Origin of the sequence: Furfurilactobacillus curtus (assembly GCF_045862785.1) — a bacterium.
GTDB lineage: Bacteria > Bacillota > Bacilli > Lactobacillales > Lactobacillaceae > Furfurilactobacillus > Furfurilactobacillus curtus.
Genome location: NZ_BQXO01000004.1, coordinates 144,087 through 197,084 on the forward strand (window position 1 = coordinate 144,087; position 52,998 = coordinate 197,084).

Annotated in this window: 47 protein-coding genes, 9 tRNA genes, 1 rRNA gene and 1 riboswitch (1 of these 58 cut by a window edge); of the genes, 8 read left to right on the forward strand and 49 right to left on the reverse strand. The window is 44.7% G+C overall.

Annotation, left to right across the window (positions count from 1 at the left end; all coding sequences use genetic code 11):
* The 20 genes from rpoB to ACKTR2_RS08045 form a co-directional block, all read right to left on the reverse strand.
* A protein-coding gene (gene rpoB / locus ACKTR2_RS07950) for a DNA-directed RNA polymerase subunit beta (protein WP_407884266.1) crosses the window boundary here: on the reverse strand, window positions 1-918 show its 5' end (the start). The gene continues 2,700 nt to the left of window position 1, outside the view; only the first 918 of its 3,618 coding nucleotides appear in the window; the start codon lies at window positions 916-918; the stop codon falls past the left edge of the window.
* A 303-nt stretch (window positions 919-1,221) separates the two neighbouring features.
* Window positions 1,222-1,821 (reverse strand): TetR/AcrR family transcriptional regulator, encoded by a 600-nt coding sequence (locus ACKTR2_RS07955; RefSeq protein WP_407884268.1) that lies wholly within the window; start codon window positions 1,819-1,821, stop codon window positions 1,222-1,224.
* A 332-nt stretch (window positions 1,822-2,153) separates the two neighbouring features.
* On the reverse strand, window positions 2,154-4,655 hold the full coding sequence (locus ACKTR2_RS07960) for an ATP-dependent Clp protease ATP-binding subunit (RefSeq protein ID WP_407884270.1): 2,502 nt from the start codon (window positions 4,653-4,655) through the stop codon (window positions 2,154-2,156).
* Between the two features lie 25 nt (window positions 4,656-4,680).
* Window positions 4,681-5,154: a CtsR family transcriptional regulator gene (locus ACKTR2_RS07965; protein ID WP_407884272.1), complete on the reverse strand. Its 474-nt coding sequence runs from the start codon at window positions 5,152-5,154 to the stop codon at window positions 4,681-4,683.
* A 296-nt stretch (window positions 5,155-5,450) separates the two neighbouring features.
* Window positions 5,451-6,113: a thiaminase II gene (tenA, locus tag ACKTR2_RS07970; protein ID WP_407884274.1), complete on the reverse strand. Its 663-nt coding sequence runs from the start codon at window positions 6,111-6,113 to the stop codon at window positions 5,451-5,453.
* A gap of 260 nt (window positions 6,114-6,373) precedes the next feature.
* Window positions 6,374-7,372: a D-2-hydroxyacid dehydrogenase gene (locus ACKTR2_RS07975; RefSeq protein ID WP_407884276.1), complete on the reverse strand. Its 999-nt coding sequence runs from the start codon at window positions 7,370-7,372 to the stop codon at window positions 6,374-6,376.
* 113 nt (window positions 7,373-7,485) lie between these two features.
* Complete coding sequence (locus ACKTR2_RS07980) at window positions 7,486-8,394, reverse strand: DMT family transporter (RefSeq protein WP_407884277.1); 909 nt, start codon at window positions 8,392-8,394, stop codon at window positions 7,486-7,488.
* Between the two features lie 17 nt (window positions 8,395-8,411).
* Window positions 8,412-8,816: a hypothetical protein gene (locus tag ACKTR2_RS07985; RefSeq protein WP_407884279.1), complete on the reverse strand. Its 405-nt coding sequence runs from the start codon at window positions 8,814-8,816 to the stop codon at window positions 8,412-8,414.
* Between the two features lie 2 nt (window positions 8,817-8,818).
* A complete protein-coding gene (locus ACKTR2_RS07990) occupies window positions 8,819-9,394 on the reverse strand; it encodes a hypothetical protein (RefSeq protein WP_407884281.1) in 576 nt (191 codons plus the stop codon).
* 54 nt (window positions 9,395-9,448) lie between these two features.
* On the reverse strand, window positions 9,449-10,405 hold the full coding sequence (locus ACKTR2_RS07995) for a DHH family phosphoesterase (protein ID WP_407884283.1): 957 nt from the start codon (window positions 10,403-10,405) through the stop codon (window positions 9,449-9,451).
* A gap of 280 nt (window positions 10,406-10,685) precedes the next feature.
* Window positions 10,686-10,759: transfer RNA gene (locus ACKTR2_RS08000), tRNA-Pro, on the reverse strand.
* Between the two features lie 44 nt (window positions 10,760-10,803).
* Window positions 10,804-10,877, reverse strand: a tRNA-Arg gene (locus ACKTR2_RS08005).
* Between the two features lie 24 nt (window positions 10,878-10,901).
* Window positions 10,902-10,973 (reverse strand) — tRNA-Gly (locus tag ACKTR2_RS08010).
* Window positions 10,974-10,988: 15 nt separating this feature from the next.
* Window positions 10,989-11,062: transfer RNA gene (locus ACKTR2_RS08015), tRNA-Thr, on the reverse strand.
* A gap of 6 nt (window positions 11,063-11,068) precedes the next feature.
* Window positions 11,069-11,150 (reverse strand) — tRNA-Leu (locus ACKTR2_RS08020).
* Window positions 11,151-11,454: 304 nt separating this feature from the next.
* Entirely contained in the window at window positions 11,455-12,744 is a 1,290-nt protein-coding gene (gene serS / locus ACKTR2_RS08025) for a serine--tRNA ligase (RefSeq protein ID WP_407884285.1), read from the reverse strand.
* Window positions 12,745-13,180: 436 nt separating this feature from the next.
* A complete protein-coding gene (locus tag ACKTR2_RS08030) occupies window positions 13,181-13,828 on the reverse strand; it encodes a deoxynucleoside kinase (RefSeq protein WP_407884286.1) in 648 nt (215 codons plus the stop codon).
* A gap of 220 nt (window positions 13,829-14,048) precedes the next feature.
* Window positions 14,049-15,602: an amino acid permease gene (locus ACKTR2_RS08035; protein ID WP_407884288.1), complete on the reverse strand. Its 1,554-nt coding sequence runs from the start codon at window positions 15,600-15,602 to the stop codon at window positions 14,049-14,051.
* A gap of 121 nt (window positions 15,603-15,723) precedes the next feature.
* Window positions 15,724-15,908: riboswitch (Lysine riboswitch) on the reverse strand.
* A 92-nt stretch (window positions 15,909-16,000) separates the two neighbouring features.
* The gene (locus tag ACKTR2_RS08040; RefSeq protein ID WP_407884290.1) at window positions 16,001-16,537 is read right to left on the reverse strand and encodes an Rrf2 family transcriptional regulator; all 537 of its coding nucleotides are present in this window, start codon (window positions 16,535-16,537) and stop codon (window positions 16,001-16,003) included.
* A gap of 54 nt (window positions 16,538-16,591) precedes the next feature.
* On the reverse strand, window positions 16,592-17,146 hold the full coding sequence (locus tag ACKTR2_RS08045; RefSeq protein WP_407884292.1) for a GNAT family N-acetyltransferase: 555 nt from the start codon (window positions 17,144-17,146) through the stop codon (window positions 16,592-16,594).
* A gap of 105 nt (window positions 17,147-17,251) precedes the next feature.
* On the opposite strand from ACKTR2_RS08045, the gene ACKTR2_RS08050 reads away from it, so the two are divergent.
* Window positions 17,252-18,052, forward strand: a complete 801-nt coding sequence (locus ACKTR2_RS08050; RefSeq protein ID WP_407884294.1) for an alpha/beta hydrolase — start codon at window positions 17,252-17,254, stop codon at window positions 18,050-18,052.
* Window positions 18,053-18,381: 329 nt separating this feature from the next.
* A complete protein-coding gene (locus ACKTR2_RS08055; RefSeq protein WP_407884296.1) occupies window positions 18,382-18,939 on the forward strand; it encodes a GNAT family N-acetyltransferase in 558 nt (185 codons plus the stop codon).
* A 99-nt stretch (window positions 18,940-19,038) separates the two neighbouring features.
* On the opposite strand, the gene ACKTR2_RS08060 is transcribed toward ACKTR2_RS08055, so the two are convergent.
* Window positions 19,039-20,373 carry a C1 family peptidase gene (locus ACKTR2_RS08060; protein ID WP_407884298.1) on the reverse strand — a complete coding sequence of 445 codons (1,335 nt, stop codon included), beginning with the start codon at window positions 20,371-20,373 and terminating at the stop codon, window positions 19,039-19,041.
* 179 nt (window positions 20,374-20,552) lie between these two features.
* Here ACKTR2_RS08060 and ACKTR2_RS08065 point away from each other — a divergent pair, with 179 nt between their 5' ends.
* Genes ACKTR2_RS08065 through ACKTR2_RS08075 form a run of 3 tightly spaced genes read left to right on the forward strand, consistent with a single transcriptional unit; the run spans window position 20,553 to window position 22,907 of the window.
* The gene (locus ACKTR2_RS08065) at window positions 20,553-20,834 is read left to right on the forward strand and encodes a hypothetical protein (RefSeq protein ID WP_407884300.1); all 282 of its coding nucleotides are present in this window, start codon (window positions 20,553-20,555) and stop codon (window positions 20,832-20,834) included.
* A 28-nt stretch (window positions 20,835-20,862) separates the two neighbouring features.
* On the forward strand, window positions 20,863-21,549 hold the full coding sequence (locus tag ACKTR2_RS08070) for a response regulator transcription factor (protein WP_407884302.1): 687 nt from the start codon (window positions 20,863-20,865) through the stop codon (window positions 21,547-21,549).
* Window positions 21,546-22,907 (forward strand): sensor histidine kinase, encoded by a 1,362-nt coding sequence (locus ACKTR2_RS08075; RefSeq protein WP_407884303.1) that lies wholly within the window; start codon window positions 21,546-21,548, stop codon window positions 22,905-22,907. Before ACKTR2_RS08070 ends, ACKTR2_RS08075 begins: the two co-directional genes overlap by 4 nt.
* Before the next feature lie 94 nt (window positions 22,908-23,001).
* On the opposite strand, the gene ACKTR2_RS08080 is transcribed toward ACKTR2_RS08075, so the two are convergent.
* The 9 genes from ACKTR2_RS08080 to ACKTR2_RS08120 form a co-directional block, all read right to left on the reverse strand.
* Window positions 23,002-23,685 carry a 2,3-bisphosphoglycerate-dependent phosphoglycerate mutase gene (locus tag ACKTR2_RS08080; protein ID WP_407884354.1) on the reverse strand — a complete coding sequence of 228 codons (684 nt, stop codon included), beginning with the start codon at window positions 23,683-23,685 and terminating at the stop codon, window positions 23,002-23,004.
* 125 nt (window positions 23,686-23,810) lie between these two features.
* Entirely contained in the window at window positions 23,811-24,899 is a 1,089-nt protein-coding gene (locus ACKTR2_RS08085) for a LysM peptidoglycan-binding domain-containing protein (RefSeq protein ID WP_407884305.1), read from the reverse strand.
* Between the two features lie 466 nt (window positions 24,900-25,365).
* The gene (locus tag ACKTR2_RS08090) at window positions 25,366-26,313 is read right to left on the reverse strand and encodes an AEC family transporter (protein ID WP_407884307.1); all 948 of its coding nucleotides are present in this window, start codon (window positions 26,311-26,313) and stop codon (window positions 25,366-25,368) included.
* A 148-nt stretch (window positions 26,314-26,461) separates the two neighbouring features.
* The gene (locus ACKTR2_RS08095) at window positions 26,462-26,857 is read right to left on the reverse strand and encodes a DUF956 family protein (RefSeq protein WP_407884309.1); all 396 of its coding nucleotides are present in this window, start codon (window positions 26,855-26,857) and stop codon (window positions 26,462-26,464) included.
* Between the two features lie 141 nt (window positions 26,858-26,998).
* Window positions 26,999-27,919, reverse strand: coding sequence for a PTS system mannose/fructose/sorbose family transporter subunit IID (locus tag ACKTR2_RS08100; RefSeq protein ID WP_407884311.1), 921 nt, complete (start codon window positions 27,917-27,919; stop codon window positions 26,999-27,001).
* A gap of 21 nt (window positions 27,920-27,940) precedes the next feature.
* Window positions 27,941-28,744, reverse strand: a complete 804-nt coding sequence (locus ACKTR2_RS08105; protein ID WP_407884313.1) for a PTS mannose/fructose/sorbose transporter subunit IIC — start codon at window positions 28,742-28,744, stop codon at window positions 27,941-27,943.
* 30 nt (window positions 28,745-28,774) lie between these two features.
* Complete coding sequence (locus tag ACKTR2_RS08110; RefSeq protein WP_407884315.1) at window positions 28,775-29,764, reverse strand: PTS sugar transporter subunit IIB; 990 nt, start codon at window positions 29,762-29,764, stop codon at window positions 28,775-28,777.
* Between the two features lie 53 nt (window positions 29,765-29,817).
* On the reverse strand, window positions 29,818-30,312 hold the full coding sequence (locus tag ACKTR2_RS08115; protein ID WP_407884317.1) for a PTS system mannose/fructose/N-acetylgalactosamine-transporter subunit IIB: 495 nt from the start codon (window positions 30,310-30,312) through the stop codon (window positions 29,818-29,820).
* Window positions 30,313-30,726, reverse strand: a complete 414-nt coding sequence (locus ACKTR2_RS08120; RefSeq protein ID WP_407884319.1) for a PTS sugar transporter subunit IIA — start codon at window positions 30,724-30,726, stop codon at window positions 30,313-30,315.
* A 507-nt stretch (window positions 30,727-31,233) separates the two neighbouring features.
* Here ACKTR2_RS08120 and rpsN point away from each other — a divergent pair.
* Complete coding sequence (gene rpsN / locus ACKTR2_RS08125) at window positions 31,234-31,503, forward strand: 30S ribosomal protein S14 (protein WP_407884321.1); 270 nt, start codon at window positions 31,234-31,236, stop codon at window positions 31,501-31,503.
* A gap of 144 nt (window positions 31,504-31,647) precedes the next feature.
* Here the strand turns inward: rpsN and ACKTR2_RS08130 are convergent, their stop codons facing one another.
* Window positions 31,648-32,676: an LCP family protein gene (locus ACKTR2_RS08130; RefSeq protein WP_407884323.1), complete on the reverse strand. Its 1,029-nt coding sequence runs from the start codon at window positions 32,674-32,676 to the stop codon at window positions 31,648-31,650.
* Window positions 32,677-33,010: 334 nt separating this feature from the next.
* Here ACKTR2_RS08130 and ACKTR2_RS08135 point away from each other — a divergent pair, with 334 nt between their 5' ends.
* Window positions 33,011-33,460, forward strand: coding sequence for a pyridoxamine 5'-phosphate oxidase (locus tag ACKTR2_RS08135; RefSeq protein ID WP_407884325.1), 450 nt, complete (start codon window positions 33,011-33,013; stop codon window positions 33,458-33,460).
* Window positions 33,461-33,509: 49 nt separating this feature from the next.
* Here the strand turns inward: ACKTR2_RS08135 and ACKTR2_RS08140 are convergent.
* The 4 genes from ACKTR2_RS08140 to ACKTR2_RS08155 all read right to left on the reverse strand — a co-directional run bounded on the left by ACKTR2_RS08140 (window position 33,510) and on the right by ACKTR2_RS08155 (window position 37,832).
* Window positions 33,510-33,594, reverse strand: a tRNA-Leu gene (locus tag ACKTR2_RS08140).
* 276 nt (window positions 33,595-33,870) lie between these two features.
* A complete protein-coding gene (locus tag ACKTR2_RS08145) occupies window positions 33,871-34,347 on the reverse strand; it encodes a SprT family protein (protein ID WP_407884327.1) in 477 nt (158 codons plus the stop codon).
* A 342-nt stretch (window positions 34,348-34,689) separates the two neighbouring features.
* Complete coding sequence (locus tag ACKTR2_RS08150; RefSeq protein WP_407884329.1) at window positions 34,690-35,124, reverse strand: hypothetical protein; 435 nt, start codon at window positions 35,122-35,124, stop codon at window positions 34,690-34,692.
* Window positions 35,125-35,150: 26 nt separating this feature from the next.
* On the reverse strand, window positions 35,151-37,832 hold the full coding sequence (locus ACKTR2_RS08155) for a cation-translocating P-type ATPase (RefSeq protein ID WP_407884330.1): 2,682 nt from the start codon (window positions 37,830-37,832) through the stop codon (window positions 35,151-35,153).
* A 358-nt stretch (window positions 37,833-38,190) separates the two neighbouring features.
* Here ACKTR2_RS08155 and ACKTR2_RS08160 point away from each other — a divergent pair, with 358 nt between their 5' ends.
* Window positions 38,191-39,438, forward strand: a complete 1,248-nt coding sequence (locus ACKTR2_RS08160) for an aminoacyltransferase (RefSeq protein WP_407884332.1) — start codon at window positions 38,191-38,193, stop codon at window positions 39,436-39,438.
* A gap of 73 nt (window positions 39,439-39,511) precedes the next feature.
* On the opposite strand, the gene nadE is transcribed toward ACKTR2_RS08160, so the two are convergent.
* From nadE to rrf, 14 genes are all read right to left on the reverse strand, one after another.
* Window positions 39,512-40,339: an ammonia-dependent NAD(+) synthetase gene (gene nadE, locus ACKTR2_RS08165; RefSeq protein WP_407884355.1), complete on the reverse strand. Its 828-nt coding sequence runs from the start codon at window positions 40,337-40,339 to the stop codon at window positions 39,512-39,514.
* A gap of 18 nt (window positions 40,340-40,357) precedes the next feature.
* Window positions 40,358-41,830, reverse strand: a complete 1,473-nt coding sequence (locus tag ACKTR2_RS08170) for a nicotinate phosphoribosyltransferase (RefSeq protein WP_407884334.1) — start codon at window positions 41,828-41,830, stop codon at window positions 40,358-40,360.
* 212 nt (window positions 41,831-42,042) lie between these two features.
* Window positions 42,043-42,744, reverse strand: coding sequence for a GntR family transcriptional regulator (locus ACKTR2_RS08175; protein WP_407884335.1), 702 nt, complete (start codon window positions 42,742-42,744; stop codon window positions 42,043-42,045).
* 28 nt (window positions 42,745-42,772) lie between these two features.
* Window positions 42,773-43,906, reverse strand: coding sequence for an N-acetylglucosamine-6-phosphate deacetylase (nagA, locus tag ACKTR2_RS08180; protein ID WP_407884337.1), 1,134 nt, complete (start codon window positions 43,904-43,906; stop codon window positions 42,773-42,775).
* 130 nt (window positions 43,907-44,036) lie between these two features.
* Window positions 44,037-44,834, reverse strand: a complete 798-nt coding sequence (gene proC / locus ACKTR2_RS08185; RefSeq protein ID WP_407884339.1) for a pyrroline-5-carboxylate reductase — start codon at window positions 44,832-44,834, stop codon at window positions 44,037-44,039.
* A 248-nt stretch (window positions 44,835-45,082) separates the two neighbouring features.
* Entirely contained in the window at window positions 45,083-45,595 is a 513-nt protein-coding gene (locus ACKTR2_RS08190; protein ID WP_407884340.1) for a methylated-DNA--[protein]-cysteine S-methyltransferase, read from the reverse strand.
* Window positions 45,596-45,611: 16 nt separating this feature from the next.
* Window positions 45,612-47,597, reverse strand: coding sequence for an alpha/beta hydrolase family protein (locus ACKTR2_RS08195; protein WP_407884342.1), 1,986 nt, complete (start codon window positions 47,595-47,597; stop codon window positions 45,612-45,614).
* A gap of 299 nt (window positions 47,598-47,896) precedes the next feature.
* The gene (locus tag ACKTR2_RS08200) at window positions 47,897-49,165 is read right to left on the reverse strand and encodes a replication-associated recombination protein A (protein ID WP_407884357.1); all 1,269 of its coding nucleotides are present in this window, start codon (window positions 49,163-49,165) and stop codon (window positions 47,897-47,899) included.
* A gap of 245 nt (window positions 49,166-49,410) precedes the next feature.
* Window positions 49,411-49,482, reverse strand: a tRNA-Gln gene (locus ACKTR2_RS08205).
* A 5-nt stretch (window positions 49,483-49,487) separates the two neighbouring features.
* Window positions 49,488-49,568: transfer RNA gene (locus ACKTR2_RS08210), tRNA-Tyr, on the reverse strand.
* 54 nt (window positions 49,569-49,622) lie between these two features.
* Window positions 49,623-50,453, reverse strand: a complete 831-nt coding sequence (locus tag ACKTR2_RS08215; protein ID WP_407884344.1) for a metallophosphoesterase — start codon at window positions 50,451-50,453, stop codon at window positions 49,623-49,625.
* A 67-nt stretch (window positions 50,454-50,520) separates the two neighbouring features.
* Window positions 50,521-52,002: a peptide MFS transporter gene (locus ACKTR2_RS08220; protein ID WP_407884346.1), complete on the reverse strand. Its 1,482-nt coding sequence runs from the start codon at window positions 52,000-52,002 to the stop codon at window positions 50,521-50,523.
* Window positions 52,003-52,351: 349 nt separating this feature from the next.
* Window positions 52,352-52,424 (reverse strand) — tRNA-Thr (locus tag ACKTR2_RS08225).
* A gap of 473 nt (window positions 52,425-52,897) precedes the next feature.
* Window positions 52,898-52,998 (reverse strand): 5S ribosomal RNA (gene rrf, locus ACKTR2_RS08230); the annotation flags it as partial.

Genomic DNA, 52,998 nt, shown 5'->3' on the forward strand with positions numbered 1-52,998 from the left:
TTCACCAGATTCAGGATCCGCCAATGTTTCAGCCAACGTCAAACCGAGTAAACGAGTGTGTAAGTCAAGCTTTTTGTTAAGCTTGTAACGGCCAACTGGAGCGGTGTCGTAACGCTTTGGATCAAAGAAACGAGCCGTCAATAGACTCCGAGAAGAATCCGCTGTCTTAGGTTCACCTGGGCGCAACCGTTCATAGATATCTTTCAACGATTCTTCAACTCGAGAATCATCCGAATTCTTGTGAATATCCTTTTCTAAGGTGGCCATTAAGGCATCGCTTTGTCCTAAGATATCAATGATCTCATCGTCAGAACCGTAGCCCAACGCACGGACAAGTTCCGTCATGGGGATTTTCCGAGTCCGATCAATGCGGACATAAGAAATTTCCTTGGCATCGGTTTCGTATTCTAACCATGCACCACGGTTAGGGATGACTGTCGCACCGTAAATTTCACGGCCGTTTTTGTCTTCCTCTTCATTGTAGTAAACGCCTGGCGAACGAACCAGCTGGGAAACGATAACCCGCTCTGCACCATTGATGATGAACGTTCCTTGATCCGTCATTAACGGGAAGTCACCAAAGAATACGTCCTGGCTCTTGATTTCGCCAGTTTCGTGGTTGGTTAAGCGCAAGGTCACGTGCAGTGGCGCCGAATAGTTAGCATCGTGTTCGCGGGCTTCATCCACCGTGTATTTTGGTTCAAGTAACTGGTAGTCAACAAATTCCAATGACAAGTTGCCTTGGAAATCATCAATTGGCATGATGTCATCGAACATGTCACGCAGTCCTTCATCGAGGAACCATTGGTATGAATCCGTTTGGATTTCAATCAAATTCGGCAGATCAAGAACTTCTTTAATGCGTGCGTAACTTCTACGGGTCCGGTGTTTACCGTATTTAACTAAATGCCCTGCCAAGTTCTTCACTCCTTTGATATAAGTCTTCCAGTGAATAAGCTCGCCATATATATTACAAGTTGATTACAAAACACTTGAAACACAAATTTTGAGCATAAAAAAGGCAAAAGAAGCAATTCATTTCACAAAAAATGTAAGCGCTACTTTTGCTTTTCTATAAGGGCTTCAACGGACAATAGATCGCCTCGGCCATTTTTATTCACAGTGATATACGTTGATAAATATACGCCGTCAAGATGATTCTGTCAATGAGTTTGCATCCGTCGCTGCACGGTTTTTACTGTCGCCGCTAAGCAACCAAAATCATACATTCGTTTCATCAGCAACACCAAATAGAATCAATTTAAGTAACACTTGAATGCGTTCACGGTCGCTAAGGCCCGGTCCACCTAGTTGATGAAATTCCGCAAACAACGGCGCCAAACTCGTCATATAAAAATTTGCCGCAGTCATTGGATCTAGTCCCGACTTTAATGTCAGTTTATCTGAACTAAAAAAACGAACCAGTGGCTGCACGTAATCTTGACTAAAGATTCGTCCTAATTTCCCTTGATTTTCTGGCTTTAAATATTGGAAGCTACCATGAATCAGGCTAAAGGCATCACGGGGATGAATTGCAATCATAGCTTGAGACAAATCAGTCAATACCGTTAGACCATCGCCATCGCCGTCGTCAATAATTGCATTCATCCGCCCTGCCAATTCACGGCCAACTTCGCTGATTACTTCAATAAAGATAAGTTCCTTATCTGCAAAATGATGATAAAGGGCTGGTTGAGTTAACCCAACTGCGTTAGCAATATCACGCGTTGATGTTTCTGCATATCCTTTGTTCAAAAATAAGGTCCGAGCCGCGTCCAATATGCCTCGGCGCGTGTGGGCCAGTTGCTCCTCTCGACTCATAGGTACCTTCCTCACTCGCATAACTATTTACTCCAAGTTTGCCGGTTAACAGCCCAAAATGCAATTCACAAGGTTAACTTTCTGGATAAATCTTAACGATTTGCATTCATGTACCTAACAGACTAATGAGCTGTACTCAAAAAGAGCGCGGGGCATAAGTCGGTAAGTGACGAACACTAAGGGCGAACCGCCAATGATGATGGTTTTATTCATCGTTTGCCGTTCGCTTTTAGGCGGAGTCACTTGACTTATGTCCCGCATTTTGGCGATTTAGAATTAGAAATGAAATTTAGATTTTAGTTTTGTCCGAGATTCTTAAGCCTTTACTTCGGTTATGACTTGGCACTAACGGTTGTCTTTGCAGCTGGAACCGTTTTTGTTGTAATCGTTATCTTGCCAGATTTAGCGCCAACAGTCACCGCGTCGGTCGTCTTGATTTGACCAGCGATCAGTGCTTCGCTAAGGCGATCCTCAACCTGGGTCTGTAAGGCCCGGCGAATTGGCCGTGCACCGTACTCTGGATCAAACCCAGCTTCAGCCACCACATCAATCGCAGCTGGTGTAATTTTGACCTTGATTCCTTGGTCAGCCACCCGCTTCAAGACGATACCCGCCATTAACTTTACGATTTCGTGCAGTTCTGGCTTGGTCAAGGAGTGGAAAATAACCGTTTCATCAATTCGATTTAAGAATTCTGGACGGAACGTAAGTCGCAATGCCTGACGAATTTTATCGGACATTGCTTGGTAGTTGTCCGTTGCACTGGTTGCGCCGAATCCGACTTCTTTATCGTCTCGAACGGCAGTCGCACCCAAATTCGAGGTCATGATCAAAATTGTATTACGAAAATCAACCTTGCGTCCCTTCGAATCCGTTAAGAACCCATCATCCAATACTTGCAATAACAAGTTAAAAACATCGGTATCTGCTTTTTCGGCTTCATCCAAAAGTACCACTGAATAAGGTTTATTTCGAACCTGTTCAGTTAATTGACCCCCTTCGTCGTAACCGACATACCCAGGGGCTGCCCCGATCAACCGGCTAGAACTAAAGCGCTCTTGATATTCTGACATGTCAACCCGAATCATATTATCCTCTGAACCAAACATTGCCTCAGCCAAGGCTTTTGCCAGCTCAGTTTTTCCGACACCGGTAGGTCCAAGAAACATAAACGATCCAATTGGACGATTTGGATCTTTCAATCCAGATCGAGCACGACGAATCGCTCGTGCAACCGCAGAAATGGCTTCGTCTTGACCGACGACTCGTTCATGCAAAACTTTCTCTAGATTGAGTAGTCGTGACTCTTCATCTTTTCGAAGTTGCGTCAACGGTACGCCAGTCCATTCTGAAACAACTTCTGCGACATCTTCTTCAGTCACTTGCAGCTCGTAATGTGGCTGACCACTGAGCTTTTCATTGTCTTGTTCATCCAAGAGCTTATCAACACGCTTTCGCATTGCCATCTCTTTTTCACGAATCGCCGCAGCACCTTCAAAATCCTGATTCTCAATCGCAGCTTCTTTTTGTTGCTGTAAGTCGGTTAACTTATCTTCTTGTTTAGCTAATTTCGTCTTGTGACCAGCAGCGTCAATGCGTACTTTGGCACCCGCTTCGTCCATCAAATCGATCGCTTTATCAGGCAGAAAACGCTCCGTAATATACCGAGCTGATAGTTTAACTGCCGCATTGACAGCATCATCAGTAATCTCAACTTGATGATGTTCTTCATAACGTGGTTTCAACCCGGTTAAGATTTCCACCGCTTCAGCTTCTGTCGGTTCATCAACTTGAACCGTCGCAAATCGACGTTCCAACGCGGCATCAGATTCAATATACTTTTGATATTCACTTAAAGTCGTGGCGCCAATTGTTTGTAGCTCACCACGAGCCAAGGCGGGCTTCAAGATGTTAGAAGCGTCAATCGCACCTTCAGCACCGCCGGCCCCAATTAGTGTGTGTAACTCATCAATGAATAAGATCACATGTCCGTCATTGTAAATTTCTTCAATAACTTTCTTTAGTCGATCTTCAAATTCGCCTCGATACTTAGTGCCGGCGACCAATGAGCCCATGTCGAGCATCATCAAACGTTTGTCGCTTAAGTCTTCTGGTACGTCACCAGCGACAATCTTTTGCGCTAATCCTTCAGCAATCGCTGTCTTCCCAACCCCAGGCTCCCCAATTAAAACGGGGTTGTTTTTGGTTCGACGGCTCAAAATTTGAATGACCCGTTTAACTTCTTTACTACGACCAACAACTGGATCCATCTGATTATCCGCAGCCAAAGCCGTTAAATCACGTGCTAACGAATCTAGTGTTGGTGTCCCTTCTGCTTGCTGCTTATTGTTAGCAGCCTTGTTCATTTGTTGCCGGCGTCGTGGTGAGTCAGTAATTCCTAGCTTTCGCAGAATCACTTTGCGCGCTTGGGCTAAGTCAAGATTTAGTGTGACTAAGATACGCGAAGATAAAATACTTTCATCGGAAAGTAGTGCCAATAATAGGTGCTCGGTCCCAATCTTAGTCGCACCCAGTCGTTTTGCTTCATCACCAGCAATCGTGAGGATTTCCTTCGCCTTTGGTGAATAAGGAAGATAGGTTTCTTTGTCAACATTGGTTAACGTACCATAGCCGGTGAAACGTTCGATTTCTTCACGAACGTCCTCTTCAGTAATATTGAACTGTTGTAAAACTTTACTAGCGATCCCATTTTGTTCGATGGTTAAAGCAAGGAGCAAATGCTCAGTGCCAACCGCCTGGTGTTTAAAATACTTTGCCTGTTCTTGCGCCAAAACAAGTACGTCTTTGGCACTCGGGGTAAATAAATTATCCATTTGCTGTCCTGCCTTTCATTAACGCTCAGTCTTCAAACCGTAAACGATTCAGCACACCAATCAGGATGCGGGCACGCAGCGTATTTTCCACCTCATGGTCAGCCACGGCCAAGGTGTCTTTATCAATTGCCGCTAAAATAATATTGGCCTCGCGTTCCTTGAGTACACCGTCGTTGAATAATGAATTAATAATCGCGTAGGCGTCATGTTGATTAATGGCATCGCCCACGACATCGCTAAGCAGACTGTCAAGCACATCCGTATCTGCCAATAAATTAACTTTTTCGATCCGGATATAGCCGCCGCCGCCTCGCTTACTCTCTACGATGTAGCCATTCTGGATGGTGAAGCGGGTTTTGATCACGTAATTGATTTGCGAAGGAACGACATTAAATTGGTCGGCAATGTCAGAGCGGCGAATTTCCACCTGTTCTTCATCAGCCAAGATGCCCTTCAAATATTTCTCAATCACATCCGAAATGTTAGTTGGTCCTTCCATGATTGCTCACCCCAGTCTTTGACTAATATTGACTATATTATACGAACCCTGACTAAATTTGCAATCATAAAGGATTCAAAGGCTTCGGTAAGGTCTAAATAAACAAAATGCTAGTGCCACACGCAGAAGAAGATCATAAGCGAGCGCAAACGCAGGACATGAGTCAAAACCCATGTCCCGCGATTTGGCTTTTTAGCTTTGGCAATGAATTTTGTCTTCGTTTCAACCTTGCCCTTGCTGATCTTCACAAGCAAAACAGCTTCGTCATACGAGGCCCAGTATGGTAACAAAAATAATCATGGCTGCCATTGTTGCTGGTCAAGCGCCATTTGCCAAAAATTGAGTTCAAAGTACGTGCTCCGCGCAAAAGCGGCCATCATTTGTGCGCGTTCTGCCTGATCTGTTGCTGCCGCAACTTGGTCGGTTAATTCAATTTGAGTCGCCACAGCATCTGTGTAATCGGCTGCCTGATAACTATCTAACCAGGCCTGATAGACAGGCACCGGCGAGCTCACCCCTTGTAAGGCAGCACCAATATCCGCATACAGCCAAGCACATGGTAGTAGACCGGCGATGGCGGCGGCTGGCCCCGCTTGTGAGAGCGTCCGGTACATGTGCGACGTATAAGCATAGGTTGTTGGTGCCATCGGCGTCTGTCTCACATCGGCTGGCGTAATCGCTAATGGTTTAAAAAAAGTCGTTTGGGTTGTGATTTCGCCAGCGCGCAGGCCGTTTGCCAAATCTGTTAAAAGTTGTTTAACTTGTTTGTTTTCAGCCGCTTGCGCCGTTAAATCATGTACGCGTGCAAAGTCACGCAAATAGTGATGATCTTGAATAAGGTAATAACGAAAGGTTGCTTCAGGCAAGGTACCATCACGCAGTTGCTGAATGAATGGATGTTGAATGCTAGATTGCCAAAGTAACCGATTAGCTTGATATGCGGTCTGACTGAAAGACATGATAAAACTCCTTTACTGGGGAAAGCGCCATGTGTCTCAATCAGTATAGCTGATAAAACCCATGCCTTCATAAAGAAAGCACGGGTTTTACATAATCGATACTGGCTCTTTACAAACTGATCAAAACGTTAGCAAGTTCGCTTTGAGTCCGAGTAACAACGGGAAATCATGAATGGCCGACTTTCGCCCGACCATGATTTTGGGTTGGCCGCTCTTCAATGATGGCGAACGTATTTTGTCAGTGCACTACCGAAGTCTGATTAGTCAAATGAAACGACATTATCCGCCGTTCCTGTTTCGATTAACTGACGATTGTTATTTAAAGCAAATTGGACCATGTTACGAACCGCTGTCTTCGTATAGAACGCAATGTGTGGACTCACTAGGACATTGTCCCGTGACATCAAACGCTTTAGTCGGTCGTCTGGGATCGCATCAAACTGACCAAAATCGGCGTTGAAGATGCCAACTTCGCCCTCGTAAACATCCAAGGCTGCGCCACCGACTTTGCCAGAATCCAAAGCGGCAATTAAGTCATCGGTATCTAACAGATCACCTCGAGCTGGATTCAAGATGATCACACCATCCTTCATCTTACTGAAGGCCGCTGCATTTAACATGTGGTAGTTTTCTTTCGTGGCTGGTGCATGCAAAGAAATAACGTCAGCCTGCGCATATAATTCATCTAACGTGTCAACGTACATGCCCGTTTTTTCTAATTCAGGATTTTTGAAAACGTCATAAGCCACAACTTTAGCACCGAAACCTTGATAAATTTGAATGGCTGCTCGGCCAATTCGTCCAGTTGCGATGACCCCGACAGTCAATGTATTCAACTCAGTGGCAATATCTGGCGCCCAGCGTAAATCACCCTTTGCCTGCCGACGTTCGAATTGCTTCGTATGACGTAATAACCGCATTAATTCGGTGACGGTAAACTCCGCAATTGCTGCTGGAGAATAAGCCGGAACGTTGGTGACACGCAATCCAGTCCGTTTAACCGCTTCCGCATCAACATTATCCACCCCGACATTACGCAAAGACATATTTTTGACACCCAGCTCTGCTAAACGATCAATAACAGTCGCCGTATATGGTTTTTGTTGATAAACGACCGCCCCATCAAAACCGGCAGCTTGATCCACAGTGTCTTCAGTTAACAACTCACCAGTTGCTTTAACTTCAATTCCTTGGCTTTGCGCCCATTCATCCACATATGGCCGCTCGTCATCACGAATTCCGTAAGCAATAATTTTCATGTTAAAAACCTCCATTTGATTTCGGTAACAAACTGATTATACCACGCTTGAGTACGGTTCCATATGTTGCTAGGTCATCGATTGAATTATCTCGAATCAACTCGTTTAGTTCATCAATTTGGCTTTTTATAGCCTAGCGTTAACATCACCACTGCTAAGATGATTAAACTACCCCCTAGGCCATCAGCCCACGAAAATGGAATATGTAGCACTGTAATTGAGATTACTGTAGCTGCCAGGGGTTCAAAGGCATCTAAAAGGCTAGCCGTGGTGGGCGAGACATACTGCAAACTAACGGAATACATCACAAATGCAATTAAAGTTCCAAATAAGACAACCAGACCGATAGCAAGAAGCGTACGTCCAGTTAACGGCGGTACACCAACCCATGCCGGTTGAATGGCATTCATTGCCATCCCACCAATTAAAAGTCCCCAGCCATTGACATTGACGGCTCCGAAGTGCGGCAATAGTGGTCGTGGCAGCAATGTACTGGTCGCCACGGCAATTGCTGACATTAGGCCCCAAAATAACAATCCTGGGGAGACGGCCAAGTGATCGATTCGGCCGTGAGTGACAACAAAAAAAGCACCAGTCAGTGCTAATAACATCCCAATACTTTCCGCACGAGATGGAATTACATGATGAAAAATCAGGTAATAGCCGGCAATGACTAATGGGCCGAGAAATTGCAAAATGGTCGCCAGAGCGGCATTCCCATATTGAATTGCCAAAAAATAGAAAAATTGAATGGGAATGAGGCCGACTAAAGCAAAAACAATCTGCTGAAGAGCGGTCCTTCGATGGCGCCACACCGCTAATGGTTGACCACCAGAGAGGACACTGTAAATCAACAAGATTCCGCCTGCCAGCATCATTCTGATGGTGGTTAGCCACGCTGGTGTCACGGGATGGTCTCCGGTAAACAAAATTTGGGCGATGACTCCAGAAACGCCCCAGAGCATCGCCCCACCACTGGCTAAAAGAATGCCATTTAGAACCTGTGCTTGCCGCTTGTTCAACTATTTCACGCTCCATTTCAACTCATTTGGTCATGATGGTCATCTAATCCGGTATTAAGCCATTGACGTTGTTCGTACACTCGACCATACCATAAAATACCCGTAATCACGATACTCAGAGCAACTAAAGCTAATCCCAAGCGAGCGATCCCATGTTCGGCAAACAAAGCTACTAATAACACAAACAAGCCGAAAACCACTGTCAATGCCACCATTGTTGCTAATAGAACCCTACCACGCAGTCGTTTTCGATAACGCCATCCGAAAACAAGTCCAAACGACGCTAAGATAAAGGCGATCCACCAGACAACTAAATTCGTTAGGTTCTGCTGCGAGTGCGCGGGCCAGATCGTTAAAATCAGCACAGACACCAGCATTAACCCCCAAATCAATTTCAATAATCTTCCGGATCTTTTGGCCATAATCAATGTCGCCTCCATTTAAATGTAACCTGATGAATTTGAGACAATTCAGACTCACGTAATTGTTCTGGCGCCAAATGAAGCTGAAAGTGTCGCTCATCATTTTCTGGCTGACCGACTAGTTGCTGTTGTAATTGGATCACAATCGTTAAAAATTGGTCATTGGCTAAACCAGCAAGACAGTTCGCTGTGCCAATCGTTTCATCATCCCATTGAGCAACACCGCAACCAGACTCTTGGTCCAAAACAATTTCCATTAGCAGGCCAATGTTACTAAAAATTTGACTATGAGCCGATGTCAGCGCCTGTTCAAACCAGTGTTGAACTCGGATTGCGTCTCCTGTCAAAATCTGGTTATGGAAAGGACATGTTAACAAGCACGCTAAAAAGTCCTCATTGGGCAACACCATTGCGGCTTGAGCCGCTGCTAAATCATCAGTTGACTGAGTCACCTCTGTGGTTACTAAATTATCTAAATACGCCAACTGCCGCACCAGGCGCGCTTTACGGTGCTGCTTAAACGCTTGATCTAACCATGCAATTAGCACTTGCTGGGCCACTTGATTACGATTCGCCACTTGATCACTCCCTGTCAGTCAGTTAACTCGCCTATTTTCCATTAACATCAAGAGTTACTGTGCTTGACGCCATTCATGTACAATGGTTACCAGTTGATGGATCATTTCCTTAACTTCATCTAGATTGGCTGCTGTCGCGCCACTAGCTAATTCGTGACCACCACCGCGATGTTGCTTGGCCAGCTCATTAATAACTGGCCCCTTTGAACGTAAATGAACCCGATAGTCACCAGCCGGCGTTTCCACAAAAATTTGCCAGGCAATCACGTCAGCCAATCGACCAGGCGTTGATACCAGTTCATGGACAGCTTCGGTAGAAACGTTCAATTCATGCAGACGTTTTTGGGACACCACATAACTAGCTGCACCATCTGGATCAATGGTTAACTGATTCAAAATGTCTCCCATCAGCTGACCAATGCCTCGACTTAGCTCACTATCATGCCGGCTAACCGTTGCGGCATCAATTCCCGTCTCCAATAATTCGCTAGCAACGGCAAATGTATGTGCACTGGTAGCTGGGTATAAAAAGCGACCAGTATCTCCCACAATTCCAGCATATAACGCGATTGCGGCCGTTTGATTAAGTTTTAAAACACCATGACTGTCATTAACTAAATCAACAATCAATTCTGAGGTGCTGGAGGCTTTTGGTAAAACCCACATTGGCAATCCATAAGCGTCATCATTAGGGTGGTGATCGATTTTAATTAACTGATTACCAGTGGCGTACCGTTCATCATCAATTCGTTCGGTATTAGCCGTGTCGAGGACAATGACCAGTGCATCTTGATACTGTACGTCAGCAATTGTGTCCATAGTGCCAAGCCAGGCAAAATCTGCGGGCATTTCTCCCACTGCCCAAACAGACTTTTGTGGGAAAGCTGCCTGAATTATAGATTTGAGCCCCAGTTGAGAACCTAAGGCATCTAAATCTGGACGTTGATGACGATGTAAAATAATCGTTGGTGCTTCTTCAATTGCCGTTAAAATATCACTCGTTACACTCATGATCAATTCGCTCCTTACGCTGTTTGCTACTGCCATCATGCCATAACTAGACCCTTATTTCCAAAAAACGCCCCTATTTTTGTGCACTCTTCCCTTCATCACGTTATATCCCCCGTGTTCATCGCCTAATTGACTTGGCCTAGTCAAAAAAAATTACCATCAATTAGTGTTGGCAAATTAGTGGTAGTTGGCTGTTACAATGATCGAGCTTGGCTGGTTCAAAAAAAGCGTCAACACGATTGACCGTGTCGACGCTTTTTGTATGTAACGCTATATCTAATCGGGACAACAAGATTTGAACTTGCGACCCCTGCGTCCCGAACGCAGTGCTCTACCAAGCTGAGCTATATCCCGAAAAAGGAAGACCGCCACCAATTATTGGTGGCGGTCGCCAATGATGCACCCAGTAGGAGTCGAACCTACAACCTTCTGATTCGTAGTCAGACACTCTATCCAGTTGCGCTATGGGTGCATTCTCATAACAGACGTTACGAAAAGCGGAAGACGGGATTCGAACCCGCGACCCCCACCATGGCAAGGTGATGTTCTACCACTGAACTACTTCCGCATATTGTTGGTACAATGCCGACTAGAGGATTCGAACCTCCGACCCCCGCTTTACTAGAGCGGTGCTCTGACCAGCTGAGCTAAGTCGGCAAACGATGCGGATGAAGGGACTCGAACCCCCATGTCAAAAGACACTAGAACCTAAATCTAGCGCGTCTGCCAGTTCCGCCACATCCGCAGCATCTGATTCCGTTCCCTCATCAGACAACTATTAGATAGTATCATTTACGGTCAAAAACTGTCAACATGATTTCAGGGATTTTCTCGAAAAATGTGCAGAATTATGGCCGTTTTACCCAAAAATCAGAGTGAAGCCAGCTGGGTGATGTCGAACACTGACTGAACTTGACGAATTGGTGCTTTCTGTCAATCGGTCAGGCTGGCATAGCTCGACAAAAAAGGTGTTACAACCAGCAAGACAATTCTGGTTGTAACACCTCAAATAATTTAACAAACAGTGGATCCTTTAACTAACAACGCCCTTACTTGGCGTGTGCGTTTTCTTTGGTAATCTTCGTGATACCATGCATGTATGGCACAAGGGCTTCTGGAATCGTCACTGAACCATCCGCATTTTGATAATTTTCCAAAATGGCGGCAACTGTCCGACCAACGGCTAAGCCAGAACCGTTTAATGTATGCACTAAGTGAACCTTGCCATCTTCATCACGGTATCGAATTTGAGCACGGCGAGCCTGAAAGTCCTCGCAGTTAGAACAGCTGGAAATTTCTCGATAGGTTTCCTGATGTGGAATCCACACTTCTAGATCGTGAGTTTCCGCTGCCGTGAAGCTCATGTCCCCAGTTGCCAACGTAATCACATGGTAGGCTAAGCCCAATTTTTGCAAAATGTTTTCGGCGTTAGCGGTCATCTTTTCTAATTCATCATAAGAATTTTCTGGCTTAACGTATTTAACCATCTCGACCTTATTGAATTGATGCATGCGGATTAGCCCGCGAGTATCACGACCAGCTGATCCGGCTTCAGAACGAAAACTGGGTGTCAGCGCCGTCAAATATACAGGTAATTTTGCGACAGGCAAGACCTCATCACGGTAATAGTTTGTTAAGGGAACCTCCGCTGTTGGAATCAAAGTCAAATCTTCATCCTGGAGTTGATAAACATCTTCTTTAAACTTGGGAAATTGTCCCGTACCATACATCGATGCACTGTTAACCATGTACGGCGGGATCACTTCTTCATAGCCTTCTTCGGCATGCTGATCCAACATGAAATTATAAATGGCACGTTCTAACTTGGCACCCATGCCCATGTAATACACAAAGCGAGCCCCCGAAACCTTACCGGCCCGTTCAAAGTCTAGAATGCCAAGATCCTCACCGATTTCCCAGTGAGCTTTAGGTTGAAAGTCAAAATGTGGCAATGTGCCTATCTTGCGTTCTTCCCGCGAGTAATTCTCATCCGGACCAATCGGATCTGTATCGTGCGGAAAATTCGGTAATCGCGACATTTTATCATTAAATTCGGTCAAAACGTCATCTAATTTGTTATCCAACGCTTTAATGCGACTACCAACTTCGCGCATTTGAGCAATGGCTTCATCTGCATTCTCATGATTGCGTTTTGCAATACTGATTTGATCACTGGCCTGATTTCGCTCGGCCTTTAACTGTTCTGTCTGTTGCAGTAATTCCCGCCGCTGCTCATCCAAAGCCAACACGTCATCAATTTGTTCCGGTGCCACAGCCCGAGTTGCTAACTTTTCTTTTGCCTCTGCCGGATTATTACGAATTCGTTTAATATCTAACATCGCTGATAACCTCCATAAATTAAGTTGTATGCATAAAAAAAGCGCCATTCATCCCCCAAAAAAATTGGGACGAATGGCGTTAATTCGCGGTACCACCCAAGTTCATCGTAACCGATGCGCTCGAACAAGATAACGACTTTCGCCGTGTGGCATTACCCACCCACTTTTTTCGTTGCTGGAAAGACTGCTAATCGGTTTGCACCACCACCGACTCTCTGAACAAGCGTTGTCATAACAACTGTGTTTTAATCACTATTTAGTTAATTATTACAGATAGTGTAAGCCAAAATATTCTCCAGTGCAAGACACGTGACCAAAAGGATCGGATGGCTAGACAATTTCATCCAAAAACGTTGTCAATCAGTACCCTTGCACAATCAATTAAGACAGCCCGTCAACTATTGGTGTTGCCCACACGTTGAAATCTAGGTAGTTATTAAGCCGTGGCTAATTGCAATTGAGTCAACTTAGTGTCAATTTGTTGCAGTACAGCTTGAGCAGCATTGGGATCCTCGACGAAATCGAATTGATCCCCATCAATTTTCATCTTTGGTCCATGGTTGTATTGTTCATACCAGGCAGTGTACCGATGGTTGAGTTCTTGATAATATTCATACAAAGAGGGATCATTATCAATTTGTTCGTAGGCTCGACCCCGTTTTTGAATTCGATCAAGCATGGTATCAAAGGAAATATCGATATGAATAAGCAGGTCTGGATTCTTTGCATGCGTTGCATCGGGCAGTTCTTGCATCATGTTTTTCAGTAAGGAATCGTAGATGTTAACTTCGGTACCCGTTGACCGACCCAGATCAGCGTTTAGGTGAAACAACAATGAATCTTCATAAATGGAGCGATCCATCACACTATTATCATCAGCAAAGGACGCTTTGATCGCATCTAACCGTTTATTCAAGAAATAAATTTGAAGTAAAAAAGCGTACTTCTTTGGATCTTGATAAAATAACGGCAAAATCGGGTTGTCTTCCACTGACTCGTAGTAAGCCTGCGTATGCAGATGGTTTGCTAATAAATCCGTTAAACTTGTCTTACCCGCGCCGATCGTACCTGCTAAAACAATCATGTATAATCTCCCCTAAACTTCGTTGTTACCACGTTACGTGGTTAATCACCACACATCGTGAGCTCCATATAATCACCAATATATTGTAGCACGTCTCTTTTTTGCCGCCACATCTTGTAGCTTACAAGTGTAAAAGTAATCTGTTTGTCATTTAACCTTAGACCGGCCCATAAAAAAAGCTTACCCATCTTGCCGGGCAAGCTCACTTTTTAAGAACTAGCTAGTCACTCGTCTCCGAGGCAACCACGGAACCTTTAGAATCATGAGTAGCTGTTGAAGTTTGCGCAACGTTCTGTTGCTCAGCTTCATTGGCTGCTGCGTCATAACTTTCGCCAACTGTTCGTGGCGTTAAATCCACTTTTTCTAACGGAATCACGTGCGTATGATGCCGCAACTTATAATACAACCACAAAACTAAGAATAATGGCACACTCATATAGGTGATTAAAATGGCTTGAAAATCAAGCTGTGCAAAAGACTTTAAATCTTGGCCCACAATTACAACGATCCCTAAGACTAAGGCTAAGACGGGACCAAATGGGAACCATTTTGCATGATAACGTAGCTCCGATACTTGATGACCTTGCTTAATGAAGGCTCGTCGGAACCGATAGTGGCTAATGGCAATTCCTAACCACGCAATGAAGCCCGTCAACCCAGAAGCGGCCACCAAGTACATATAAATCATTGGTCCAAAAACACTTGTCAGGAACGTTAACAACCCCACAATGGTCGTTCCAATCAAAGACGCCATAGGAATCCCGCGCTTGTTGGTACGTCCAAAGAAGTCTGGCGCATACCCCTCATTCGCTAATGAATAAAGCATTCGCGTTGAAGCATACATGCCTGAATTAGCTGAAGAGATAACTGAGGTTAAAATAACCGCGTTCATGACACTGGCCGCAGCAGCTAACCCAGCTCGGCGAAAGACTAATGTAAATGGACTGATGGCAATATCAGAAGCACTCGATCCCAATAAATCTTTACTGGTATATGGGATAATACATGCGATGACAAAGATCGCTAAAATATAGAATAATAAAATCCGCCAAAAGACCTGTCGAATGGCCTTAGGAATACTCTTTTCAGGCGTGGCACTTTCGCCAGCTTCAATCCCGATCAATTCTGTCCCTTGGAATGAGAATCCAGCCACGACAAACACTGATAGCAAGGCCGGCACGCCGCCGACAAATGGTGCCTTGTGGTAGGTCAAGTTGCTAAAACCAGTTGCATGCCCACCCATGATGCCAAAAATGGTCAATGTCCCGACACCCAAGAAGACTAACACAGTGACCACTTTAATAATGGACATCCAATATTCAGTCTCTCCAAAAGAGCGGACAGATAGCGCGTTAATCGTAAAGATCAAGACTAAGGCAATCATACTAAAAATCCAAGCAGGCACATTAGGTAACCAAAATTGCATAACCAAAGCGGCCGTAGCAACATCAACCGCTAATGTAATTGCCCAGTTAAACCAATAGTTCCAGCCCATGGCAAACCCTAACGCTGGATCGACGAACTTTGTCGAATAGGCAGCAAATGATCCAGTCAATGGCATGTAAGTCGCCATTTCACCAAGACTCGTCATTAAGAAGAAGACCATGATACCAATTGCAATGTAGGCAACCAATGCCCCACCAGGACCTGCAGCGGAAATAGCGGATCCTGAGGCCACAAATAGCCCAGTTCCAATACTACCGCCTAACGCAATCATCGAAAGATGACGCGTCTTTAATTCACGCTTTACCGCGCGATTTTCATTTTCTGCCATATCGAGTTCCTCCCATTCATTAAAGAGAAGCACTTGATGTAATCTGAATAAATAAAAGGTCGGTCTGTTTGAAAGTGTTTTTCACACGCCAAACAAACCGACCACAACATTCATCCTGGTCAATCGTTGATAGCGCCCCGCAACGTTTTTATTTGCTGCGACAGTCCGTCAGCTGTTAACCAACGGCCCAACTAAGTCTTGAAACAGCAAGCCTTAATTTCGGCGACGCACCCTTTTGCCAGATGTCAACGAGTCTGTCCACTCTCAACCTGACGACTAATGATTGTCGCAACCTCTTCATTCGATATGTTCTGAGTATAGGAAGATGTTTAATAAAATGCAACCTTTATTTTCATTTTGTTTTAATGAAACCGGATTCATTAATCAACAAAATTCGTTTAATGGTTGTTGCTTGGCTCTTCGTGTAACAAATTGCGCAGTTTGCGAATAAAAAAAGCATAATTGTCCGTGCTTTCATTCCAATCAACCGTTGGAATGATTTCGGATTGAAGAATTCGCACCAACATTTGGTGAACTGAAACTTGCTCTAAAACAGTCCGATACTGGCGGTCAGCCATGGAAAATAAATCATTAAGCACTTGTGAGCCTCGATTTGCTAATGGCTCAACGTCATTAAACACACGGTCAATCAATCCGCTATTTGGAAACGAAGCAAAATCTCCCTCGACTGCAATGGCCGCATCCCAAACGGAAATTTGCCGAGCGTTGCGACCGATACTAAAGCCGCCCTGATTTCCAGAAACAGAGCGGACTAAGCCAGCAACGACTAGTTTACGCATAATCTTTCGCATATAAGTCTGTGAACCGCCTAAACGGGTGTGAATAACTTCTGACGTAATGGGCGCTGACGCATCTTGTGTGGCCAAGAGCGCCAAAATACAGGCGGCCTGTTCGACACCTTTAGTTAATTGCATAATTTCCCCTCCATTTGGTTAACCACTACCAATCGGCTCCCCATGACAAACCATTCATGAAGCTCCCATGGGGTTAGCTTGATAAAAGTCAGTAGCACTTAGACGATAAAAACATTCTTGTTTTCCAGGTGCAAAAAAATCATGTTCATTATGTTGTAACTGATGATCAAAACTAAAACCCATCTTTTTAAAAATATGCGCTGAGCGCTGATTATCTTCGAAGTAAGAGCCCCAAATATGCGTCAATCCCCGATTGAAAGCCTCGTTTAATGCAGCAGCGACCGCCTCACTCATGTAGCCATGACCCCAAACAGCCTCGTTTAACATGTAGCCTAAATCGCGCTGGTCATGAAGCAGTCGGCCCTCATCGTCTGTCTTGCCATAAAGACCGACTGTCCCAACAAATTGATTCGTCGACTTTACAACAATCCCCCATAGCCATCGCTGATGAAGTGTTTGGCGAATTAAAAAATGCCCCTCAAAGGAATTTTTAACCGGCTGAAAACCAGCCGGCAGGGCAACTTTAGGGTTGCTAACGATCGCTAAAAAAGCTTCATAGTCTGCTTCAGTTACGGCCCGCAGTCGTAACCGATCTGTTTCAATTGTCACAATCTTCAACCTACCCCGTCAATTAACTTTATTTCCATTCATAAAGTGACCTACTCGGTTGTACAATTAACCAAATTAGTTATGATTACAACTGAGGTGTTCTTCATGAAAACAATTCATCAATCATTAAATGGTCAAGCGTACTTCCACGGTTTTCTTCACGATTGTCCTGGACCGGCAGGACAAAAACATTTCCCAACTATCGTGATCGTTCCGGGTGGTTCATTTACCCATATTCCTGAATCTCAGGCAGAGCAAGTGGCACTGGCCTTCTTTGCTCGTGGCTTCAATGCCATTTATCTACGCTATTCATTTATCAGCGAGATAACGCCAATTTTACCAGTACCAATCATTGAATTGGGCCAAACAATGGTTCTACTTAAAGACCATTCTGACTGGCCAGTCGATGCAAATCAAGTCTTGATTTTGGGAATGTCCGCTGGCGGTCTTGTAACTGCTCTATATAACGACTATTGGTCGTCAAGTTGGTTAACAAATGCCATTGGCACGACCGCAGCCCAACTTGAGCCACGCGCCACCATCCTCTGTTATCCCGTCACTAATGTGCAACTTGGCTTTCCGACAACAGCAGCGACAATTGCCACTTGGACCAATGATCGCCAACGTGACGCCGCCGAAAGGCACGTAACGGCAGCCAACAAACCGACCTTTATTTGGGCAACCACCGAAGATCAGGCCGTGCCGATCACCAATAGTCTCGTCTACACCAAAGCGTTGTATGAACATCAGATTCCATTGGAAGCCCATATTTTCAATCACGGCCCCCATGGCTTAGCCCTGGCGGATCAGACGACTGCTTGGAAACCAGGGACCGATTTGCCACATGTCGCACACTGGTTTGAATTGGCTCTAGAATGGATCACCGATCTTTTAGCGGATGATTAAAAATGAGAGTTCAATAAGGCTACTTGTGATTTTTTCACACGTGCTATATCGACGCCTTTTCTACCTGTTTCATTTATGAAAATAATTAGTAGAAAATTAATGTCGAAAACGGTAGCCATTTTCATTTGAACCGTGTACAATGCTTTTTCGTGGTCACCTATTTGACCTTTTCATCAGGCAGTAGCCAGCCAATGAAAAGTGTAACTGATGAGGAGTTACCCACCCATAATATGGCTACTGTCATGATTCTTCGTGAATCAACCTGGCCGTTTTAACGGTACATTGTCCCGCGGAATTGTTTAGCACAATTCCTGAAAGGAGCGAGTCTCATGACATCATCCACTTTGAACGTTACATTACATTTTGCCGAAATCACTGATTTACCCGCAATTCAGGATATCATTAACGATGCTCGTGATTTTCTGGCTGATCAAAAAATCGATCAATGGCAAAATGGCTATCCAGAACCAGATGTTATCGCCAATGACATCAAACGCGGTGAGACGGTGGCCTTAAAAGACGATGAAGGTACCATTTTAGCCATCGCTTCTTTGGTCAAAGGACTAGATCAACCATACGAAGCCATCATTGATGGCGACTGGCGCGTTAAGGGGACAACAAATAATTATGTCTCCATTCATCGTGTGGCCATGGCGAAGGCCTCACGTGGTCATCACTTAACCCATGATTTTTTTGATCTCATGAAGGAGCAAATTGCTGCGGATTCCGACATTGAGAGTATTCGCATTGATACGCATCCAGAAAACTTTGGCATGCAACACGTTATCGAAACAAACGGTTTTGATTATATTGGTTTAGTCCCTGTGGTCGGTGGTCGGCCAGATGAAACTAATGTCGCTTATGATTTAGTATTAGACCGCGGCTAATTGCCTAATAATTCAAGCTAGTCTATAAAAAGTCCTTTCCGAAAAATCGGAAAGGACTTTTTATAACTATTTCAAAACTACTGTAAGCGGCTTACTGTTTTAAGCTAAGGCGCCCATTGGATCCCATGGTGCCAGTAATTCAGGGGTTTGTGCTTGTGCCTTCTGTAAAGCTTCTGGCATAAAGGTCTTGTTGACCACAACTTGGTAGCAATAAGCATCCATCCACGCGTCACTCATCACGAAGTAGCCCTTTTCACCAACTTTGTCTCCCCAAGAGTTTTCAACCTTCCATTTAGTTGGTTTACCATCTACCAGGTCAACACCGGTCAAGACCATGGCATGGGTCATCAAACTTTCACCATAGTCCAACCGTTCAGCCTTCGTCATGGCAAAATCAACGTCAAACAATTCGTCTTTGGCGTAAACTTGTAAATCCATAATCCCAGCTTTACGATCAGAACTTTGCCCAACATCACAACCAAACCAAACGCTCTGTCCCGCTTCAAGTTGTGCGATCGCCATCTGCTTAAAGTTAGCCATATCCACGTTTAAATGCTTCACTTGCCGGCCATTAACGACATTGCCAAGCATTTCAACGGTGTAAGTCTTATTGTAAGCTTTATCATCCGTTGGCGCGTTGATCACTGAGACGTATTGGGACAAATCCCAGTTAACATATTTGTCGTAAAAGGCTTTAGGCGTCAATCCTTGATCAATATGGTAAGTCTTATCCTGATCACGATACTCAAAGTCAAACTTCTGCGCGGGCTCACCTAAAGCATAAGCCAAAATCCGGTAAACTTCTTGTAGCTTACGATCTTTAATTTCGTCAATTTCCGCCTGTGTCGCATGATTAGCCACTAACTCACGTAAAGCGATCGCATCTTTACGCAACTTTTTGTTCAGCAACGCATTTAAGTCTGATGATGAAGATGAATTGAACGTCTCTGGCATCACTGACTTCGGCACAACGCCGTATTTTTCGATCACGGCACAAATCATGTCCCACTGCCCACCATCTTGCTGGGGCGTTGCCATCAAAAAGGCTACTTTACGATCATCCAACGGCTGATCCGCCGTGACCAAGACATTTTCGTAAAAGTAATTTGCTTTTTCAAACTTATCCCAGAAATTTGTGTAATTTTGGGACAATTCAAAATCGCCAGGCAAGTTAAAAGTATCCTTCATTGAGTGACGCATCGTATTTAAAGCAGCAAACATCCAGCAACGACCGCTTTGTTTCTGGTTAGCTACATGTCCCGTGTCTAAATCGATGGAAAAAACTGGCGTCAGATCGACATTGGCCGCATTATCTTGGGCGGTGGCTAAGATACCATTATGTTTAATTGACCGTTCAATCACCGCGGCATCTTTGCGATCCGCTAACTCTTCTTGGTACCGCTGAATTTGATCAGCTGTAATTTCACTACTCAAAACCCTCACACTCCTTTTCGTTGTTGGAATTAGTATACGACATTAGAAGTCGCTTAGAAAGCGAATCAGTTCCTAATCTCGTCGCAAATGTTTCTTTCTCCCTTTTTAAGCTAGCCTTATGCTGATCTTTTTATGCTGGTTAAGAATCAAAATCACGTCACACGAATGGAGCGATGCTCATGTTAAAAGATTCAGCCAACCTTATTGCTGCCAAAGTGGTCAGTGCTCATTGTCCACTGATCATCGCTGAAACAGAAACCGGGCAACGTTTTCAATTGCACCTAACCCGTCAGCAAAAACGGGATCCGTTATTTTGGGCAACGATGTTAGATATTTTGCAGGCCGAGATCTGGTTGCCCATCACCAAACATTATCATGAAGTCATCGATAGCGGCTGGCTGCTCCCCCAACCCGCAACTGCGGTCGCATCCGCGGAGATTTTCGACTACAATAAGCGTTAAGAAAGCTTACCTTTAGGAGGGGACCACCATGCAACAGCGCGCACGTGGCTTAATTATTGAAGACGATCATTCTGTTTCAGACGGCATTAAGGAATTGCTGGTTGACCTATTAGATTGTGATCAGGCCTTTGATGGCGAAGAGGGCGAATTTATGGCGACACAAGGGATTTATGATTTAATTATTCTCGACTGGATGTTGCCGTCTGAAAGTGGCTTAGATGTCTTAAAGGCTATTCGTACTCAGCATTTGGACGTCCCTGTTTTATTTTTGACAGCCAAGGACGGCCTTGATGATAAGATTCGTGGGTTTAACTTAGGCGCTGATGATTATTTGACGAAGCCTTTCCATCGTGAGGAACTAATGCTGCGTGTTCGAGCATTAATTAAGCGCACGGGGCACTTTCTGAACGAAAATGTCCTTCGGATGGGCGACATTGAGGTTAATTTGCAAAATCACGCGGTCATTATTCAAGAACAATCCGTCCAGCTAAATGGTAAAGAGTTTGATCTCTTAGTGTACTTCATTCAAAATCAAGGCACCATCGTGACGAAGGATCAAATCTTCGATCGACTTTGGGGGTTTGATTCAGAAACTTCTATCACAGTGGTTGAAGTTTATGTTTCTAATCTCCGAAAGAAATTAAAACCATTCGGTGCTGATCAATACATTAAAACATTGCGAAACGCCGGTTATTTGGTAGGAGTTGAGCCGTGAATAAAAAACAAGCAACACATGCCTTTGGTCGGCAACAATGGTGGCTATTCCTAAGCGAATTAATCAGCTTTGCCTTAATTTTTTTATCACTTGGCACGATTCTTTGGCGGGTCTTTCAGCCCTCGATTTACCAAGGTGTTGACCGCGGTATCCGGGTTCAACGTCAACTACTATTAAACAAACCGGTTACCGGTGGTGCACCAAGCCAAGACGCCTTTCGTGCGATCGCATTTCGAACCTCGATTCTCGTCTTTGATCGCAAAGGAAAATTACTGAATGGCGCTGTCAATACGCCAGCGACACGTCAACAGACCAGTCCCAGCGCTAAGAGCGATTCTAGCAGTTCCGCGCCCAATGGTCAGGATAACTATACGGCTGTTTTACAACAATTGAAGTTAAATAAGGGACATCTAAATGAGCTACACGATGTCCGTATCAATCAGCAAAACAATTTTCGAACGTTGACTTTTTATGTTCCCAAAACAAATTCAAACTTAGCTTACGCTGGCGACTACCTGATGATTGTCACCAATACTGATTCCGAAAAAGCTTCCATCGAAGTCTTCAAACGTGTATTAACGTGGTCCATGCTTATTTTTTGGGTCATTTCGATATTACTTAGCTATGTGCTAGCCCGTTTAAACATGCGACCGATCTTAAGGTCGTGGCAACTTCAACGCGAGTTCGTTGCCAACGCTGCTCACGAATTGCGTACGCCGCTAACGGTTATTCAAAATAAATTGGAATTAATGCTGACCCATCCTAATGATAAAATTATGGACCAAACTGAGCAAATCACCCTTTCATTGTCTGAAGTACGCCGGTTAAATTCTTTAACCAGTGATTTACTCTTACTTGCACGATCAGATTCAAATATGACGCAGATTCGTACAGAAACAGTGCCCATGAAGGCATTCTTAACTGAAGTAAGTCAGCCCTATTCCGAAATTGCTGCCAGTCAAGACAAACAATTCACCGAACAAATCGATCTAGATCGGCGTCTAACGATCGATAAACAGCGCATTCACCAATTAATCGTCATCTTTTTGGATAACGCACTGAAGTACACTGATCCAGGTGACACGGTAACCTTAATGGCACGTGTTGTGGGCACACGCTGGGAGTTACAAATTAAGGATACTGGCATCGGTATTGCTGATGCCGACAAACCACACGTCTTTGACCGTTTCTATCGCGTTGATAAATCTCGTAGCCGGGCAACTGGTGGCAACGGATTAGGCTTATCAATTGCGAAATGGATTGCCGATAGCCACCGGGGCCGTATTAGTATTACCGACAATGTGCCACATGGCACGATTTTCACAATTAGCTTCCCACTCACCCACCCCAAAAATTGAATTTCAATTCAGTCAAAAAGACCTGATTTTTCGTCAATGCGAAAAATCAGGTCTTTTACTTTTTAGCTGAATATTTGCTTGCGCAGTCAGCCATTCATTGGCTTAAAATTTCCTTATTAACAATCTGCATTTTGTGATTAAACGTATAGTGAATTGGCTGGCCATTAGGAACTTCAACTTGGCTAATCGCCTCATCGCTAATCTGCTCTAAATACTTGATCAAGGCTCTTAACGTGCTGCCATGCGCGACCACTAGCTGATTATGACCATCTAACAGATTCGGTACAATTACATCAGTCCAATATGGCTGTAACCGCGCTAACGTCATCGCCAGACTTTCTCCTCGCGTTAATACCGTCGCTGGTAGCTTCGCATATCGACGGTCCTGTTCATGGTCCGGATGGGCTAATAAGGGGGGTACGACGCGAAAGCCTCGACGCCATTGCGCAACTTGCCGCTCTCCGTACACTTGGCGTGTCCAATCTTTATTTTGGCCGCGCAACGCACCATAATGCCGCTCATTGAGACGCCAAGTCTTGTGTTCAGGCAACCACAGTTGGTTACATTCGTCCAAAACTAAATGGGTTGTTTCGATTGCCCGTTGTAGCAATGAAGTATGAACATCCGTAAAAGCAATCCCAGTTTGGGCGACAAGCTTTCCAGCTCGGTGTCCTTGCTCACGGCCACGTGGCGTTAGCGACACATCAGACCAACCTGTATAGATATTATCCCGATTAGCGGTACTTTCACCGTGGCGTAAGATAACTAACTCACTCATCATCCTAATCTTCTCTCTATGTTAATGATACTCATGCAATTGTATCGTAACATGTGAAAAATTTGTTGCAAACAAAAAAGGCCGCATCCATATCGGAACGGCCTTTAAAAATTGATTGATTTGCTTTAGAAATGAATGTAACCAGCTGCTTCGCTAGCAGAAATTGTTCGAGCATGATATGACATTCCACTAAAGTTACCTTCGATGATGTTAACTGTGCCGTTACCGTTAACACTAGTAACGTAAGCCACATGCATGTAACTAAAGTAAGCAACTGAGCCAGCCACTGGGTTGTGATCAACAGCTACGCCACGGGCAGCGGCGTTAGCACCCCAGGCATCCCCATTGCCAAGGTAAGTCCATTCAGAGGCTGGTACGCCAGAAGCTTGTAAGATACCGGCAACAAAGGCTGTACATTGACCTGCTGGATAACCTTGTACACCGCTGAAGAAGCCAGCTTCACCGGCAGCAGCAGCGTTACCGTAAACAGCTGCTGGTGCACTTGGATTAGTCGTTGGTGTTGTTGGAGCTGCATTGCTAGTAGCAGGCGCAGCACTTGGCTGTGCTTGACTAGTTTGTGATGCAGGGGCCTGGCTAGTTTGTGAAACAGGAGCTTGGCTAGCTACTGATGCAGGGGCCTGGCTAGTAGCTTCTGAAGAAGCAGGTGCTTGACTTGCTTGTGATACTGGTGCTTCACTCGCAACTGCACTGGCAGTGCCAGTAGTGTGAATTGTCTGGCCAACTAACAAGAAGTTCTGATTACTAATGTTGCTGTAAGCGGCAAGATCAGCGATAGACACACCAGTCTTTGCACTGATAGCTGACAAAGTGTCACCCGCTTGAACTGTGTAGTCACCATTAGCATCCACCGTAGTGGTTGCTGCAGAAGCCTCACTGGCTGTCGATGTTGCAGCAGCATCAGAGGCAGGCGCAGTGGATGCAGGAGCATCACTGGCCGCAGTAGTAGTTTGGGTGGCAGCTTCATCATTGGCGTCAGGAATAACCAATGACTGACCAACATAAATTAAGTTGGCATTTGAAAGGTGGTTAGCCTTAACAATGGCATCTACCGTTGTGTGGTTCTTTTGAGCAAAGTTCCAAACCGTGTCACCTTTAATTGTTTTGATCGTTGATGCATTTGCAGCGGAAACTCCAGCGAGAACACTGGCAGCACCGGCAGTAGTTAATAAAGCAGTTTTAATTGATTTTTTCACGTTAGTCACTCCTAGTCAATTCATCCCGTGTAACAGGTCGTATGTAACACTCACTGGTGAACATATTAAGCCATTCGTATGACAGGGCGATAGCAGCCATATAACACTTTGTTACGAACGTTACAAAAACATTACTTTTCTTCCTAAAAATACTTAAGAATCCCTTTGTATCAAGGTTTCACAAAGCATAAAGCTCATAAAAAAGTTAAGGATTTCTCAACTTTTATTCATTGGATCGCACCACTTAAGAACGAAGGCTTGTTAATTTTGTCACTTATTTCTCAAGTTTTCCCCGTCTTAACGTTTAATACATCTTTTGTTTTAATGTAACACGCTGTTGTTAATCAGCAATCAATGCCCGATGGGACCGTTCTTTAGCATTTTTTCAGTCACCTATATCTGCAAATATCGGTTGCTCGCCCGTGTCTTACTCTTTGCCACCCAGCTATTGGTTCTTTATCACTCACTACACAACATGTTGAATCACTAGCATCATCATGGGCACGAAAATTAAGGATAACAGAGTCGTTTCCGACACCATAATGGAGGCAAAATCTGCATCAGCGTGATATAGCTTGGCCACCACTGGGGCATTGGTCATCACTGGCATTCCTGCCTGTAAAATAAACACCTGTTTCATTAATAATGGAATATTGGCGGGGATGACCAATGCGAGCATTAACAATGGCGCAAAGATAAACCGACCCGCTAAAACACCCAAACTGCTTCGATTAAGCCGCATATTACGTAGCCCAGCATCAAAAACAGAAACACCGATAAATAACATGGACAAAGGAATTGTCAATCCACCCAAGTAGTTGAACGTTTGGTTGAGAAAATGTGGCAAGCGAATGTCCGCTAACACCAAAGCAACCCCAATTAAGAACCCAATTAGCGGTGCGGAAAAGATTTTTTTAAGCACCCCACTGACTGTTAAATGTCCATGCAACGCTCCGTCACGTTGAATAAACATCACGCCCAGCGTCCAAAAGATAGTGGTATTGGCCATGTAATAGACTAAAACATACGGCAAACTAGCACGGCCAAAAATCGCTAAATTGATGGGCAAACCGACAAAAACTGTATTTGAATTAAAGAACATTGATGTAAACAGGCCTCGACGACTTTCATCAATTTTTAAGACAAACACCAGTGCCCAGGCTAACCCCATTAGAATGAGCATTGATAGAACCGGAAATCGTAAGGCTGGTAAAAATTGGTCAAGCTGCCGCCGAGAAAAATCCTTCGTAATCGAAACAATCATGTACGGTGGTAACGCAACTTGGGTCACCAATTTGGCTAACAATTGTTTGGCAGATTCATCAAACCAGCCTCGCCACGCTAAAACGTAGCCTACCGCGACCATCAAGACGATCATGAACACACCTTGCGCGCTTTCAAAAAATATCGTCATTTTCTCATCTTCTATCTATTTGAGTTCTCGCTCAGTATAACACGCGCATTAACTGTAAAATTCTCAACTAAAATATCAAAAAGGCAACACCACCATGTTTGGTGAAATTGCCTTTTGAATCAAACTTAAACAACATTCAATTTTTTAATTACTTTAACCGTTTTGGCTCAGAATTTCGATGAAACAACCGTTTTAAATTGCGTCGCATCACTTGGAAAAAGGTCAGTGACCGTACAAGATGTTCTGCCGGGACATGCTCGCGAATTGCTCTTAAAACAACTTTGGGTTTTCTAGACGAAAATTTATAAGTGCCATTCTTCTTAGTCCGTAAAGCGTACCGGGGAATCCACCGTCCGCCAAACATCACCGAAGCGATGACGACATCTACTTCATCCCAAGGGATTTGAATGAATTTACTCGTATCCCGATCATTATAAAATTCAAACGCTTTATCACCGATCATGATTTGACCATAGTCACCAACTCCAAGGTAGGACGTCCCGGGTGTCGTCAATTCAACTTTTGCATTTAAGGATTCTACCATGTTACTCTCCTCATTCGATTAGAACTATGGTCATCAAACCATATTCTGTACCGTAAATCAATAGCGGCCGATTCTCACATTCCGTAAGATCCGACCGCTATCTGAAACTAATTCGTACAACAGCGACTGTTCAACTTAAAATTAGAACAATCCGATCACGTGTCCACCAACCCCGACAACGAAAATGCCTAAGATGATGACAATTGGTGAAACTTTCTTCTTCAATAACCACATGCACAAGAAAGTTAACAGTAAAGCCGCTAAGCCTGGAATCAATTGATCTAAGTTATCTTGTAAAGTCGTCACTTTAATGTTTGAAAGTGACAGCCCCTTCCCCAAATTATACTGGGTCAGCGCTTCTTGAATTCCTTTAGGACCTTTAGGCAACTTGTCCCATTCGATGTAAGCTCCTTTTTGTTGCTTAATCTTGGAGACCACCGGAACAAACTTAATGTTAACCCACCGTTCGATCAAGGCACCAATGACAAACATCCCCATCATTGAAGCCCCACGCGTAACTGATTGTAACAAACCACCAGATAAGTCTTCGGTGATTCGCGAACCAGCCCGGTAACCAAATTCTTGGGTGTACCACATAAAGCCCCAACGAATTAAGTTCCAGACGACAAAGAATAAGATTGGACCAAGAATGTTACCGCCTAATGCTAATGAAGCACCAAGCGCCCCAACAATTGGGCGAACCGTGTACCAGAAGACTGGGTCACCAACCCCGGCTAATGGTCCCATCATCCCAACTTTAACCCCTTGGATCGCAACATCATCCACTTCGGCACCGTTAGCCCGTTCTTCTTCCAAAGCTAATGTCACCCCGATAATCGGTGAAGCTAAGTATGGGTGAGTGTTAAAGAATTCCAAGTGTCGCTTGTAGGCAGCAATGCGGTCCTCTTTATTTTTGTACAATTTGTTCAATGCTGGAATTAATGAATAACACCAGCCACCATTTTGCATCCGTTCATAGTTCCACGACCCTTGAATAAAGGTGGAACGCCAAGCAACGTGCAGCCGGTCTCGTTTAGTTAGCGTAATTTTGTTATCAGCCATGTTCGTTTTCCTCCCTTAATCTTAATAATCGTCGAGGATATCGCCGAGTGGATCGCCAGTATTATTACTACCGCCACCCCCGTTATCGGAGTGACCACTGTCCAACTTCAAGTACATCAATGCTAATGAGAGACCTAATGTCCCGATCGCGATTAAAGTTAAGTCAGAAAGTGCAGCAATGACAAACCCAATGGCGAAGAATGGCCAAACTTCACTGGAAGCCATCATGTTGATGACCATGGCGTAACCAACGGCAACCACCATACCACCACCAATGGCCATCCCATCTGATAACCAAGCAGGCATTGCTTCTAGCATACTACGCACTTGACTAGCTGGAATAACTAGCAGTAAGGCAGCTGGAATTGCAATCCGCAATCCTTGTAGACAGATACAGACAATTTGCCAGAAATTGATCGATCGATAATTACCCTTTTCAGCAGCCGCATCCATCAAGTGAACAATTGCCACTGTAATCGTCCGAACAATCATCGTTAAGAATAAACCAGCAACGGCCAACGGAATTGCAATCGCAATCGCAGAACCGACACCTTTAGTACCTTGACCACCTTGAACCAAAATAATAGCAGATGCAACGGATGCTAAGGCAGCATCAGGAGCGACAGCCGCACCAATGTTGGCCCAGCCAAGCGCGATCATTTGTAATGAACCACCTAAAATTAACCCAGCAGCCAAGTGACCCGTAACTAACCCGATTAGCGTACAGGCAATGACAGGCTGATGGAATTCAAATTCATCCAAGATCCCTTCCATGCCGGCAAGGAATGCAACGAAAACAACTAAAATCATCGAAATAGCAGACATCTGAGAATCCTCCTTTTCTATGTGAACGCTTTATGCGTTATTTCCGAGGGCTTTGCGTGCCTTTTCGACGATTTCATCCATATTAGAGGAAGAATCATCTGGCACTTTACGAACGTCAAACTTCACACCGTCCGCCTTAAGCTTGTCAAAGGTTTCGATATCTTCCTTCCCCAATGACAGAACATTAGAAACAGCAACTTTACCAGCTGAGTGAGCCATTGAACCAATGTTTAGCGTCTTGATGTCAGCGCCACCTTCAATTGCTCGTAAAGCATCCTCTGGTGTTTCAAATAAAACCAAGGCTTTGGTTGCTCCGAAACGAGGATCCTTAGTGATTTCAATAAACTTGTCGATTGGAATCACATTTGCTTTCACACCAGGCGGTGTCGCCTCAACGATCATATTCTTTCGTAATGCATCTTTTGCCACATTATCAGAAGCAACAATGATCCGATCGGGGTTAACGGAACGCGTCCATGCAGTGGCAACTTGCCCGTGCAATAGACGGGAGTCAACCCGCGCCAATACGAACTTAATATGTCCATCGCCTAAGACTGTTCCTGGAGCGATGGCAGCTTTTGGTTGATTGTCATCAGTTGAAGCAGCAGGTGCTGCTGGTACCAATGACTCAGGCTTGGCCTTGACCCCATCCTTAGCCGTTTCGATGATGTGTGCCGCAATTTCTTGCGCCGAATCCATCGTCATTCGAGAACCATAAGCCTCAATCACCATCGGCAAATTCATCCCGGTGACAATTGCCCAAGTATCTTTATGTTCCTCAAAGAGGTTGCTGGCCTGATTAAATGGTGTTCCACCCCAAAGATCGATTAACAATAGCACCTGACTTGGATCGTCAAAACTGGCTACTGCTTTTTCAAATTTGGCATGAACATCATCTGGGCCTTCGCTTGGCAGTAAGGTGACTGTTTGAACATTGTCCTGCTTGCCGAAAATCATTTCACCAGATTGGTAAATGCCTTCAGCAAAGCCACCATGACTGGCTAAGATAATACCTACCATGAGTGTCCCTCCTAAAAATATAATTTGATACCATTAGTTAGTGTGATGATGTATTAGAAGCCATGTTGTTCGAGGAGAGCCATTAAATCCTGTGCGTGGTCTCCGGGCACTTTACGAACTTCCAAAGTAATCCCATCATCATGCAGTTGGTGGAAAGTCTGTGCATCATTCTTACCCACTGCAATTGCATCAGTGATCATTGTTTTGCCATCTGTAAAGCTCAGGCTACCAATGTTAACTGATGCCAATTTGACACCGCTATTTACCGCTCGCAACACGTCTTGTGGTGTTTCAAACAGTAGAAAGGCATGCACGTCATCGAATCGCTCATCAGAATAAATCTCAGCGAGTTTATCGACAGTAATCACATTGACTTTTACCCCTGGCGGTGCCGCCTGAGTAATCAATGTCTTCCGTAAATTATCGTGCGCCACGCCATCAGAAACGACCATAATCCGATTTGGAGCGATGGCTTTTGTCCAAACAGTGGCCACTTGACCATGCAGCAAACGTGAGTCAATGCGTGCTAAGCGGATTTCCATCGTCATTTATTCAGCCCCCTGCTCTAACGAATGTTGATCTAGGTGCTTCACACCAGCCTTAGCAATCTCCTCTAAATGTGGAATAACCGTTTCAAGGGGCTGGTTGCGAACTGTGTAAGCCTCAATTAACATCGCCAAATTCAGACCTGTAATTAGGGCCATTCGTTCCGGCTGTTTGGTAACTAGCCGACTAGTGATGTTAAACGGAGAGCCACCCCACAAATCTACAAGAAACAAAATTTCATCGTCCGCATCGAAACCATCTACGACAGTTTCGAACTTACGCTGTAACTCATCGGGCCCCTCATCAGGTGAAAATGAAACCGCCGCGACTTTTTCTTGCTTACCGAAAATCATATCAGCGGATTCCTTAATTCCCTCAGCGAAGCCGCCATGGCTGGCTAGCACGATAGCGAGCATTGCATCAACCTCCTTTCGCTTGGTCGTTATTCAAAAGTCGTTCATTAATTGCTGACTTATTGACGACTCGGGGATAAGTGTATCATAGCGCAAGTTAACTGCCAAAAAAAGCGCTTCCAGAAAATAATGAAAAATTTTTTGATACTTTAAAAAATGGCCGGATTATAATTGGCAATTAACTCTTCAGCACGTGATTAGCATAGCCTAGTGAAGCGCTTACATCAAGTAAAAAATCGTTGAGCCACTGTGCTTTCGTTTAAAATGGACTAGACAGGTTGATAGAAAGGCATTTTTATGTCATAAAAATTGATCAACTTTTTTGTCTCAATACTCATTCAGAGAAAATCTTTTTCTTAACTTTACTGAAATCCTAGGCGAGCCAAGTCAGCAACTTACAAAACATGGTGAATTTTGGGCCAGTTCTCTTTCTTTTTGTAAGTTGATTTGGTATACTAAATGGTAACTATTACTCTTTGCAACAAAAACTATCATAAAGGAGTCGTGTAAATGGCTAAAAAATCCAAGATCATTAAAGAACAACGTATTGAAGCAACCGTGGCAAAATATGCAGAAAAGCGGGCGACTTTAAAAGCAGCAAAAGATTATGCTGGATTAGCAGCACTGCCTAAAAATGCCTCACCTGTTAGAATTCACCGACGTGACCAAATCGACGGTCGGCCACATGCCTACTTACGTCGCTTTGGGCTCTCACGTCTTAATTTCCGTCAGCTTGCCTTACAAGGCAAAATTCCTGGTGTTCGCAAAGCAAGTTGGTAAGGTCACTTTATACGTAATGAACACCACCAACTCAAATTGTCCGTCAACGCTAATTAACAACCAAAAATGCCAATTTCCTTCTAGACGTTTCTAGAAGGAAATTGGCATTTTTGCTTAATCAACTGTTCATCTAATTCTTTTCAATCATTCATCCGTTTTCGCACTTAAATCAAGACTTGTTCTCAACTCATTGGTCACCCGTTGCTTTTCGCTATGGCCGACAACTTCAAAAGATTGTCCGTTAATCATCTGGCCTTGGCCTTGCATATGGTCGCTACTGATATTTTTAGTTGCTGATCGATAATTCTGAGCTAGCTTAACTAAATCCGAATTTGTCAAATCGGTTTGCGATTGTGAGGAAATCGAATTCAAGAAGCTCGAATTCAGGACCGTTTGGACAGCAATTGATTTCCGGAATAAAGCTTCCACAACCAATCGTTGGCGCGTTTGGCGCCCATAATCTCCTTGTGGATCGTCATAGCGCATCCGCGAAAATTTCAAGGCAGTTGCCCCATTCATATGATAGGTTTGTCCTTTTTCAAAGGTACTCCCCTCATAAGAGAAAGACAGCGGTGATGTCACCGTTACACCACCCACTTCGTTGATGGCCTTTTCTAACCCCCCCATATTTAACAGGGCGTAGTAATCAATAGGCACATTTAGTAAATTTTGAACGGTTTTAATCGTCGTGCCAACGCCACCATAAGCATAGGCCGCGTTAATTTTAGCTGGTGATTCATCTGGATAACCAGCAATATCAGTCATCGTATCCCGTGGCAAACTGACCAGCAACATCTTTTTGGTTTGCGGGTTAATCGTCGCAATCATGATTGTATCGGTTCGTCCCTTATAAGAACGTCCCAGAGCCCCTGTATCAGTTCCTAAAAATAGAATTGAAATAGGTTTTTTTGAATTCAAAACTGCCTTTGTGTCACGCGCTTTGGTAATGCCGGCCGACTTATATGCTTTACTCGTGGCCGAATTAATATTGTGATAGGCAACTGCGCCAAAACCGACAATCACGAGCAACAAGAGAATAATGATCCCCCAAAACCAACGCCATGGATGCCAACGCCGTGTGCCGTGTTGTTTCGGCTGCTTTGGTCCTTGTTGATTTGCGCTTCGGCGTTGCATGCGCGAATCCATATTGTTCTCATTTGGCTGGTTCTTCATCTCATGATCCCCCACGATAATTAACGATTTTGTTTTTTAAACTTCAATTTATTGTAAACCATCAGGCAAACTTTCACATCTCTTATTCTAGACTGAAGCTTTTCTTAAAGGTTGCATTCACCAGCATCGGCTCGACAAAGACCTCAAAGCGAAACAAGCTGAGTGACTTTGAATACTAGCGGAAGCTGACTGGTTGACGTTTTCTGCCAATTAGGCGGCCTTGAGGCACAGACATCAAGCTGGTGTAGCTGGGCAAAAATGGTAAACAACTGGTAAAGTTTGCCAACTTTCATTAGAATTGACTCAATTAAACCAGATTGTGAGGAATTTTACGATGTCGAACCCCTTAGACCAACTCCAACAGGTTTACCAAACGACAAATACGATCGCGTTGGCCACTTCATTTCATAACGAAGCCGACGTTAAAGTCATCAACTTCGTGTGGTTTTCCGACGAACCAACAACGATGTACTTTTCTTCCGTTCGCGGTAGCCATGCCCTTAATTTATATGCTGAACACGCCAATGCATCATTGACAACAATTCCATTTACCGGAACACCAAACAATCCGTTTATCCGCGCCCACGACGTGCACATCGCACCATCAAGCAAAACAATGGCAGACTTGCTTCCTCGTTATCTTGAATTAATTCCTAACTATCAACAAGTGTGGGATGCCATTGGCCCTACATTAGCGGTATATGAAATTCACTTTCAACAACTACATGTCGATCCAGGTCTCGGTCAACCAAAATTCGATCTTGATTTTACTGCAATAAATTAGCAAAACACCAAAAAAGCAGCTTCACCTGAAAACAGGAAGCTGCTTTTTATGCGGCCACCGAGACTTGAACTCGGATGATCGAAGGGATCACAAGATCCTTAATCTTGCGCGTCTGCCAATTCCGCCATGGCCGCATCAACAAGAAAGATTCTATCAAACATTCTCATTGAAGGCAACGGTTGATTTTAATTTGCTGGCAGCGACCTTTAATTAGGTTGCCCACTTAGAGCTGTGGCAAATTGGACTTTTACAGTGTTGTTCACTGTCGATCAGCTTCTAGTACTGTCAGGACCACACCTCGCTCAATCGTAAGATTCTAACCACTCAAACTTTACCCCCACGTTTAAATCAGGGTAAGAACACTTCATTCAATCAGGCGTGATGACTTCGTAAAATTTCAGTTTATTTTGCTACCCAACTTCGCGAACCAACTCGTCTAGCTGGAGACGGCCACCGCAATAACCACAAGCATACCGTTCAAGATTAACCCGCCGATGCCGAATAAATTGGCGGCCACATTTCTGACAATGATAATAATACTGCCGCCCAGAGTGCTTAGATTTCACCGATTGCTTGGGCGTCGGTGCGTAGCGGGAGCCACCAACTTGCGCCAGCAACTGCTTAAATTCATGACTACGATGTTGGTAGGGTAACCCTGCCAACGCAAGGTGATAATGGACTAACTCATGACGAATGACGCCAATCAAAGTTTCTCGATCAAAATCATTAATCATTCGCGGATTGATATCGATATGATGGTCTACTAAATGATAACGGCCACCAGTTGACCGCAAGCGGGCATTAAAAATAGCCTGATGTTTAAATGGACGACCAAAATCCTGCAGAGAAATTTCTTCTACTAGTGCTTGCAAAGCTTCATTTGTCATCTACCTCTCCTTTCCTGAATAGACACAGTGTAATTTTCGCAACTTAATGGTCAATGTAAGATCTGAATTTCATTGCCAATCTAACTCGACCAAAATGCAAGCGTGAGACTTAACACCGAATTGAGAGCGAGCACTAGCGAAAAAGTGAGCATCTTCCTTACTTTGGAAGGTGCTCACTTTATTGCTAGGCACAGCTCTCAGGCGTTTGCCGCACGTTTTGACCATGGCGACGTGGTGCACAAAAGCAACAAATCGCAACGCCTTTTATAAGTCATGGCCCAAACTCACCCGCTAATCAGATCTGATTAAGACATACGCAAGTTGACATCATTTTGACGTTAATTACGCTTGCGTTTGCATTAAAGTTTGCACCAACCGAATAATCCGGTTCATCGCCTCAGTCTGGTCCGTCTCAGCTTGGTCGAATTGTATTTGATCAACTTGATGACTACCCAAATTAACACTATCAGTCATGGCCTGACAAGCAGTGACATAGGTCGTGTAGGCTGTCACTAGACTCCGATGTTTTCCTAAAAAACGAGCCGGCGCTTGCAATTGCTGGAGTCGCTCCTGGAGGCTGCGATAGCGCTCCGTCCCATCTTGAAATTCGGCCTTGATATCCGCCAGATTCGCCGCGTCAATCTGATCCAAATGTGCTTGATCAAGCGCTTCACGTAACTTCGTATAATAAGGCTCTAGTCCTTGTTGAATCGTTTGTGTTTCTTCGATCACCTGCGAAAGCGTTCGCGCAAATGCTATCATTAAATTCTTTTTCAAAAGTCTTACTCCTGTCATCAATCAAATTAGTGACGGCGTGACGCCATCCGCTGGAACAATTTTACCACTTCCACGATCAAAATCATGGCAACCCCGGCGCTCAAGACAATCAGCCATTGGAAACCAGATAGCGTTGTGACGTGGAATAAACCATTAAAACCAGGAATTGCAATCGTCGCAGCTAAGAGAATGAAAGCTGCTAAGATGGCCCAGTTAAACGCCCGGTTTTTAAACAATTGAGCGGTGAAGATGGTGCCGTGAATCGATTTTGAGTTAAAGGCGTGGAATAGCTGAATCAAGCCCAATGTCGCAAAGGCCATGGTTAGCGCGTCGGCATGCACCTGCGTCGCATTTGCGTGGACGGGGAATGTTAATGCAAGCCAATAAACCAGTAAGGTCAAGCCACCCTCGAGCAGACCTTGATAGATAATGTTGCCAAAGACACCACCCGACAGGAAGTTTGACGAACGTCCCCGCGGTTTTTGTTGCATAATGTTTTTCTCAGCGGGTTCTAATCCTAAGGCAATCGCTGGAAAGGTATCCGTCACTAAGTTAATCCACAGAATATGCACCGGTGCCAAAATTTGCCACCCCATCATTGTCATAACAAATAGGGTCAATACTTCTCCTAAGTTAGCGGACAACAAGTATTGAATCGCCTTTTGAATATTTGCGAACACTTTGCGACCTTCGCGAACTGCCACCACAATCGTGGAAAAGTTGTCGTCAGCCAACACCATATCAGAGGCCCCTTTAGAAACCTCAGTTCCGGTGATGCCCATGCCAACACCAATATCAGCTGCCTTTAATGCTGGGGCATCATTAACCCCATCACCGGTCATGGCAACCACTTTGCCTTTTTGTTGCCATGCATTGACAATACGAACTTTATGTTCAGGAGCCACCCGTGCGTAGACAGAATATTGTTCCACTTGATCAGAAAACTCAGCCTCACTCAATGCATCAAGCTGTGCGCCAGTAATGACGCCAGCCTGATCATTAGCGTCAATGATCCCCAACCGAACCGCAATCGCTTTTGCCGTATCCGCATGGTCGCCCGTGATCATCAGCGGGCGAATCCCAGCCGACTTTGCTTCCGCAACGGCACCGGCCACTTCTGGTCGTTCTGGGTCGATCATCCCGACAAATCCAGTAAAAATTAAATCTTGCTCGACTTGCTTGCTAGTCATCTCGGCTGGAATTGTTGTGACTGGTCGATAAGCAAAGGCCAATACTCTCAAGGCTTGAACCGCCAATTGATGATTGATGGTCAATAATTGCTCACGTAATTGATCGGTCATTGGGCTAATCTCACCATTGCTTTGAATCCGAGTAACACGTTTCAACAATTCATCAGGGGCCCCTTTTACGGTTACCCACAATTGATCATTGGCCTCATTCATTTGGTTAACGGTCGTCATTAATTTACGTTCAGAATCAAACGGAATTTCAGCTACGCGGGGGTGGGCTGCCAAAAAGTCTTCCGGATTCACCTGATGGTCGATATTGTATTGAACTAAGGCAGTTTCGGTTGGGTCACCGACTAACTGATCATCGATTGTTTTAGTGTCGTTGTTTAATAAAAGTAAACTTGCTAGCAGCCCCTGATCATCTTCACTTGTCGCACCGGCTGTTTGCTTGGCGTCTAGCACGTCGCCATCCACAATCACTTTCTCAACGGTCATTTTGTTTTGTGTCAAAGTCCCCGTTTTATCAGAAGCAATAATATCCGTGCTCCCTAAGGTTTCAACCGCTGGCAAACGACGCACCAGCGCATTTAATCTGGCCATCCTTGTTGTACCTAGTGCTAAGGTAATCGTGACGATGGCCGGCAAACCTTCCGGAATCGCAGCCACAGCCAGTGAAATTGCCGTTAACAACATATTAACCAATGTTTCATTGCCACGAATCATCCCCACCACGAAGACAATAACCGCCACAACTAGAATTAGCACAGTTAGAACTTTCCCTAAATGCGCCAAATTTTCCTGCAACGGTGTTTTACGTTCCTGCGTGCGATCTAACATACCAGCGATCCGCCCAACTTGGGTCTGCATTCCAGTGGCAACCACCACCCCAGTTCCTCGCCCGTACGTTACATTACTATTCATAAAAGCTAAATCACTTAAGTCACCCAGACCAGCACTGGGATCCGTAATTGGGGCTAACTGTTTATCAACGGGAACTGACTCACCAGTTAAGGCCGATTCTTCGATTTGAAGTGACGCGACTTCGATTAATCGCAAGTCCGCCGGAACGATATCCCCGGCTTCTAACAAGACGATATCGCCAGGCACCAACTCATCACTTTTAACGGTCATCGTGGCGCCATTTCGTAATACATGCGCATTGGGAGCAGACATTTCTTGTAGCGCATTGATTGCCTGCTCAGCTTTTGCCTCCTGAAAGACGCCAAAAACCGCATTAAGGACCACTACCAATAAAATGATGATGGCGTCAATACCTTCACCGGTGAAGGCAGCAATAATTGCGGCCACAATCAAGACAATAATCATGAGGTCTTTAAATTGTGCAGTAAACTTTTCTAGCAAGCTTGTTTGACGTTTACCAGCTAAAGCATTTTCCCCATACTGCTGTTGGCGCGTTTGCACCGCTTGATTACTTAATCCGGTCGGCTGGCTATTGACTTGCTTTAATGCCCGATCTGTCGTCCATTGAGCAGCCTGTGGTAATTTATTTTGACTCATCTAATATTTCCCTTCCGCACGTCCATGAGGCCAAAAAAAGACTCATGAACGCACACTTAAAGTGTCGATCATGAGTCTCACTATTTAAGACAAAACCAGAACATGTCTTGCTGGTGGCGTTGTCACACTCTGTCAAGCTACTATCATTAAGCGACTAGTAGCCAACTAAAGCATTAGTTACTCCCTCATTTATCTGGAGTAAGTATACCGAGTTACAATCCGAAACGCAAGGGGGTTGACTTTGGTGCCGAACGTTTAAGAAAGTTATTAGGGCGCACGGCTGACTCATGGACAGTGCAGCCCTATGCTATAATGACACCCGGTAAGATAAGAGATTAATCAAGGGAGCTTGGCTTTCATGGAATTTGGAAAACTTAACGAAGCGGAATTTATGACATTTGAACAACGTCATCCCCAGGGGACATACTTACAAACAAGTTGGCAAAAACAAGTGTTGTCACAGCGGGGCCGATCAACTGCCTACGTGGGCGTTTATGACGATCAACAACAAGTTGTTGCAGCTGCTTTGGTCAGTTGGCAAAAGCTTCGCATCGGGCAATTATTTGAAATCGAAGGTGGTCCTTTGATGGACTACCGCAATCAAGTTGTTGTCAAAACCTTTGCCGATGGACTACAGCGTTTTGCCCATCAGCGTCACGGTCTGATGATTCGCTTCATCCCTAATTTACATCGAAGACAATTCAACGACGACGGCCAAGTGGTTAACCTTAGCAATGAAGATGTGATTGAATCAATGCAACAACTCGATTTCACCTACCAACCGATGATTGCCGGATTCTCAACAACTTTAGTCGGTTACGAATTCGCTAAAGATCTAACGGGCCTCACTGCCACAACACTGGTAAAAAGTTACGAGAAAGATGCCCAATATGGGGTGAAGAAGACGCAACAATTCGGAATTCAATTACGCGAACTCACCTATGAGGAACTCCCTCAATTCAAGAAATACACGCAAGCAACAGCTGATCGATTGCATTTTCACGATAAATCACTTGATTATTATCAACGAACGTTTAAGGCCTATGGCGACCATGTAAAATTTATCTTTGCTGAACTCAATTTTGAGACTTACATTGCCAATCAAACGGTTAAACTCACCGAACTCAATGAAAAGATTCGCACGTTAAATGACCAATTGGCGCAAAAACCCAATAATCGACACGTTAAGGCACAGCTTAATGAATTTACCGATCAGGCCCACCAACACGAAAAGCGGATCACTGAAGCGCAGCAATTAACAGATCAATATGGACAGATAGCTATTCTATCTGGGGCAATGTTCTTTATTCAGCCGCAAGAATTGACCTATATGTTTAGCTTCACTAATGAGACATTCAAACAATTCTATGCGCCTTATTTAATCCAAGATCATATGATGCACCTTGCGATCACACAACATATTCCTCGCTACAACTTTTTCGGTGTAGCCGGTTTGTTTGATGGGTCAGATGGGGTCCTCGCCTTTAAGCAATCCTTCGGGGGTCTAACAGAAGAACGCTTGGGCACCTTCACAAAGCCTGTGCGCCCAGTTGCCTACCACCTTTATGAAGCTTTGAAAAAGATCACCGGCCGAAATGAAGTCTAGCCTCATTTTTGGTTTGACCTGCGTGACACACAAAAACGCCATCCTCGGATGACGTTTTTTGTGTGCGCTAAATTCATTTCCAGAAATTATCAAAAATCGTGATGGGCATATGCCGTTTATGCGCCGTTCTTTGATACCAGGATTCAATCTTCTCGGCGGCCGCGGCATCGATTGTTTGCCCCTCTAGATAGTTATCAATGTCTTCATAGGTTACTCCTAAGGCAACTTCATCAGGTAAAGCTGGTCGTTTATCTTCTAAATCGGCCGTTGGTGTCTTCTGGTACAAATGTTTAGGGGCGCCTAATGCTTTCAGCATCGCTTTACCCTGCCGTTTGTCTAATCGATATAACGGATCAATATCTGTGCCACCATCACCATATTTCGTGTAAAAACCAGTAACCGCTTCAGCAGCATGATCGGTACCGACCACCGCTCCATGCAATTCACCAGCAATCGTATACTGAGCCACCATGCGCTCGCGTGCTTTGATATTGCCTTTGTTGAAATCAGAAACGACTAGGTCATTGGCTTCCACCGCTGCCACACCAGCATCCACTGCCGGTTGAACGTCCACTCGGAAAACTCGATCAGCCTGGATAAAACTAATGGCATCCATCGCATCACTTTCATCAGCCTGTTTCCCATATGGTAACCGGACAGCAACAAACTGATAGGCTTGATCCCCCGTCTCAGTCCGTAATTCAGTAATGGCCATTTGTGATAATTTTCCGGCCAATGTTGAATCCTGACCACCAGAAATGCCTAAAATCAAAGTCTTCAAAAGCGCATACTTCGTTAAATAGGCTTTTAAAAAATCAACGCTTTTTCTAATTTCCGTGCCTGCGTCAAAATCAGCACTAACTCCTAGCGCTTTGATAATGGCTGCTTGTTGTGATCTCATCATAATGCCTCCATTGCCTTAATTATCAAATTTTAAGGAGCTTACATAACCGTGCACTTCTTCAATGATATGTTGTTTATGGTCCCACAGTTTTTGCGATAAATCGACTGGATAAATTTGTGGATTTAAATCACGTTTGTATTCATCCCACAATGACGCCAATTGTTCAGCGGCAAAGGCTTTTGTATCCGCCAACTCAGGGATTTCATAGACTTGTTGCCCCTGATCAAAGATATCCACCAGGATAGGCCGAGCATTAAAATCGGTCACATCTTTATTGATGTAAGTATAGCTAGGATGAAACATATGCAGTTTATCCTCATGGTCCGGGCGTTCATCGGTTAGCGCCACATAGTCCCCTTCTGATTTGCCATCAGCACGCTTGGTGATTCGCCAAACTTGCTTTTTCCCAGGAGTGGTCACCTTTTCAGCGTTGCTTGATAATTTGATGGTATCCACCATTTTGCCCCGTTCATTTTCAACGGAAACCAATTTGTACACAGCGCCCAAGGCTGGTTGATCGAAGGCGGTGATCAGCTTTGTTCCCACTCCCCAGACATCGATTTTAGCACCTTGCATCTTAAGATTGGTAATTGTCTTCTCGTCAAGATCGTTGGAAGCGTAAATCTTCGCATCAGGGAAACCTGCTTCATCCAATTGTTCGCGGACCCGCTTTGAGATATATGCCATATCTCCCGAATCAATGCGGACGCCCAAAAAGTTGATTTGATCACCCATTTCACGAGCAACTCGAATCGCGTTAGGTACACCGGATCGTAGGGTGTCATACGTGTCGACTAAGAAGACACAATCCTTATGGGAGCGTGCATAGGCCATAAAAGCATCATAATCATTGCGATACGTTTGCACCAAGCTATGGGCATGTGTGCCACTCACTGGGATGCCAAAAATTTTACCAGCACGCATATTACTTGTGGCATCAAAGCCACCGATATACGCTGCCCGTGTGCCCCAAATAGCGGCATCTAATTCTTGCGCACGTCGGGTACCAAATTCCAAAATGCCATCGTTACCAGCAGCAGATCGAATGCGAGCCGCTTTCGTCGCAATCAATGTCTGATAATTAACAATGTTGAGCAACGCTGTTTCAACTAATTGACAATCGACTAACGTGCCCTCAACTTGAACAAGCGGTTCGTTATTGAAGACTAGGTCGCCTTCGCGAGCCGCTCGAATCGTACCGGTAAATTTAAAGTCGTGTAAATAAGCTAAGAACGCTGGCGAGTATTGATTTAAACTCGCTAAATAAGCTAAATCCGTTTCGCTAAAGCGAAGCTGCTTGATGTAATCGATTAACCGTTCTAAACCTGCGAACACGGCATAACCATTATGAAAAGGTAAATCGCGGAAATATAATTCAAAAACAGCATGACGGTCAGCCACGCCTTCTTCAAAGTAGGTCTGTACCATATTGACTTCATAAGCGTCTGTGTGAAGCGTCAAACTATCATCAGGGTAACGCGTTGCCATTGGAATTACGATCCTTCCCGATTGAATTTTATTTAACCCTCACATTCTACCATATCCCCCACTAATGCGGTGATTTGTGCAATGACATCCGCGAAAACTGGGCTCAAATCGGATTTAAACCACCCAGCCAAAGTAAAAGGCGTCAGTAAAAAAGTGATCTGCACGAAAGTTTCCGCACAAATCACTACTTTTAAAACAAAAATATAAATAAACTATCGCTCTAGATAAAATTCAAACCGACTACCAACATATTGGGTCCGTACATATTCAAATGGCGTACCATCGTTTAAAAATGAAACCTGGCGAAGTCGCAGAAGTGGCGCACTACGTTTGACATTTAAGTATTCAGCCACTCGTTCACTAGCGGTCATCGCTGACACGGTCTGCTGGGCATGCCCAACTTTTAAGCCGGCCTCGTCTTCCAAGACGCGATACAATGAATTGGTCACGTCTTCCTTAGAAAATCGCTTAATCAATCGTTCTGGTACCGTCGCGACTTCAAAACAAATCGGTTCATCATTGCCAAATCGAATCCGTTCCATGCGCAGAATTTGTTCGGTTGGCGCCAACTGTAATTTTTCACTTTCAGACAATGATGGCGCGGTAATGTGATAAGAGACGGTTCGTGAAGATGGTACCTTACCAGCCTGCTCCATCAACTCAGTGAAGCTGGTCACACCAGACATCCGTTCTTGCACCTTGCGATTAGCGACGTAGGTGCCGGCGCCGACACGACGCTCTAATAATCCTTCTTCAACCAACGTCTGCACAGCTTGTCGAAGGGTCATCCGGCTAACGCCAAATTGGATGGCTAACTCCCGTTCAGAGGGAATTTTGTCGCCCACTTGCCATTGCCCATCTTCAACTGCTTTACGCAAGCGATTATGAATTTGAATGTATATTGGTGAGGCCATCTTATCCATCCCTTACTTTTTTTGATATTTAATCGTCAAATCGACGCCCATAACTATAGGTCCGTTCCAATGTCTGTGTCCGATCCATCACGTTAAAGTCTGCATCTTTACCTGGAATCAAGGCACCCTTAGTCGTTAAACCGAATTCTTCAGCCTGGTTAACCGACGACATTTGGACAGCTTCTTCGATCCCACAACCGGTAAAGTATTGAATGTTGCGGAAAGCGTCGTCGTAACGTAATACTGAGCCAGCCAGATTGCCCGTCTCTAACCGCGCCTGTTTATCTTTAACAATTACTTTTTGACCGCCAAGTTCACTAATTCCTTCAGGCATGCCTTTAGCCCGCATGGAATCAGTAACCAAATCAATTCGTTCTGGTCCCTTCTGTTCGTAAGCGAGTTTAATCATGTCCGGAACAATGTGGAAGCCATCACAAATGAGTTCGCAATACATATTGTCTTCCAACATGGCATGACCGGTAACGCCAGGTTCACGGTGCTTGAATTCACGCTGTGCATTGTATAAGTGAGTGACATGGGTTGCCTTAGAAGCTAGCATCTGTTCACGAGTTGCATTACTGTGACCAACCGAGGGAACAATGTTGTGGCTGAGGCAATAAGCTTCAAAATCACGCGAACCGGGATCTTCTGGTGCATAAGTAATGAGACGAACACGATTACCAGACAGTTTATTCCAATTATCCAATAACTCGATGTTCGGATCAGTGATGTACTGCTCCGGTTGTGCGCCTTTGAAGGTGGCCGAGATAAATGGCCCTTCCAAATGCACCCCTTGGATGACTGGGTTCTCTTCAGCAGCAGCGGCGATCCCTTTCATCGCGTGATCTAAATGTTCCGTAGATTGTGTCATAGTTGTCGGGAATAGTGTCGTAACACCTTCATGAATCATATCATTGACCATTTCGTTAATTTGGTCAGCGTTACCATCCATTGAATCAAAGCTATAACCACCATGGACATGAACATCGATAAATCCTGGCACGATCACTTTGCCAGAGACAAATTCAACTTCATCTTCTGGTTCAGCCACGTAGTCACTCATTGGCCCAATCGCCTCGATGGACTTACTAAAGCGAATGTAACCGTCGTCAATCTTTTCTTCACCCGTATAAATAATCGCGTGCTTCAAAACCGTACTCATTGATCTTCCTCCTCATCATTGTGCCACATAGGCAACCACAAAGCTTCTGCAACGATGTGGTTCACTATGGGTCTAGTCCCAACATTGGATCCGCTTTCTAGTATAGATGGTCTAGACCATTTTGACAATGTTAAGCTTCTTGATCGCGTTTAATTGTCACGTCGATTCCCTTGACCACTGCCGTCATCAAACCTGCTTCCTCCATGGCCAATAAACCGGCAACCGTCGATCCGCCCGGCGAGGAAACTTGATCAATCAGATCAAACGGTGTCTTATCACTAGCCAAAACCATTTTTGCTGAGCCCTCTGTGACAGCGGCTGCAATTCGCGTTGCTTCCACCTTGGTTAAACCATGTTTAACACCAGCTCGCGCCAACGTGTCAATGAAGAAATCAACAAACGCTGGCGAACTACCTGCCAAAGCCGAAAAAGTACTAAAATCTGCTTCTGGCAATGCCGACGTACTGCCAATAGCGTCAAACAGACCTTTGGCGTCGGCCAATTTAGCCCCCGTGAGGTTGTTGTTAGCTGCTATTGCAGTCATACCAGCACCAATCGCCACGTTCACATTGGGCAATGTGCGCAAAACAGCTAAATCGTAACCAGCCACTTCTTCCATCGCTTGCAAACTCAAGCCAGCGACAATGGAAATCAAAACCTTTTGGTGGTCATTTAATTCATCACGAATTTCCTTTAATACGGCTTGTGCTGCCCCAGGAACAACTGCTAAGACAACAAAATCGCTAGCGGCAACAACCGCTGCGTTACTATCTGCTTGTTGAATACCGGTTGCTTCTGCAAACTCTTGATAGTGCGCCGGATGGGGGCTGTGAACTAAAATATCACTGGCTACCACGGTGTCTGTTTTGATTAAACCGCTAATAATGGCCTGTGCCATCCCACCAACGCCAATAAAACCAAGCTGCATGAGAAAACATCCTTTCAATATTTTGTGACTTTTATCAAACTATTATGCTCGTTTACCACTCCAAATTAAAACCCGGTCATACCCTTATTTAATAAGAATGTAACTGATATAGACCATTAATGCAACTCGAAGTAATAAATCAGCGTCAAACAACTCGTGGCGCTGAATTGCAACTGAACATCGGTCTCAAATGGGTTTGACTAATTGGCGGTGACCAACTAACGCCATAATTCGGCCAATGTCGATCATTAATGAGCTTGTTTTTCCAACGCCAGTAACGTTTTTTTCATTGCGAGTCCGCCACGATAACCACCTAAGCCGCCATCTTTTCGTAACACGCGATGACAAGGTGTGACAATGAGTACAGGGTTTTTAGCAATCGCGGTTGCCACCGCTCGAATCGCATCAGGTCGCCCGATATTTTGTGCGATAGTTGTATAATCACAAGTCATTCCATATGGAATTAAGCGGAGTGCAGCCCACACCGCTTGTTGTAAACCGGTCCCCGCACCTTCAAAGTCAACAGCTAAATCAAAATCTTTGCGTTTACCGGCAAAATAATCAGTGAGTTGTTCCAGATATGGCGCCATGATTAGCTCGTTTGACTGCGCGTTTAGCACGGCCAAATAGTCTGACAAATAGCGTTTTGCCTCGGCTATAGAAGCGTTTGGTGAACCCACAAAAACCAATCCTTGTTCTGAGGCTAATAATTGAAACTGGTCAGTTCCAACCCTTAAGACGGCCTGATACAGTTGTCGCATCTGCAACTCCTCCTTATCATTGGTGCGTGTCAAACCAGTCTCGAATTGCTTGAATTCGAGCAACTCGCAAGCTAGGTTTACCGATTCGGGATAAATCATGGTTTTCACCAGGGAAACGAACCATTTTCGCCTCAATCCCGTTCAGCTTTAGCGAAGTAAACCACTCTTCCCCTTGCCCAATGGGACAACGAAAATCTTGCTCACTATGCAAAATTAAGGTTGGCGTGTGAACACGATCCACATATTTCAATGGCGAGGCATCCCACAATGGTTTTAAATCTGTCACAGCCATTTGCCGTTGCCCGGTTAACTCCCACGGCAAGAAATAATAACCGATGTCACTGGTGCCAAACATGCTAATCCAATTGGCGATTGAGCGTTGCGTGACCGCTGCTTTAAATCGGTCGGTGTGCCCCTCAATCCAGTTCGTCATAAACCCACCGTAAGAACCACCGGTGACATACAGGTGTTCCCGATCAATTTTGACGTCACTAGCTAAAACACGATCTACGGCTGCCATTAAATCTTCATAATCACCTTGACCGTAGTGACCAATCACGCCGCGTTGGAAGGCCTCACCATAAGAAGTTGATCCGCGTGGATTGATGGCAATTACACCATAACCATAACTCGCATAAACCTGCAATTCGTGAAAGAAGGTCTCACCGTAATTAGCCCCCGGCCCGCCATGAATGTATAAAATAGCCGGATATTTTGCCATCGCTGGTGCATCCACCGGAGGCAAGTACCAACCGCGCACATGAAAGCCGTCGGCGGTGGTGAAATTAACGACCTGTGGTTTGACCAAGTCATGCTTTTCTTCGTAGGCCGCATTAGGATTAATTAAGGTCGTTTCTGTCTGAGTGTCCAAATCTAAGGCAACCAATTTTGCCACTTGTGTCCACTGTGATTGCATAAAATACAGCCGATGTTGTTTGATTCCTGTCGTAAAATCAGTGACGTGCCGTGGTCCGCCGGCCACCACCACTCGATTATCCGGATCATCACCCAACTGCCCTAAAACTAGTTGCAACTGTCCGGTAATCAATTGTTGATACACATATTGTTGATCATCAATAAACATTGCTGCTCGACCATGTAAATTTTGTTGAGCATCTGTGTTCATCACCAAATCACCGACCACCACGTCTGGGTTGGGCGTTAACTCAGTCAACTGCTGCTGGTCGATCGCATATGCATATAAATGTTGCGCGGAAATATTAGGAATTTCATTAGTAGATCCAGTCAGCAGTAAGACGGTATCACTTGGATTAAAAGCGACTGGCGCCAGTGTACCAAAGGAACTTGGGGACTTAACCGTCCGCTGTTCGCCTGTTTCAACGTCCAGGATTCTAGTCACTTGACTAAAATCCCAATCCACCTCCGGACGACCTGCAATGGCCACGGTCAGCTGGCGGCCATCGTGAGACAATGGTCCTAATGTGAACCGATCTTCACTTGTCCAAATTTCACTGGCAGTGATTTGCCCGACAACTTGCCGTTTGATGACGTACCGCTCATCTTCAGCAAAATACCCGAGATCATTATCTTTATAAACGGTCTTGGTATAGCTGATCGGTTTTGGAAACCGTGGATCGGCCTTAGCGGGTACAATTCCATTTCGTTTTAACGCGGTCTGATAGTAAATCACCTGACGCGTAGTATCAAAAACAAACGCTGCCACACCAAAAGACTCAAATGTCCGCTGAACTGGGGAACCGCCAGCTAGTGATTGTGTAAAGACTTGGCGTTTTTGGTGTTCATCTTCACTTGTAAACAACAGTACCGTGTCGGCCAGTTGAAGTTGGTTATCTGAACCGTTGCCAGTGCCCCACATGGTTGTCGTCTGCGTTCTAAAACCGAATCGATTAATCATTGTCACATAATCATTTTCCCGTTGCCGCATTTTTGTTGTGAGGTAAAAAACACCGGTGTCATTGGCCACCGGCTGCCCCATTGCCACTAGCTCAAAAAGATCTGTCACTGCCACTGGTTTTGCCATAGCATGAACCTCGTCATCCATTAGATTGATCAATCGCAAACGAACTTAGTTGCCGTTATTATAGGGCTTTTTCAACGCGCCGCCTACTACATCATTAAAAAACTCAGAAGGAAGCCGGCCAGTTTGATCCTGAGCACTAGCGGGCTGGCTGCGATTGGTGAGTTTTACCAATTGATGGCAGTTGGCTAGGCACAAGGATCAGCCCCGTGTAGCTTGACAAAAAATCGGACGAGTCATAGTACAGATGGTTTCCACGTCATAACCAATATCCTCCAGATCCAAGCGTCATTGCTTGCCAACTACAATTTTCGGTGGTCTTGCTGCCATTGTTTAATCTCAGCCAATCGCTTGGCAAAACGGGCTTCAGACCCTTGATGAGTTGGCTGATAATACGTGCGACCGATTAAGTTGTCTGGCATCGTTTGCATTGTTGTTAGTTTGTCCTCAGTATCATGGGCATACTGATAGCCTTCCCCATAATGCAGATCAGACATCAGTTTGGTTGGTGCATTACGAATCTGTAATGGCACTGGCTCTGCTAACGTGTGCAGTGCATCTGCTTTAGCCGCATCGTAAGCCGTGTAAATCGCATTTGATTTTGGCGCTAGCGCCAAATAGGTGACTGCGTGCGCCAAATTGACACTGCACTCTGGCATGCCAATCAAATGACTAGCCTGATACGCGGCCACGGCCAATTCAAGCGCCCGCGAATCCGCCAACCCAATATCTTCGCTGGCAAAACGAATGAGACGTCGTGCCACGTACAACGGGTCTTCTCCACCCTCTAGCATTCGAGATAACCAATACAGCGCTGCATCCACATCTGAGTTACGCATCGATTTATGCAACGCTGAAATAATGTTGTAGTGTTCTTCACCATGCTTGTCATATAAAAGTGATTTTTTTGAGACAAGTTGGGCGACGTCATTTTGATCAATCGTCGTCACTTCACCGACCCGTTGTCCGTTTAAAACTGCCATTTCTAATGTATTCAGGGCCACGCGAGCATCACCATTAGCGAAATCGGCAATAGCGGCCAAAGTCGTTTCATCGATGTTAATTTGTTGATCACCAAAACCGCGCTTGTCGTGAAGCGCTTGATGTAATAATTGAATCAAGTCGTCTTGCTTTAGTGGTTGAAGGACAAAAACTTTGGTCCGTGATAATAGCGCAGCATTAATCTCAAACGATGGATTCTCTGTGGTGGCCCCGATCAACGTAATACTTCCCTTTTCAACAAAGGGGAGAAAAGCGTCCTGTTGTGCTTTATTAAAGCGATGAATTTCATCTACAAAAACAACGGTTCGTTCGCCAACTTGTCGATTTGCCTCCGCCTCAGTCATCACATCACGGATTTCTTTGATGCCACTAGTGACGGCACTAAAGTTAATAAACCGCGCCTGTGTCCTTCTGGCAATGATCCGGGCTAGCGTCGTTTTCCCCACTCCCGGCGGTCCCCAAAAAATAAAAGAAGATAACGTGTCCTCATCAATCAGTTGCCGTAATACCTTCCCCGGCCCTAACAATTGAGTCTGGCCGACGAATTCACTTAAGGTCCGTGGTCGCATTCGACTTGCTAAGGGCTGGTTTTCTTCATTATCCTCAAATAAAGAGGTCTGTTCTGGCACGTGATCCACCTCCTAATCAAACGTACGTTCGTAAAGCTAGTATAACATTTTTTATACTCGGCTCAACCTGCGCGCTGACAACGTCCGCTCATGAATCACTATATATTTCAATCATCGAAACTGAACCCGACCAAAAAAGACCCGACTTCCGCAATCATTACCGGAAATCAGATCTTCATTTCAAACTGGGATAGCTGGATTCGAACCAGCGCATGACGGAGTCAAAGTCCGTTGCCTTACCACTTGGCTATATCCCAATGAATGGCGGAAGTTGGATTCGAACCAACGAACCTTTCGGGGCGGTTTTACAGACCGCTGCGTTTAGCCACTTCGCTATTCCGCCAATTAACAACCCGTTTATTCTACCGAATCTTTTTGATAAATTCAAGACTGTTATTCACGTTAATGACAAGATTCGCAACCGTGTGAGCCATTCGCTCATAAAGTCTGCATGGTCCCATTCCATGATGCGATGAGTGTTGTAGCCAACTGCTTGGTTAAAATAAGTGACGCCGTCTAATAATTTGGGGGTTGGTTTGATGTGTAAGTGACCAAACTGCGCAAAATCCGCCCCACCTTTGCTCAATACCTCGCCTAAACGCTGACTTCCCATCATCGCATTGGCCATATTCCAGAAACGATTGTCGCTAGTCACGTGAATATACTCACGCCGTGGCACAAAATGGGTGACATAAAAAATTCGTTTGTGCGCAACATTAGCTGCTAATAACTGTTTGGCCGTTTGATCAAGCACCACTTGTTCACGTTCCGGATCACTCATCGGTTGCTGAATCGTCCCGTCGAACCAATAAGCTCGTTTCCACTGAGCAAAATCGTCTTCACTACGTTCATTGAATAATTGATCCGCAAATGTGTAATCGTACCAACCGTTGTTGCCAATAATTCGCCAATCCGTGTTAGGAATGTCCACAAATTGATTGTGTAAATAATGCGCATTTATCCGTGTTTCTAACTCTTCATAGGTGACCCCAGCTGCCATGTCATGATTCCCAGCCAAATAATACACTTCGGTTCGATGACCTAGTTCATGTTGTAAAGCTTCAACGTAAGTGGTTGTTTTAGTAAAATCATTAAACGTATCACCAGCGATGATGTAATAATCCACTTGGCGATCAACAAGGACCTGAGCCTGCTTCTTCAACAGCTCGTGAGCGTCCAATCGATTAACATCAAAATGATTGTCACTAGTAATTGCCACATTGGCCATGGTGATCACCTCCTCGTAAACAAAAAATGCCTTCAGTATTATCTGAAGACATCTTAGCATATCCTAATTAGTTCGCGGCAATTTCAACATCTTTCATCAAACCAAAGACTGGTTTTCTGAAGATAAACAAGACAATTCCGAAGACAACACTAACGGCTCCAATAGCCAGGAAGTATGGCACTTCCGTTGATGAACTGTAAAATTGAACAATCTGGGCGTTAACTGCTTGCCCAGCCGCATCAGCTAGGAACCACATACTCATCATTTGCGACCGAAAAGCATTTGGCGCAAGCCGCGTGGTCACAGACAACCCAATTGGCGAAATGAGCAATTCGGCAATTTCAACGATCGCCCAGCTCCCAACAAGCCAAAGCAGTGATACTCGGCCAGAAGTCCCGCCGATTAAACCAGGTAAGGCCATAAACAGGTATGAAACACCGGCAATCATCAAACCATAGGCAAACTTAGTTGTCGTGCTTGGCTGCCGTTTACCCAGCCGCGTCCATAAGATGGCAAAGAATGGCGTATAGATCATGATAAACATCGGGTTTAATGACTGGAAGTAGGCTGCTGGCATCGTCCATCCACCGATGGTTAAGTTGGTCCGTTGTTGAGCAAATAGGGCGAGAACGACGGAGCCTTGTTCTTCAATGGCCCAAAAGAGCATTGCGGCAATAAATAACGGAATGTATGCGACAACGTGACGACGCTCATTATGGGTCACTTTACGACTCGACAACATGACGACAAAGTAAACCACAGGTGTGGCAATTGCGACGATACTGATGAGTAAAATAATATTCTTTAAGTTAAAGGCATCCATCAGAGCCATTAGGATAAGAACTAAAATCAAGGCAACGATCCCAAGTCCCCAACGAATCACCAATGGGCGAATGTCGCTACGTTCGATTGGATCAGAGGCATAAAGTCCATCTTTACTAAGGTACTTACGACCATCCAACCAATATTGGAGTAAGCCGAAGAACATTCCAATTGCAGCTAATGAAAAGCCAAGGTGGAAGTTAACTTTTTCACCAAGGGTACCCACGATGTAAGGGGCAAAGAGACTCCCCATATTAATCCCAAACACGAAAATATTAAATCCAGCATCGCGTCGACGGTCTTCCGTGCTATATAATGCACCAACCATTTCAGAGACATTCGGCTTTAGTAACCCAGTCCCAACCACGATTAAGCCAATTGAAGCAAATAGAGCTGATGCACCAGCTGGAACGGCTAAAGCAATGTGCCCAAACATGATTAGCACACCGCCCATAAAGACAGTTCGCCGTGGGCCGAAAACCCGGTCGCTCAAAAAGCCACCGAGAACACTGGACAAATAGACCAGTGATCCATAAATCGCCATAATCGAACTGGCTGTTGCTTGGCTGAAGCCAAGGCCACCTTTATCGATCGCAAAATACATATAGAACAGCAGGATGGCACGCATCCCATAATAACTGAACCGTTCCCACATTTCGGTGAAGAACAGCGTGGCCAATCCACGCGGTTGGCCAAAAAATGCTGTATCCGTGCTTTTAGTTTCCAAAAGAATCCTCCTAATTGATCCCCAATGATAGCCAACGGCCACAACTTTCGGGAATTCTTGTTAAAATACATATTCAATTAAATACCCGTTTTAAAAAAAACGATAGAATAATTATAGCTGTTATAAATGGCGATAGTCAAACTTTCTTTTAATTTATTCGCCATTTTTCATCGAACAATTCTAATGTTCTAACAATTCCCGCGTGTCGCTTGATCATCACAGAAATGGCCGCCAGCATTTTTACTTTTTTCCAATCGATAGAATTTTAAACGCCGATATTCTGGCTATCACCATATTTTACTAATAAAAAAAACCACGTCTAAACGTGGTTAAACGAGACTAGATTCGATGCCGGATAGGTGACTCGAACACCTGACCCTCGGTTTACGATACCGATGCTCTACCAACTGAGCTAATCCGGCAAGACTAATTGGCACATCTGATAGTATAGCGAACTTGGCCGTTTGCTTCAAGTATCTTTCTAAATCAAAACGTGGATCATCCAGCGACTAATTGGAAATCTCTTTTAACGGATTAAAGGATTAGCCTGGTGGATTAAGCAGGCACATTGTCGATTGCGATTGCTATCCTGAATTTCACAGGCATTCATCAGAAACGCCCTGGATCCACTCAGTTGATCCCCATTACGTCCAGTTTAGGCTAACTTCAATTTAACCCGGCTCTATTTCTAAGTGCGACCGTCTTGATTAGCATCAGTCTGTTTATTCCAAAAAGAAGTGGGTTTTGACATGAATCATCAGCTGTTTAGTTTCCATCACAACCGTCATCTTCTTGATTAGCTTGATTTGCCGTCTAACTTGGTCACTAATCGTCATCTTATTAGTTGAGATGAAGTCACAAAAAAATCGTCAATCCGCAGATTGACGATTCATATGCATGGCGACGGCCTACCCTCGCAGGGAGCGATCCCCCAACTACTCTTGGCGCGACGAAGCTTACCTTCCGTGTTCGGCATGGGAACGGGTGTATCCTTCG

Bases quoted from the DNA above. Each gene is read 5' to 3' on its own strand.
- ACKTR2_RS08055 (WP_407884296.1), top strand. From the start codon at position 18,382: ATGACATCATCCACTTTGAACGTTACATTACATTTTGCCGAAATCACT.
- ACKTR2_RS08195 (WP_407884342.1), bottom strand. From the start codon at position 47,597: ATGGCAAAACCAGTGGCAGTGACAGATCTTTTTGAGCTAGTGGCAATG.
- ACKTR2_RS08135 (WP_407884325.1), top strand. From the start codon at position 33,011: ATGTCGAACCCCTTAGACCAACTCCAACAGGTTTACCAAACGACAAAT.
- ACKTR2_RS07965 (WP_407884272.1), bottom strand. From the start codon at position 5,154: ATGGAAGGACCAACTAACATTTCGGATGTGATTGAGAAATATTTGAAG.
- ACKTR2_RS08160 (WP_407884332.1), top strand. From the start codon at position 38,191: ATGGAATTTGGAAAACTTAACGAAGCGGAATTTATGACATTTGAACAA.
- ACKTR2_RS07995 (WP_407884283.1), bottom strand. From the start codon at position 10,405: ATGAGTGTAACGAGTGATATTTTAACGGCAATTGAAGAAGCACCAACG.
- ACKTR2_RS08170 (WP_407884334.1), bottom strand. From the start codon at position 41,830: ATGGCAACGCGTTACCCTGATGATAGTTTGACGCTTCACACAGACGCT.
- ACKTR2_RS08035 (WP_407884288.1), bottom strand. From the start codon at position 15,602: ATGGCAGAAAATGAAAATCGCGCGGTAAAGCGTGAATTAAAGACGCGT.
- ACKTR2_RS08070 (WP_407884302.1), top strand. From the start codon at position 20,863: ATGCAACAGCGCGCACGTGGCTTAATTATTGAAGACGATCATTCTGTT.
- ACKTR2_RS08040 (WP_407884290.1), bottom strand. From the start codon at position 16,537: ATGCAATTAACTAAAGGTGTCGAACAGGCCGCCTGTATTTTGGCGCTC.
- ACKTR2_RS07960 (WP_407884270.1), bottom strand. From the start codon at position 4,655: ATGGATAATTTATTTACCCCGAGTGCCAAAGACGTACTTGTTTTGGCG.
- ACKTR2_RS08120 (WP_407884319.1), bottom strand. From the start codon at position 30,726: ATGCTCGCTATCGTGCTAGCCAGCCATGGCGGCTTCGCTGAGGGAATT.
- ACKTR2_RS08175 (WP_407884335.1), bottom strand. From the start codon at position 42,744: ATGGCCTCACCAATATACATTCAAATTCATAATCGCTTGCGTAAAGCA.
- ACKTR2_RS08145 (WP_407884327.1), bottom strand. From the start codon at position 34,347: ATGACAAATGAAGCTTTGCAAGCACTAGTAGAAGAAATTTCTCTGCAG.
- rpsN (WP_407884321.1), top strand. From the start codon at position 31,234: ATGGCTAAAAAATCCAAGATCATTAAAGAACAACGTATTGAAGCAACC.
- nadE (WP_407884355.1), bottom strand. From the start codon at position 40,339: ATGAGATCACAACAAGCAGCCATTATCAAAGCGCTAGGAGTTAGTGCT.
- ACKTR2_RS08115 (WP_407884317.1), bottom strand. From the start codon at position 30,312: ATGACGATGGAAATCCGCTTAGCACGCATTGACTCACGTTTGCTGCAT.
- ACKTR2_RS08105 (WP_407884313.1), bottom strand. From the start codon at position 28,744: ATGTCTGCTATTTCGATGATTTTAGTTGTTTTCGTTGCATTCCTTGCC.
- ACKTR2_RS07975 (WP_407884276.1), bottom strand. From the start codon at position 7,372: ATGAAAATTATTGCTTACGGAATTCGTGATGACGAGCGGCCATATGTG.
- ACKTR2_RS08200 (WP_407884357.1), bottom strand. From the start codon at position 49,165: ATGCGACCACGGACCTTAAGTGAATTCGTCGGCCAGACTCAATTGTTA.
- ACKTR2_RS08155 (WP_407884330.1), bottom strand. From the start codon at position 37,832: ATGAGTCAAAATAAATTACCACAGGCTGCTCAATGGACGACAGATCGG.
- serS (WP_407884285.1), bottom strand. From the start codon at position 12,744: ATGTTAGATATTAAACGAATTCGTAATAATCCGGCAGAGGCAAAAGAA.
- ACKTR2_RS08080 (WP_407884354.1), bottom strand. From the start codon at position 23,685: ATGAGTGAGTTAGTTATCTTACGCCACGGTGAAAGTACCGCTAATCGG.
- ACKTR2_RS08030 (WP_407884286.1), bottom strand. From the start codon at position 13,828: ATGATTGTTTTAGCAGGTACGATCGGCGCGGGTAAGACAAGTTTAACG.
- tenA (WP_407884274.1), bottom strand. From the start codon at position 6,113: ATGTCTTTCAGTCAGACCGCATATCAAGCTAATCGGTTACTTTGGCAA.
- ACKTR2_RS07985 (WP_407884279.1), bottom strand. From the start codon at position 8,816: ATGGCCAAAAGATCCGGAAGATTATTGAAATTGATTTGGGGGTTAATG.
- ACKTR2_RS08050 (WP_407884294.1), top strand. From the start codon at position 17,252: ATGAAAACAATTCATCAATCATTAAATGGTCAAGCGTACTTCCACGGT.
- ACKTR2_RS08090 (WP_407884307.1), bottom strand. From the start codon at position 26,313: ATGACGATATTTTTTGAAAGCGCGCAAGGTGTGTTCATGATCGTCTTG.
- nagA (WP_407884337.1), bottom strand. From the start codon at position 43,906: ATGAGTACGGTTTTGAAGCACGCGATTATTTATACGGGTGAAGAAAAG.
- ACKTR2_RS07955 (WP_407884268.1), bottom strand. From the start codon at position 1,821: ATGAGTCGAGAGGAGCAACTGGCCCACACGCGCCGAGGCATATTGGAC.
- ACKTR2_RS08110 (WP_407884315.1), bottom strand. From the start codon at position 29,764: ATGGTAGGTATTATCTTAGCCAGTCATGGTGGCTTTGCTGAAGGCATT.
- ACKTR2_RS08130 (WP_407884323.1), bottom strand. From the start codon at position 32,676: ATGAAGAACCAGCCAAATGAGAACAATATGGATTCGCGCATGCAACGC.
- proC (WP_407884339.1), bottom strand. From the start codon at position 44,834: ATGCAGCTTGGTTTTATTGGCGTTGGTGGGATGGCACAGGCCATTATT.
- ACKTR2_RS08190 (WP_407884340.1), bottom strand. From the start codon at position 45,595: ATGCGACAACTGTATCAGGCCGTCTTAAGGGTTGGAACTGACCAGTTT.
- ACKTR2_RS08215 (WP_407884344.1), bottom strand. From the start codon at position 50,453: ATGGCCAATGTGGCAATTACTAGTGACAATCATTTTGATGTTAATCGA.
- ACKTR2_RS08065 (WP_407884300.1), top strand. From the start codon at position 20,553: ATGTTAAAAGATTCAGCCAACCTTATTGCTGCCAAAGTGGTCAGTGCT.
- ACKTR2_RS08095 (WP_407884309.1), bottom strand. From the start codon at position 26,857: ATGGTAGAATCCTTAAATGCAAAAGTTGAATTGACGACACCCGGGACG.
- ACKTR2_RS08100 (WP_407884311.1), bottom strand. From the start codon at position 27,919: ATGGCTGATAACAAAATTACGCTAACTAAACGAGACCGGCTGCACGTT.